A 54,827-nucleotide genomic window follows, 5' to 3' on the forward strand; every position below is an offset into this window, starting at 1 on the left:
CGCCGAGTTGGCGTACCCAGGCCTGGGTTTCAGGGCGCGAGGCGGTGCCGATCACGGTGAGGTTGGTGAGTTGGCGCGCCAGCTGGGTGAGGATCGAACCCACGCCACCGCTGGCGCCGACGATCAGCAGGCTTTGCCCTTCGCCGCCGCCTTCGCGCACGCCCAGGCGGTCGAACAGCAACTCCCAGGCGGTGATCGAGGTCAGCGGCAGGGCGGCGGCGCTGGCATTGTCCAGGCTGCGCGGCTTGTGGCCGACGATGCGCTCATCGACCAGGTGCAGTTCGCTGTAGCTGCCAGGGCGGTCGATGGCGCCGGCATAGAAGACCTCGTCGCCGGGCTGGAACAGCGTCACCTGTTCACCGATGGCGCGCACCACGCCGACCGCGTCCCAGCCCAGCACCTTGGGTTGATCGGTGCTGCCGCTGCCGGCGCGGACCTTGGTGTCGACCGGGTTGACTGCGATGGCGCGGACTTCCACCAGCAGATCGCGTGGGCCGGGTACAGGCGCGGGCAGGTCGCTGTCGTAGAGCGAGGCCGGATCGGTCAGTGGCAGGCCGTGTTGGGTGAAGACGATGGCTTTCATGGCATCAGGGTCCCTGAGTGGTAGGTAGGGCAACCTTAGCCTGCAGGATTTATCGCAAAAACATCGCAATCACGGGAACAGTTTCAACATTTTCTTGAAAATGTAGCGGCCATGCTGGTCAGAACCAGCGATCGTTGCGTTTGCGCCCACGGGTCAGCGCCGGCAGGATCAGCCCCGCCAGCAGCCCGGCGCCGGCGATGCTGCCGCCATACACCATGTAGCGCATCATCACCTGCTTGTTCTCGTCCCCCAGGCGCGCCTGGGTGTCGCGCAGGCTCGACTGGCTCTGCTCGAGCTGCTCGTTGAGTGCCTTGTTACGGGTTTCCAGCTCGTCGATCAGCGCCTTGCGCGAATCGAGGGTCTCCTGCATGCCCTGCACGCGGTTTTTCCAGCTGTCGTCGATGGTCTTGAGCTGGCCGGACAGTTCGGCCACCTGGGCGTCGAGCTGCGGCAGGCGCTCGCTCTGGCCGGGCACCGCCTGCAGGTCGCTGGTGAGGATCCATACCAGGTCGCCGCTCTGCCCGCGTACCTGGCTGTAGTTGCCCTGGCTTGTGACCAAAGTGACCTTCTGCCCGGACTTGAGCGTGCCGACGATGCGATGGCCATCGGTAGGGCCGCTGCGTACGTAAGTGTTCAGGCTGTCACTGACCCAACGCGCATCAGTGGCCGGCTCTTCGGCGTGGGCCGGGGCGGCGAGGGCGATCAGGGCGGCGATCAGGCCACCGCGCAGGGCGGTGAGGGCAGGGGAAGCGGGCTGGATGTCTGGCATGCTGGTCTTCGCTGAAACAGGACGAATGAAGGCCCGATGACTGGGCCGGCGATCCGGTCGGGTGGATTGACCGTCAGCGAAAGACCGTTTTTTTGTGGGCAGGTTCACCACCTGGCGCAGGAAATATCTGCAAAATATTGCGAAAAATCAGGAGTTATTGGCTGCCATGGGCGCCAATTCCCCGGCGAAAGGGCCGCAAAGCGGCCCCCAGTGCCCTCAGGCCACTACTTCATAGCACGGCACATACGCCGCCCCGCCGGGCAACTTCATGCGGTGCTGGTCGACGAACGCCTGCAGCAGGCGCCCGAGCGGGTCGAGGATCGCTGCATCGCCGCGGATCTGGTAAGGCCCGTGCTCCTCGATCAGGCGGATGCCCTTGTCCTTGACGTTGCCGGCAACCACGCCCGAGAACGCCCGGCGCAGGTTGGCCGCCAGCTCGTGTGGCGGCAGGTCGCGGCGCAGGGCCAGGTTGGCCATGTTCTCGTGGGTCGGGTCGAACGGGCGCTGGAAGCCTTCGTCGATCTTCAGCAGCCAGTTGAAGTGGAAGGCGTCGTTGCGCTCGCGGCGGAACTGCTTGACTGCCTTGAGCCCCTCGACCATCTGCCGCGCCACTTCGGCCGGGTCGTCGATGATGATCTGGTAGTGGCGCTGCGCCGCCTCGCCAAGGGTGGCGCCGACGAAGGCATGCAACTGCAGCAGGAACGGCTCGGCGCTGCGCGGCCCGGTGAGCACCACCGGGAACGGCAGGCCCTGGTTGTCCGGGTGCATGAGGATGCCGAGCAGGTAGAGGAACTCCTCGGCGGTACCGGCGCCGCCGGGGAAGATGATGATGCCGTGGCCGACACGCACGAAGGCTTCCAGACGCTTCTCGATGTCCGGCAGGATCACCAGCTCGTTGACGATCGGGTTGGGCGCCTCGGCGGCGATGATGCCCGGCTCGGTCAGGCCCAGGTAGCGGCTGCCGTGCATGCGCTGCTTGGCATGGGCGATGGTGGCGCCCTTCATCGGCCCTTTCATCACGCCCGGGCCGCAGCCGGTGCAGACATCCAGCTTGCGCAGGCCCAGCTCGTGGCCGACCTTCTTGGTGTACTGGTATTCCTCGGTGCTGATCGAGTGGCCGCCCCAGCACACCACCATCTTCGGCTCGACACCGGGGCGCAGGGTGCGGGCGTTGCGCAGCAGGTGGAAGACGTAGTCGGTGATGCCTTGCGAGCTTTCCAGGTCGATGCGCTGGCTGGCCAGTTCGCTCTCGGTGTAGACGATGTCGCGCAGGGCGCTGAACAACATCTCGCGGGTACTGGCGATCATCTCGCCATCGACGAAGGCGTCGGCCGGGGCGTTGAGCAGTTCCAGGCGCACGCCGCGGTCCTGCTGGTGGATACGTACCTCGAAGTCCTTGTAGGCCTCGAGGATGGTCTTGGCATTATCGACATGGGCGCCGGTGTTGAGGATGGCCAGGGCGCACTGGCGGAACAGGGTGTAGAGGCTGCCGGTACCGACTTCGCTCAGTTGCTGGACTTCACGTTGCGACAGCGTCTCCAGGCTGCCCTTGGGGCTGACGGAGGCGTTGATGACATTGCGTTGGGGCATCTGGTCTTTCCTGTGCGGGTAAAACATCCTTCTTTGACAACACCATACAAGCAAATGTGCGTGGCAACGAGGGCCTTGGTGAAAAACCTTGGACTGCAGTGCCTAGCCTGTGGGAGCCGGCTTGACGGCGAAAGGGCTGCATGGCAGCCCCGGGGTTATTGGACGTTGAACACATGCCGCAGGTACGCCACGAAGTTCTCGTCCCGGCACTGGGTCTTGCCTGGGCTGTCGGAAATCTTCGCCACTGGCGCGCCGTTGCAGGCGGTCATCTTGATCACCATGTTCATCGGCGTGACGCCGGGGATGTCGCAGGTCAGGTTGGTGCCGATACCGAAGCTGACGTTGATTCGCCCGTGCAGGGCGCGGTAGAGCGTCAGCATCTTCTCGAAGTCCAGCCCGTCGGAGAAAATCAGGGTCTTGCCCTTCGGGTCCATACCCAGCCGTTCATAGTGGGCGATGGCTTTCTCAGCCCAGGCCAGCGGCTCGCCCGAGTCATGGCGCAGGCCATCGAAGAGCTTGGCGAAGTACAGGTCGAAGTCCTTCATGAACGCGTCCATGCCGATGCAATCGGTCAGGGCGATGCCAAGCTGGCCACGGTACTCGCGCACCCAGCACTCGAGGGCGGCGGCCTGGCTGTCGACCAGGCGCGGGCCGAGCTGCTGGTGGGCCATGAACCATTCGTGGGCCATGGTGCCGATGGGTTTGACCTGGTACTCGCGGGCCAGGTGCACGTTGCTGGTGCCGACGAAGCGCCCGGGGAAGTCACGTTTGAGGATGTGCACCACCTCTTCCTGCACCCGGTAGGAGAAACGTCGGCGGGTGCCGAAGTCGGCCAACTGCAGGCCGGCCAGCTCGTCACCGCTGGCTTCGGCCTTGAGCCAGTCGAGCTTCTGGTAGAGGCGCTCGCCGACCTGTTCGATCACCACCTCGCGGTAGCGATAGCGGTTGCGTACTTCACTGATGATCGCCAGCAGCGGGATCTCGAACAGGATCACGTGCAACCAGGGGCCGCGCAGGCGGATCGCCAGCTGCCCGGTGTCGTCCAGGCCCACCTGCACATAACGCAGGTTGAAGCGGAACAGGCTGAGGAAGCGGATGAAGTCCGGCTTGATGAACGGAATCTTTTCCAGGTAGGCCAACTGGTCGTGGGTGATCGACACATCGGCCAACTGCTCGACCTGGTAGCGGATCTCGGCGAGGTAGGGCGCAAGGTCCTCGTTGTTGCGGCAGCGGAATTCCCATTCCACCTCGGCGTTGGGGTAGTTGTGCAGCACCGCCTGCATCATGGTGATCTTGTAGAAGTCGGTGTCCAGCAGGTTCTGGATGATCCGTGGGCCGAAAACGCTGTCGCTCATGGGCGAGCCTCCTTGAGGGCGGTGAGCTGGTCGTCGAGGGCCTGTTCGTCGCCGCACAAGTAGATGCCGGCATTGGCCATGGCAGTGCAGGCAGCCTGTGCGTCCTCAGCGCTCAGTGCGCGGCAGGCCGGCAGGTACAACAACACCTCGAAACCGGCGCGGCGCAGTTGCAGGGCGGTGGTGCGCACGCAGTAGTCCAGCGCCAGGCCGCCAACGATGATCGCCTGTACCTGTTGCACCTTGAGGAACTCGATGACACCGGTGGAGCGGCGTTCGGCTAGGTCGTGGTAGCAGGCGCCGTAGGGATGCAGGTCGGGTTCGACGCCTTTCCAGACGAAGTAGTCGTAGTCGATGGGGGCGGGCAGGCCGGGGAGCAGTTCGAAGCCGGACGTGCCGGGGACGCAGTGGCTGACCCAGGTCAGGTCGGCGTTGGCCAGGGCCAGGGGTTGCAGCATCTGGGCGGCTTCGGCGACTACCCAGGCGGCGTTTGCCGGGTGGGCGTCCTTGCTGCCCAGGCGCAGCATGGCGCGCTGGGCCATGGTGTTGAGCGCAGGCGCGATCAGGTGGCCGCCGGGCACCGGCAACTCCTGGGGAGCGTTGGCGGTAAAGCCGATTTGCGCGTCGACGTCGAAGCTGGCGATGATCATGGGCAGAGGTCCTCGGCTTGGATGGTCATATAATTCATCTGGTGCATTAAGTATGTCAAGGCTATTCCCGCATTAAAATTAGCCCTTGATAGATTTAATTGCCCTGGTGGAATATAGGCAGGTTGCCAGAAGGAATCGTATCGTGAGCACAGCAAAAGTCCTGGCCAGCGTGGATATCATCGCCCTGCGCCTGTCGCCGCACAGCCTTCGCCTGGAGGTGTTGTTGCACCGGCGTGGGCGCGAGCCCTACGACGGCCAGTGGGCCCTGCCAGGTGTGATCGTCAATGGCAGCACCTCGGACAACAGTCTGGATGCCGCCGCCGCCCGTGTCCTGGCGGAAAAGTCCAAGGTGGTCCCCCGCCATCTGGAACAGGTAGGCACCGAAGGCAATGGCGTTCGCGACCCACGGGGCTGGACCTTGAGCACCTACTACCTGGCGCTGCTCGATCCGGCGGTGGTGGTAGAGAACGCGCAGGTTGCCTTCTTTGACCTTCAAAGCGTTCTGTCGCGTGAGCTGTCGCTGCCGTTCGACCATGGCCTGCTGGTCGAGCGCGCCTGTGAGCGGCTGGCGGCCAAGGCCGTATACACCAACCTGCCGTTGTACCTGGCGCCCGAGCGTTTCACTGTGCTGGACGCCCTGGCAGCGGTGCAGGCGTGCCTGGGGCAGGTGGTCAACAACACCTCGCTGCGCAAACGCCTTGAACGCATGAAGAGCGAAGGCTGGGTGCAGGACACCGGCGAGAAGGTCCAGCCCAGGCTCGGGCGGCCGCAGCAGCTGTACCGGCATACCCCGCAGGGGGCGGGGACGTTCATGTTCGACCGCAGTCTGCTGGCGGGAGGCTGAGCTTGCGCAACAGCAACGATCGGCCGCTTGCCGGCGATGAAGCCGGACCAGGCGGCACAAGGAAAATGCAGCGGCTATCCTTGCAGCCATGACCAACCCGCTCCCCCAACGTCACCCATGCCCGCCAGGCGCCTGCGACTGCGGCCGCGAACGTCTGGCCGACGGCCCCGAGCGGCGCATCCTGCTGCTCACCCGCGAGGAGGAAAAGCGCCTGGTCGAGCGCCTGGAGAACCTCAGGGATCTTGAAGACCTACAGCGCCTGCAATCACGCCTTTACGAGCAGCTCGGCATCCGCGTGCACATCGCCCCAGGCTTCAACGAAGTGCGCACCATGCGCGGTATCGTCATCGAACTGGAGGCGCAGTTGGGCCTGTGCCGCAAGACGCGCCAAGCCATCCCCGCGGCGATCCGCCGGGGGCTCGAGCGCAACCCGCAAGTGGCCTTCCGCCTGCTCGACGCCCACGACCTGCTGCGCGACGCCTGAGCCTCAGCGCATCGCCGCCAGCTTGATGCCGAAGCCGACCAGGCAGGCGCCGGCCAGGCGTTCGAGGAGGTTGGCGATGCGCGGGCTGGCGCGCATGCGCTCGGCCAGTCGGTGGGTAAGGAACACTGCGATCAGGCCGTAGAGCAAGGTAAGCCCGGCCACGGTCAGCGCCATGAAGGCGAAGGTGACCACGCCCTGGTGGCGCACCGGGTCGATGAACAACGGGAAGAACGCCATGTAGAACATGATCGCCTTGGGGTTGAGCAGGGTGATCATCATGGTCTGGCGCAGGTAGCGGCCGCTGGCCATGCGGCTCTCGCGCGGGGCGCCGCCGGGCTTGCTCAGCACCATGCGCAGGCCGAGCCAGGCCAGGTAGGCGGCGCCGGCCCACTGCACCACGTGGAAGGCGGTGGGGTAGGTGGCCAGCAAGGTGGCCACGCCGGCCACCGCCAGCCACATCAGCACCTGGTCGCCGAGGATCACCCCGAAGGTGGCGGCCAGCCCGCCCTTGATGCCGCCCTTGCCGGTGGCGGTGATCAGGGCGAAGTTGCCGGGCCCGGGGATCGCCAGGAGGATGAGGAACGCGATCACGAAAGCGCCGTAGTCGGTCACGCCGAGCATGGGGTTCTCCTGGTGGGGGTGGGCAGGCAGACATCGATATATGCCATCATTCGCCGCGTTTGCAAAGCCACGACGTTACAGGGAGGTGAAGATGGCGTTCAGTGCGGATGAGCGGGCGGTGCTGCTGGCGGTCAAGGGCGTGGGCCCGACCGTGGTGCAGCGCCTTGAGCAACTGGGGTATGGCTCGTTGGCACGTCTGGCCGAAGCCGATGCCTTGCAGATCGTCAGCGAGGCCGCCGGGCTGCTGGGCAGCAGTTGTTGGAAGAACAGCCCCCAGGCGCGAGGGGCGATACAGGCGGCGATTGCCCGGGCCAGGGAGCATGTCTCGCAGGGCGCGTGCCCCGCCAGCGGCGGATAAAAAAAGCCCCGAAGACCAAGGTCTTCGGGGCAAACGGTTGGGGGAGGAACCAACCAAAGGAGTCTTCACATCAGGGGACGGTCAGCGCGAGCTGGCCACCACATCGGGTTGCCAGCCGCCGCCAAGCGCCTTGTAGATCGCGACGATGCCGCTGTACAGCTCGACCTCGCCCTGGGCCTGGGCGTCTTCGGCGCTCAGGCGCTCGCGCTCGGCGTCGAGCAGCACCAGGTAGTCCACCGTGCCTTCGCGGTAGCGCACCGAGGCCAGGTCCGCCGCCTTGCGGCTGGCGTCGCTCTGGCGCATCAGCGCCAGCAGGCGCTGCTGGCGCTTGCCGTAGTCGCTGAAGGCGTTGGAGGACTCCTCCAGGGCCAGCAGCACTTGCTGTTCGTAATTGGCCAGCGCCCCTTCGGCATCGGCCTTGGCGCCGCGCAGGCGGGCGCGCACGCTGCCCAGGTCGAACGCCGCCCAGGTGATGCTCGGGCCCAGCGCCCAGGCATTGGCCGCCGAGGAGCCGATCTGCGAACCGCGGGCGGCGGTGAAGCCGAGGAAACCACTGAGGCTGACCCTCGGGAACAGGTCGGCGGTGGCCACGCCGACGTTGGCCGTGGCCGCAGCCAGCTGGCGCTCGGCGCTGCGGATGTCCGGGCGGCGGCGCAGCAGCTCGCCGGGGTCGCCCACCGGCAAGGCCTTGGCGATGGCCGGCAGGGCCTTGGGCGACAGGTCCACGGCCATCGCGTCCGGGCGCTGGCCGAGCAGGGTGGCGATGCGGTTCTTCGCCCGCACCTGTTCGGCCTGCAATTGCGGCACGGTGGCTTCGACACCCGCCAGGCGGGCGTCAGCGCGCACCACGTCGAGCTCGTTGCCGACCCCGGTGTCGCGCAGGGTCACGGTGATGTCCCGCGACTGCTGCTGGGTCTTCAGGTTGGCCACGGCGATCTGCTCGCGCAGTTGCGCGCCGCGCAATTGACCGTAGGCGTCGACCAGCTCGGCGATCAGGCTGACCTGCAGTTGCTGCAGGTCGGCCTCGGCCGCCGCTTCCTGGGCTTCGCTGGCCTCGATCTGGCGCTGGATGCGGCCGAACAGGTCAAGCTCCCAGGCCATGTCCAGGCCCAGGTCATAGCGTTCGCTGTTGACCCGGCGCTCGGTCTGGCCAGGGACCTGGCCCTTGCCCAGGTCGCTGCTGGCGCGGCTGGTGACCACGGGGATCTGGTCGTTGGACACGTCCTCGCGAATCGACCGCGCCGCTTTCAGGCGGGCGAAGGCCACGCGCAGGTCGCGGTTGCCGTCCAGCGATGCCTGCACCAGCTGGTTCAGCACCGGGTCGTCGAACTGTTTCCACCACACGCTCTCGAAGCGGCTGCGGTCATAGGCTTTGGCTTCAAGGCCGGCGTCCAGCTTGGCCGGTTCGGTCAGCGGGGCCTGGTAGTCCGGGCCCACCGCGCAGGCCGCCAGGGCCAGTGCCAGCAGGCTCGGGGTCAGGGGTTTGAGCAACTTCATGCATGGTTCTCCAGTGCCACGGCGTGCTCGGCCTTGCGGGCCTGGCGACGCTCGACGAAACGGCGGATCAGGAAGAAGAACACCGGGGTCAGGAACAGGCCGAATACGGTCACCCCGATCATCCCCGAGAACACCGCCACACCCATGGCGTGACGCATCTCGGCACCGGCGCCGGAGGAGAACACCAGCGGCACCACACCCATGATGAAGGCGATCGAGGTCATCAGGATCGGCCGCAGACGCAGGCGGCAGGCTTCCAGTACCGCAGCCAGCGGATCGAGGCCCTTGGCCTGTTCATCCTTGGCGAACTCGACGATCAGGATCGCGTTCTTGCACGCCAGGCCCACCAGTACGATCAGGCCGATCTGGGTGAAGATGTTGTTGTCGCCACCGGAGATGATCACCCCGGTGATGGCCGACAGCAGGGTCATCGGCACGATCAGGATCACCGCCAGCGGCAGGCTCCAGCTTTCGTACTGGGCGGCCAGCACCAGGAAGGCCAGCAGCACGCACAGTGGGAACACGAACAGTGCGGTGTTGCCCGAGAGGATCTGCTGGTAGGTCAGGTCGGTCCACTCGAAGGTCATGCCGTTGGGCAGTTCCTCCTTGAGCAGCTTCTCGATCGCAGCCTCGGCCTGACCGGAGCTGTAGCCGGGGGCTGCGGCACCGTTGATCTCGGCGGTGATGAAGCCGTTGTAGTGCATCACGCGGTCAGGCCCCGAGGTGTCGCTGACCTTGAGGAAGGTCGCCAGCGGGATCATCTCGCCCAGGTTGTTGCGCACCTTCAACTGGCCGATCTGTTCGGCGTCGAGGCGGAACTGCTGCTCGGCCTGGACGTTGACCTGGTAGGTACGGCCAAAGCGGTTGAAGTCGTTGGTGTACAGCGAGCCCAGGTAGACCTGCAGGGTGTCGAAGATGTCGTTGATCGCCACGCCATGGGTCTTGGCCTTTTCCCGGTCGATGGCGGCATCGACCTGCGGCACGTTGACCTGGTAGCTGGTGAACAGGCCCGCCAGTTCCGGCACGTTGTGGCTCTTGGCGATGATGTTCTGGGTTTCCTTGTACAGCGCTTCGTAGCCCAGGTTGCCGCGGTCCTCGATCTGCAGGCGGAAGCCGCCGATGGTGCCCAGGCCTTGTACCGGCGGAGGCGGGAAGATCGCGATGTAGGCGTCCTGGATATCGGCGAACTGGGCGTTCAGGGCTGCGGCGATGGCTGCCGCCGACTGGCTCGGGTCCTTGCGCTCGTCGAACGGCTTGAGCGGTGTGAACACGATGCCGCTGTTCGGGCTGTTGGTGAAACCGTTGATCGACAGGCCCGGGAAGGCCACCGAGTCGGCCACGCCTGGCTGCTTGAGGGCGATCTCGCTCATCTTCTTGATCACCGCCTCGGTGCGGTCGAGGCTGGCGGCGTCAGGCAATTGGGCGAAGGCCACCAGGTACTGCTTGTCCTGGGACGGCACGAAGCCGGTCGGGGTGGACGAGAAGCCCAGGTAGGTCAGGCCCATCAGGCCGGCATACACGAACAGTGCAATTCCGCTGGAACGGATGACCCGGCGCACGCCGCCGACGTAGCCATGGCTGGCGCGGTCGAAGAAGCGGTTGAACGGGGCGAACAGCCAGCTGCCCAGCAGTTTTTCCAGGAACCGCGAGAAACGGTCCTTCGGCGCGTGGTGGTCCTTGAGCAGCACGGCGGCCAGGGCCGGCGACAGGGTCAGCGAGTTGAACGCCGAGATCACGGTGGAGATGGCGATGGTCAGGGCGAACTGTTTGTAGAACTGACCGGTAAGGCCCGAGATGAACGCCGCCGGCACGAACACGGCGCACAGCACCAGTGCCGTGGCGATGATCGGCCCGGTCACTTCGCTCATGGCCTTCTGCGTGGCCTCGAGCGGTTTCAGGCCCAGTCCGATGTTGCGTTCGACGTTCTCCACCACGACGATGGCGTCGTCCACCACGATACCGATGGCCAGCACCAGGCCGAACAGCGATAGCGCGTTGAGCGAGAAACCGAACAGGTGCATCACCGCAAAGGTACCGATCAGCGACACCGGCACGGCCAGCAGCGGGATGATCGAGGCGCGCCAGGTCTGCAGGAACAGGATGACGACCAGCACCACCAGGACCAGCGCTTCGAACAGGGTGTGCACCACCGCCTCGATGGAACCACGGACGAACACGGTCGGGTCATAGACGATGCTGTAGTCCATGCCTTCGGGGAAGTCCTTCTTCAGCTCGGCCATCTTCGCCCGCACTTCGTCGGAGATCTCGATGGCGTTGGAGCCCGGGCGCTGGAAGATCGGGATGGCCACCGCCGGCTGGTTGTTCAGCAGCGAGCGCAGGGCGTACTGGCTGGAGCCGAGTTCGACCCGGGCGATGTCCTTCAGGCGGGTGATCTCGCCGTTGGCGCCAGCACGGATGATGATGTTCTCGAACTCTTCCTCGTTGACCAGGCGGCCCTGGGTGTTGATCGACAGCTGGAAGCTGGTCGAACCGGGGGCGGGCGGGGCGCCGAGCTGGCCGGCGGCGACCTGGCGGTTCTGCTCGCGAATGGCGGCCACCACGTCGCTGGCAGTCAGGTTGCGCGAGGCGGTCTTGTTCGGGTCGAGCCACACGCGCAGCGAGTAGTCGCCCATGCCGAACAGCTGCACGTCGCCCACGCCGCCCAGGCGCGCCAGCTCATCCTTGATGTTGAGGATGGCGTAGTTGGACAGGTAGAGCATGTCGTAGCGGTTGTCCGGCGAGGTCAGGTGCACGACCATGGTCAGGTCGGGCGAGGCCTTGTCGACGGTGATGCCGATACGGGTCACTTCCTCCGGCAGCTTGGGCTGGGTGCGGGTGACGCGGTTCTGCACCTGCACCTGGGCGTTGTCCAGGTCGGTGCCCAGGGCGAAGGTGATGGTCAGGGTCAGCTTGCCGTCGGCGGTGGATTGCGAGGACATGTACAGCATGTTCTCGACACCGGTGATGGCTTGCTCAAGCGGCGCGGCGACGGTCTCGCCGATCACCTTGGGGTTGGCGCCGGGGAAGTTGGCGCGCACCACCACGGTGGGCGGTACCACTTCGGGGTATTCGCTGATCGGCAGCTGGAACAGCGAGATCGAACCCGCGATCAGCAGCACCAGCGACAGTACCGCGGCGAAGATCGGCCGGGTAATGAAGAATTTCGAAAAGTTCATCGGTGTTGTCCCTTAACCGCGCGGCGCTTGGGCGCTGGCGACTTTGACATTGGCGCCGGCAACCTTCGGTGCCGGGTTGCTGGCTTCCAGGGCCTGACGGTGCTGGGCGAGGGCGGCGAGGGTCTGCTCACTGGCCATCGGCGTTTCCTCCGGGGTGACCGGCGAGCCAGGGCGCACGCGCTGCAGGCCCTTGACCACGATGCGGTCGTCCTTGCCCAGGCCGCTGCGCACAATACGCAGGCCTTCGAGCTTGGGCCCCAGTTCCACGGCGCGGTAGGCGGCCTTGTTGTCCTTGTCCATAACCAGCACGAACTTCTTGCCCAGGTCGGTGCCGACCGCTTCGTCGTTGATCAGCACGGCGTCGTACTGGGCGCTGCCGACCAGCTTCAGGCGCGCGTACAGGCCGGGGGTGAACTGGCCGTCACGGTTGTCGAACACGGCGCGGCCACGGATGGTGCCGGTGCGCGGGTTGACCTGGTTGTCGACGAAGTTCATCTGGCCCAGGTGTGGGTTGCCGGTCTCGTTGGTCAGGCCCAGGTACACCGGGGTGCTCTGGCCGCGCTGGCCGTCGCGGGCCAGCTGGCTGTACTTGAGGTACACGCGCTCGTCGGCGTCGAAGTAGGCGTAGACCTTGTCGGTGGAGACCACGCTGGTCAGCGGGGTGACGTCGGCCGTGACGATGTTGCCGGCGGTGAACTGGGCGCGGCTGACCCGGCCGCTGATCGGCGCCGTGACGCGGGTGAAACTCAGGTTCAGGCGGGCCAGGTCGAGCTGGGCCTGGATTGCGTCGACCCCGGCGCGGGCTTCGGCGGCGGCGCTGGTGCGCGACTCGGCCAGTTCCGCGGAGATCGCGTTGCTGTCACGCAGGCGCTCGCCACGGCGGGCTTCGTTGGCGCTGCGGATGGCGGTGGCCTTGGCTTGTTGCAGCTGGGCTTCGAGACGGCGGACTTCAGCCTGGAACGGGCGTGGGTCGATCTGGAACAGCAGGTCGCCTTTCTTCACCTGGGCGCCTTCGGTGAAGGCCACCAGGTCGACCTGGCCGGACACCCGTGGGCGTACCTCGACGGTTTCCGGTGCTTCGAGGCGGCCGGTGAACTCGTCCCATTCGTTGATCGGCTGTTCGATCACCTTGGCTACGCTGACTTTGGGCGCGGCGGGAGCCTGCACGGCGTCGGGGGTGCGACCGCAAGCGCTGAGCACCACCACTGCCAGGGCAGCGAGGGGGAAGCGCAGGGGTTTGAGTGAGTGATCCATGGAGAACTCCGCCGAGATATTAGTAGTGGGCGGAGTTTGAGTGTCTTGCGCGTGACGCACGAATCAAATGGAGCGAAGGTTATTATCACGGGCAATGATATGTCGGGTGCCATCATCAATCATGACGCATGGGCACCCATCAGGATTGCGCAGTCAGCGCGGCCCGCCAGCGGCTTTTTCACGCAATGCCTTGGCCACCTTGGCCTCGATCTCGTAGGCGGGGCCCTCCAGCGCCTGGTAGTCACGGGTGTATTGCTGGGCGAAGCCCTCGACGCCCAGCTCCTGATACTGCTGCACGTGCTTGAGCTCATGGGCCCACAACGCCACGTTGTCCTCGGCATCGGCGGGGCGGCGGAAGATGACCGTGTCGATCAGGGTCACGGCGTTGACGTCCGGGTTCTGCAGCAGTGCGTTGGCGGCGCTGATCTGCTGTTCGTTGCCGACCCGGTAACGTGCCGCGTCGAGCACGGCGAAGTCGTACCAGGGTTCGAGCTGTGCGCGGATATGCAGGGGAATCGGCTGCGTGCCATTGGCGGTGGCTTCCTCGCGGGCCTGGCGCAGGGCGAACACCAGGCTGCCGGTGGCCATGCGCTCGACATCCTGCAGCACCTGGCCGCCTTGGTTGGGGTCGATGGGCGCGCAGAAGCACACCACAAGGCAGACCTGGTACTGCCCGGTCGGGCAGCTGTCCTGGGCGAAGGTGGGCAGGGTCATCAGCAACCCCAGCAGCGTGCTAGCGAACCTCATCGAAGACCTGCTCGACCAGCTTGCGGCTGGCGTCCAGCACCTGTGCCTGCACCGGTTCGCTGGCCAGCATGCGCCCCACCACCAGCGCGCCGACACACTGGCTGAGCAAGGCCCAGGCCAGGTCGGGGTCATCCAGGGTTTCGCTCCAGGCCTGGTGCAACTCCAGCAGCCAGTGTTCGGCCTGTTCGCGCACCGGCCGTTCGGCGCGGGCGATCTCCACCCCCAGTGGCGGCAACGGGCAGCCGCCTTCGGCATTGTGCAGGTGCGCCAGGCTCAGGTACTGGTCGAGCAGGCGCTTGAGCCGCGCACGGTCGGTGCCACGTTCGACCAGGCGCGCCAGCGGGCTGTTGGCCAGTTCACGGCGGACGATCTCGCTGAACAGGTCATCCTTGGACGGGAAGTGGTTGTAGAAGGCGCCGCCGGTCAGGCCGATGGCCTTCATCAGCCCGGCCACGCCAGTGGCGGCGAAACCGCCGCGCTTGGCCAGGGCGCCGCTGCTGGAGAGCAGTTTTTCACGGGTCTGTTGCTTGTGGTCGGTGGCATAGCGCATGCGCGCAACCTCGTGGTGTGGGCTTGACGATGAGCTGATCGTAGCATAGCGTTCGTTTACTAAACGATCATTCATCAATGGAGCGGTCCATGGCAGAACAACAAAAAGTCGTGCTGGTGATCGGGGCGGGTGATGCCACCGGCGGCGAGATTGCCAAGCGTTTCGCCCGCGAGGGCTACATAGCCTGCGTGACCCGGCGCGAGGCACAGAAGCTGCAGCCGCTGCTCGCCGAAATTCGCGCCGAGGGCGGCCAGGCCCATGGCTTTGGCTCGGATGCGCGCAAGGAAGAGGAAGTCGCCGAGCTGGTGGAGACCATCGAGCGCGATATCGGCCCGATCGAGGCGTTCGTCTTCAACATCGGTGCCAATGTGCCGTGCAGCATCCTCGAGGAAACCCCGCGCAAGTACTTCAAGATCTGGGAAATGGCCTGCTTCGCCGGCTTTCTCACTGCCCAGGCGGTCGCCCGGCGCATGGTGACCCGAGAGCGCGGCACCATCCTCTTCACCGGTGCCACCGCTGGCACCCGTGGCGCGGCCGGTTTCGCCGCCTTCGCCGGCGCCAAGCATGGCCTGCGCGCCTTGGCCCAGAGCATGGCGCGGGAACTGGGTCCACGGAACATCCATGTCGGCCACGTGGTGGTCGATGGTGCCATCGACACCGCCTTCATCCGCGACAGCTTCCCTGAACGCTACGCGCTCAAGGACCAGGACGGCATCCTCGATCCTGCGCACATCGCCGACAGTTACTGGTTCCTGCATGCGCAACCGCGTGATGCCTGGACCTTTGAGCTGGACCTGCGCCCGTGGATGGAGCGCTGGTAAATCCCACCCTCATACAAGGATTGAATCATGAGCAAGACCGTCGAGTTCTTCCTGGACCTGGGCAGCCCGGCCACCTACCTGGCTTTCACCCAGCTACCCGCGCTGTGCGCGCGCCATGGGGCGCGGTTGGTGTACAAGCCGATTCTATTGGGTGGGGTGTTCCAGGCCACCGGCAATGCCTCGCCGGTAATGGTGCCGGCCAAGGGGCGCTATATGCGCATCGACCTCAAGCGCTATGCCGATCGCTATGGCGTGCCGCTGACCCTGCCGCCGGGGTTCCCGGTCAACACCCTGAGCCTGATGCGCGGGCTGATCGGTGTCCAGTTGTTTGCCGAAGAGCGTTTCGAGGCGCTGTTGAAGGTGTTGTTCGAAGGGCTGTTCGTGCACGGGCGCAATCTGGCAGATCCCGCGGTACTGGATGAAACCCTGACCGCCGGCGGCTTCGAGGCCGAGATGTTCCATGAACTGGCCGCCCGGCCCGAGGTCAAGGACGCCTTGCGCAAAGCCACCGAGGAGGCGGTCGAGCGCGGCTTGTTCGGGGCGCCGACGTGCTTTGTCGACGGGCAGATGTTCTTCGGCCAGGACCGCCTGGATTTCGTCGAGCAGGCCTTGGTCAGGCAGGCATGACTGAAAGCAGTCGCTCTATCTGCGTGCGTTCCCAAAGGCTCAGGTGATCGACCGGATTGGTGCCGTAGCGGTGCCAGTCGTCCAGCGAGCCCAGCCGCCCATCCGGGCACTGGCAGTGGCTGCAGTGGGTCAGCCCCTCGCTATCCAGTACCAGGGTCAGGCGCCATCCTTCGACCAGCACCTCAACTTGGTCACCGGCCAGGCGGGCGACCGTCACCAGCGGGCGGACGCCAAGGGCGGCATCACGCAGGCACTGGTACGCCTCGCGGCTGGCGACGGTGGTCATGCTCGGGTCAGAAGTTCGCCGGGGTGTTGGCGCTGATGATCTCGGCCTCGTCGGGGCCGATGTTCTTGAAGCTGTGGGGCAGGGTGGTGGGGATGTAGTAGCCGTCGCCGGCATTGAGAATGCTCACCTGGCCATCGACCCACAGTTCCAGGGTGCCACGGGTGACCAGGCCGCATTCCTCGCCTTCGGCATGCACGATCGGTTCGCCGGAGTCGGCGCCCGGTGCGTACAGCTCACGCAGCATGCGCATCTGCCGACCTTCGACGCTGGCGCCGACCAGCAGCATGCGCAGGCCGTTGCGGCCCAGGTCGGGCTGTTCGCTGCCACGGAACACATAGCGTTCCTCGCGCACCGGCTCGTCGAAACTGAAGAACTCGGCCAGGGACATGGGGATCCCTTCGAGCAGTTTCTTCAGGGAGCTGACCGAAGGGCTGACCCGGTTCTGCTCGATCTGCGAGATGGTCGAGTTGGTCAGGCCGCTGCGGCGGGCCAGCTCCCGTTGGGAGAGGTTGTTGCGTTCACGCACCAGTTTGAGTCGTGTCCCCGTGTCCATAGCCGCCTTGTTTGCAGAGGTGTCAAAAATAATGGGCGAGGCATTAAAACACACTCTGCACGCTTGCGCGCTGTGCGCATCAGTGGCGCTGGTCAGACGCTGCCGGCCACAGCCCGACCAGCAGCAGCAGGGCGCCCACGGCCAGGAACGGCAGGCGCGGATCGAGGGCATAGACCAGGGCACCGGCCAGCGGTCCGATTACCGCACCCATGCCTTGGGCGGCGCCGATCGAGCCGGCCGTCGCACCCTGTTCGCTGGCGTGCATGGCATTGGCCGCCAGGGCCGAGAAGGCCGGGAACACGAAGCCCATGCCGAACGCGGCGACGAAGAACGCACCCCACAGCCACGGCGCGCTGGTGGCCAGGGCCGCGGCGGCGAAACCAAGCCCGGATACGCATGCGCCGACCTTGATCATCTTCAGAGGTGGCCATTCCAACTGGCGCAGGAACACCTGGGCCAGCATCAGCGCCACGCCCACGCTGGTCAGGGCGATGCCCGCGGCCTGGGCGGCAGCGCCGGCCTCGAGCTGCAGGCGGTCGAGGGCGAAGAAACCGACGGCGATCTGCGACACGGTGATGCTCAGCATGGCGCTGAAGGCCACCAGCAAAGGCCTGCGCAGGCGCGGGTCGGACAGTCGCACCGGGTTGGGCGCATGGGGCTGGGCCAACGGCTGTGGCTTGAGCTTGAACAGCAGCACGACGAACGCCGTGGCCGGCAGCAGCGACAGCACATAGAACGGCATGCTCAGGCTGTAGCGCGACAGCAGCGCGGCCAGGGCCGGGCCCAGCACCAGGCCGACCGCGTTGGCCGCACCCAGCGAGACCATGGCCCGCGCCCTGCGCTGCGGCTCGACGTGATCGGCGATCAGCGCGTTGCCGCCCACCGGCAGCGCGGCATAGAAGGCGCCGATCATGCCCCGCGCCAGCATCAGGCCGAAGAAGGCCAGGGTCGCGCCCGGCAGCCAGCGCAACGCGCCGTCGATGAACAGGCACAGCACCCAATAGGCCAGGGTGAAGCCGCCGCTGCCCAGCAGCAGTACCTGGCGCCGGCCAAGCCGATCGGCCAGGCGCCCCCAGGGCCGGGCCAGCAGCACCCAGACCACGCCGGCCACGGTCACCGCCGCGCCGGCCTGCCAGGTGGCCATGCCCAGCAAGCGGGCGATCGGGCCGATCAGGGCGACGAAAGCCATCATCGACATGGTGCAGGCCATGTTGGCCAGCATCAGCGGGCGCAGGTCCAGGGTGCTGGGCGGGCTGCTCACCGGGGCAAGCGTGGCAGGGTCCTTTGCAACGTTCATAAGGCAGTCCAGGGCAGTTCGACGAAATGAGCGCCGATGTTAGTAATTATTATTTACATTTGTCGAGCCCTGGCGGAGCTCACTCACCGCGACGCAACGGGCCTGGCCACATGCTACGCAAGACGCCGTCGCGACGCACCAGCCCATGCACCAAGGCTGCGCCCAAATGCACCAGCACCGTGGCGAACAGCAGGTAGCCGGCCCAGCCGTGGGCCTGGCGCAGCACCGCGTAGAGCTGCAGGTCGTGGGGGGCGATGGCGGGCAGTTGCAGCGGGCGGGGGTAACCGCCTGCCGAGAGCATCGCCCAGCCGAGCAGCGGCATGGCCAGCATCAGCCCATACAGCAGCAGGTGCGAGGCGCCGGCGGCCAGGCGCTGCAGGGGAGGCAGGTCACGAGGCAGCGGCGGGTGCGCCAGGCTCAGGCGCAGGACAATGCGCAGGATCACCAGCACCAGCAGGGCCAGGCCGGTGGCCTTGTGCAGCTCGACCAGCCAGGGGTGGCGTGGCGACAGGTCGGCGACCATGCTCACGCCGATGAACAGCATGGCCAGGATCAGCACGGCCATCAGCCAGTGCAGCAGCCGGGCCAGGGGGTGAAAGACAGTGGCGCTCATGGGCGGGCTCCTTCGGTCAGCGACTCGTGGCTGCGGCGGTTGAACGACACCGAATAGGCGGCCGAGCGAGCGGCGAGGATCGGGTCGGCGGAGGGTTCGATGCCGTGGGGCAGGATCAGCGGGTCGAAGTTCAGGTCGCGGCAGGCGCCTTGCTCGGGGCCGTCGACCTGCTCCACGACCAGGGTGCCGGCATCGAGGCTGCGGCGTTCGGCGGGCCAGGGCCGGGCCGGGTCGTCCACCGGATCGCCGGGGTCGGCCAGGGTCAGGCGCAGGGTCCAGCGCAGCGGGCCCTGGGCCAGGCGTTGCTGCAGGTCGTGCTGCAGGAACTGCTTGTCGTCGACCTGGGCGGGCAAAGCGGCGTATGCGGCCTGCGGCTCCAGTGCCCAGCGCACCGGGTGCGCCTGGCCGTTGGCATCGATCAGGCGGAAGGCGTTGATGCTGTTGTAGGCGGTGCTGGCGAAGCTGTCGCTGGGCTTGTAGCTGGCCGCCCACTGGCGAAACGCCGCACTCTCCGGGTGGGCGGCGAAGAAGGCTTGCAGCCTGGCCGGGTCGGGTTTGCCGGTGGCCGGGTCCGGGGCGCCGGCCAGGACCTGTTCATAGAAGCCTTCGACCGTGCTTACGGCCAGCACCGGCGGGTTGTTCATGCCGGTGCGCCAGACCTGGCCGTCGTCGCTGGTCAACTGCAGCGCCAGGCTGCGCACTGGTATGGCGGTGTCCGGCGCGAACGGATTGGCGCCGCCGATGGCGAAGCGGCCGATCACCGGCACCTTCTGCTGGCTGAACACCCGGGCGCTGGACAGCGAGGTGGCCTGGCCGCTGGCCTGGAAGTAACCGCTGACACACAGGCCCTTGGCATGGTTCTTCCGGTAGCCGGGGTGGTGGCCGGCCTGGGCTTCGAAGGTGTCGATGATGCGCTGTGGGGTCAGCCTTGGCGCGCCGATCCAGCCGGCGGCGTAGGCGAAGCCTGCGCCCAGGGCGGCCAGCGTGGCTGCGATGGCGGCCAGGCGCAGGGCCTTGGCGGGGCCGTGCAAGGGAGTAGTCATGGGAACGGTCCGGTCAGGTGGAATGAACCGGTACGACGCAGGGGCAAACGATTTATTCCCGGCGGGGGAATAGATTCCGTGCCCGCGCGTCTGCCTTGTACACTGACAGCCCGCAGGGCCCCGGAACCCGACCATGCATGACCTGGACGACCAACAATGGCGTGAGCTGCTGCAGCGCCTGCGCCGCTTCGCCCTGTGGCTGACCCGCGAGCCCGGTACCGCCGACGACCTGGTCCAGGCCACGGTCGAGCGCGCCTTGAGCCGTCGCGGCCAGCAGCGTGATGCCGACAGCCTGCGGCCTTGGCTGTTCACCATCCTTTACCGGCTGTTCCTCGACGGCAAGCGCCGCGAGCGCTTGCACGCGCGCTGGCTGGCCTGGTTCGGCCGGGGCCAGGCCGAGGAACCGGCGGGCGGCGAGATCGAGAGCATCGTGCTGGCCCAGGCCGACCTGCAGGCCTTCGCCCGCTTGTCGCCCGAGCAGCGGGCATTGCTGTTGCTGGTCAGTGTCGAGGGCTTGAGCTACAAGGAGGCGGCCGAGACGCTTGGCATCCCCATCGGCACCGTGATGTCGCGCCTGTCGCGTGCCCGTGCCGCCCTGCGTGAACTGACCGAGGGCAACCCTGCGCCCCCGGCCCTGCGGAGACTCAAATGACACGCCTGATCCCCACCGAGCACGAGTTGCACGCCTATGTCGACGAGCGCCTGGAGCCGGCGCGCCGGGCCGAGGTGCAGGCCTGGCTGGCCGCCAATCCGCAGGAGGCCGTGCGCATCGAGGCCTGGCGTGCCGATGCCCGGCGCCTGCGGGCGGCCCTGGCCGGCTTTGGCGAGCGGCCGAGCGATCCGCACCTTGACCTGGCGCCGCTGCGTCGCCGCCTGCGCCAGCGCCGGCAGCGTCGCCTGGCAGCAGCGGCGGTGCTGATGCTGGCGCTAGGCCTGGGCGGGATTGGCGGCTGGCAGGCGCGCCAGGTAACGCTGTTCGCCGGCATGCTGCCCATGGCCGACGCGGTGCAGGCCCACAGGCTGTTCGCCGAGGCCAGCACGCTGGACATCGAGGCTCGCGACCCGGCACGCCTGCAGGCCTGGCTGGGCACTCACTTCAACCGCGTCGGCCGCCTGCCGGACCTGGCGGGCTATGGCTTCCAGCCAGTGGGGGCGCGACTGTTGAGCAACGAGGCGGGGCCAGCGGCGTTGCTGGTGTTCGAGGATCGCCAGGGACAGCGCATCAGCCTGTTCCTGCGTTCTCCCGGCGAGCATTTCGAGCGTATGCCTACCGGCCAGCGCACCGATGGCCAGCTGGAGGCTCGCTACTGGTCCCATGGCGATTACAACTTTGCCCTGGTCAGCGCGGTGGACGATACCCGTGGCGAGCAGCTACGCCAGGCGCTGGGGGTCAGTCTGTAGACGGCTTGACGGCGGTCGACCGGGTGATCACAACACTACCCAAGCGTCCTTTCCATGGCGCCCACCACCAGACCCTCCATCAACCCAACTCCCTCGGCTTCACCCAAGCCCTTGCCGCGTAACATTCCGGGCAACTGGTTAAGCAGCGTCGCCAGCACATGCCCGGTGGCCGCCAGGGTTTCCCCGGCCAGCCGCGCCTGCGGCGCAATCAGGCGCAGCAGCCCGGTTTCGTAGCGTTCGCGCAAACCCGCAAGGCGTGCCTGCTGGTCCTCGCTCAGGCAGCAGAAATCCCGCTCTGCCAGGCGAAACTGCAACGGCCGCTCGCCATGCAACTGCCAATGCGCGGCGATCAGGCAGGCCAGCACCGGCTTGCCCTGGGTCCGCGCCCGGCGGCCTTGGTCGAGGGTCGCCTGCAGCTCCTCGTACAACTCCTCGATAAGGTCGTACAAAAGGTCCTGCTTGCTGGGGAAGTGGTGGTACAGCGAACCTGCGGTCAAGCCCACGTGCGCCGCCAGCTCACGCATGCTGACCTGGCCGAAGCCTTTTTCGGCGAACAGGGCCATGGCCCGGTCGCGCCGCTCCTCGAAATTGGCGCAGCGCAGCGCCGCAGTGACCGGGGCCATGGCGCGGTTCCTCTAGTAGGTGAAGAAGCCGCGGCCGCTCTTGCGCCCCAGGTAGCCGGCGGCAACCATTTCCTTGAGCAGCGGCGCGGGGCGGTACTTGCTGTCGTTGAAGCCTTCGTGGAAGGCCTCCATGATCGCCAGCAGCGTGTCCAGGCCCACCAGATCGGCCAGGGCCAGCGGGCCGATCGGCTGGTTGCAGCCCAGGCGCATGCCGGTGTCGATGTCCTCGGCGCTGGCCAGGCCTTCCTGGAACACGAAGATCGCTTCGTTGATCATCGGCACCAGGATGCGGTTGACCACGAAGCCCGGGCGGTTGCCGGCGGTGATCGGGGTCTTGCCGAGTCGCTCTGTCACCAGCAATGCCTGGGCATAGGTCGCGTCGCTGGTCTGCAGGCCACGGATGATCTCGACCAGCGCCATCATCGGCACCGGGTTGAAGAAGTGCACGCCGATGAAGCGCTGCGGCTGCTCGATGCTCGCGGCCAGCTGGGTCACCGACAGCGACGAGGTGTTGGTGGCGATCAGGCACTCGGCGCTGACGTTGGCCGCCACCTGCTGCAGGATGCGCTGCTTGAGGGCGAGGTTCTCGGTGGCAGCCTCGATCACCAGTTGCGCGCTGGCCAGCTGGGCGTAGTCGGTGCTGGTGCGGATGCGCGCCTTGGCCGCGGCGGCCTTGTCAGCGTCGATGGTGCCCTTGCCGACCTGGCGCTCGAGGTTCTTGCCCAGGGTCGCCACGCCACGCTCCAGCGCGGCGTCGGAAACGTCCACCAGCAGGACCTGGTAGCCAGCCAGCGCGCACACTTGGGCGATGCCGTTGCCCATGGTGCCGGCGCCGATCACGGCGATCTGTTCGATGTTCATGCTGCTGACTCCTGTCAAACGCGTTCGAAGACGATGGCGATGCCTTGACCGCCACCAATGCACATGGTGGCCAGGGCGTAGCGGCCCTGGACGCGGTGCAGTTCATGGATGGCCTTGGTGGCGATGATCGCGCCGGTGGCACCGACCGGGTGGCCGAGGGAAATGCCCGAGCCGTTGGGGTTGACCTTTTCCGGGTCGAAGCCCAGGGCGCGGGCCACGGCGCATGCCTGCGAGGCGAAGGCTTCGTTGGACTCGATCACGTCCAGGTCGCTGACCTTCAGGCCGGCTTTCTCCAGCACTTTCTGCGTCGCCGGGATCGGGCCCAGGCCCATCAGCGCCGGCTCCACGCCGGCGTGGGCGTAGGCGACGATCCGCGCCAGCGGCTTGAGGCCCTGGCGGCGCACGGCGTCGCCGGTGGCCAGGACCAGGCCGGCGGCGCCGTCGTTGATGCTGCTGGCGTTGCCGGCGGTGACCGTGCCGTCCTTCTTGAACACCGGCTTCATGCCCGCCAGTTGTTCGGCGCTGGCATCGGCGCGCACGTTCTCGTCCACGGCGAATTGCACGTTGCCTTTGCGGGTCTTGATCTCGATCGGCACGATCTGGCCGTTGAAGCGGCCTTCGGCGATGGCGCGGGCAGCGCGATGCTGGCTGGTCAGGGCCACTTCATCCTGCATCTCGCGGCTGATGCCATGGGCCGCCGCGACATTCTCGGCGGTGATGCCCATGTGGAAGTGCTCGAACGGGTCCTGGAGGATGCCGACCATGTAGTCGATGCCTTGCAGGTCGCCCATGCGTGCGCCCCAGCGCGCTTGCGGCAGCAGGTAGGGACCGCGGCTCATGGCTTCGGCGCCGGCGGCCAGGGCGATGTCGCTGTCACCCAGCAGCAGGCCCTGGGCAGCCGAGACGATGGCCTGCAGGCCCGAGCCACACAGGCGGTTGACGCTGAACGCCGGGGTTTCCTTGGGGATGCCGGCGTTCATCGCCGCGACCCGGCCCAGGTAGGCATCGCGTGGTTCGGTGGGGATCACGTTGCCCATCACCACATGGCCGATCTGCTCGGCGGCGACGCCCGAGCGCTCGATGGCGGCGCGGGTGACCTGAGTGGCGAGGTCGGCCAGCGGCAGGTCCTTGAGCGAACCGCCGAAGCTGCCGATGGCCGAACGTACCGCACTGACGACGAAGATTTCTGTGCTGCTCATGGGGGCTCCGTTTGCGAAGGCGTGGCGGGGCGCGGGAGGCTCTGCGAGAATGGCGCCCACACCCTGCGGGGGTGGATCGAGTCTAGGCAAAGGCCTGCGGGCGGCCTATGCCGGATCTGTTCAGACAACTTGGCATTTTTTGCCACTCAGCATAGACAGCGGACTTCTGCCATGCGCGATAGCGACACGGTCGCGGTGTACTTCCTCAATGCCATGGTCCACGCTCTGCGCGACCGGCCCCAGGCGCGCGACGCCCATCTGCGGGCGGTGGGCATCGACCCGCAGGTGCTGGCCGAGCCATTGGCGCGGGTGCCGGCCAAGGCCTTCGCCCAGCTGTGGCTGGCGCTGATCGATGAGCTGCACGATGAGTTCTTCCAGCTCGACAGCCACGGCATGCCCCTGGGCAGCTTCGCCCTGATCTGCCGCGGGTTGATCCAGGAGCCGACCCTGGGCAAGGCGCTGCGCCAGTGCCTGGGCAGTTTTGCCCTGTTCCTGCGCGATTTGAACGGCCATGTCACGGTGCGTGGCGCGCGCACCGTGATCAGCGTGCAATCGACCATCGCCGATCCGCTGACCCGGGTCTACGCCGAGGAAACCTACCTGGTGCTGGTGATCGGCCTGCTGTGCTGGCTGGCCGGCCGGCGCATCGCCATCGACCGCACCGAGCTGGCCCTGGCGCGCCCGGCGCAGGAGGATGACGCGCTGCTCTGGGGACCGGACCTGCGCCTGGGCAGCGGGCGCACCGAGGTGGAGTTCGACAGCGCCTGGCTGCGCCTGCCGGTGGTGCAGGACCTGGCGGCGCTGAAGGGCTTCCTGCGCAGCGCGCCGCAGGGGCTGGTGATCCGCTTTCGTAACCAGAATGGCCGGGTGGCGGAGGTCTATCGACATTTGCGCGCCCTGCATTACGGGCAGTGGCCCACGCTCGACGCCATGGCCGCACGGCAGAAGCTCAGCGCCAGCAGCTTTCGCCGCCAGCTGGAGCGCGAAGGGCGTTCCTATCAGCAGATCAAGGACGAGGTGCGCCGGGCAATGGCCTTCGAGCTGCTGCGCGAAGGCCACCTGAGCATCGCCGAGGTCGCCGAGCACACCGGCTTCCAGGAACCCAGCGCGTTTCACCGGGCATTCAAGAAGTGGACTGGACAGAGCCCGGGCAGTTACCGGGCCAAGCGCGGCGCATCGGCTTGATGGTCGGTCAGTGCCGCAAGGGCTCGGGCCTGAATAATGGCTTCTTCATCACCGCTTTGATCCACACGATTGCGATCAGTGAAACCACCGCCAGCACCAGCCCGGCGGTGCCGTAGATCTTCAGGCTCATCTCGGGACTGGGCGATGCGTTCCAGATCGCGTACAGCATGCCGCCGATGCCGAACAGCTGCGGCAACGGATAGAACGGTGTGCGGAACGGTCGCGCCAGGTGCGGGTAGCGACGGCGCAGGGCGATCACGTCCAGGTGCACGATGATGTAGGCCAGCAGCCAGGCCAGCGCGGCGGCCAGCAGCAACAGGTTGATCGCCGCCGCGTCCTGGCCCATCAGCAGGATCGGCAGGCCGGTGATAGCCGCCACGAACAGCACCGCGACCCACGGTGTGCGGGCGCGCGGGCTGAGCTGCTTGAACTGGGGGAACGCCTGGCCATTGCAGGCCATGCCGTAGAGCATGCGCGGGATGGCCGCCAGCGAGGTGTTGAGGGTGCTGCAGGTGGCGGTGACCGCGGCGATCACCAGGAACACTTCGCCGGTCTTGCCGAACACCGTGGTGGCGAACAGGTAATGGGGCAGGGCATCGCTGCCCAGCGCCTCGCGCGGTACCAGGAACAGCGCGCCCAGACCGTACAGGCCGATGGTGGCGAAGATAACGGTCAGGCCGATGATCATCGAACGCGGGATGTTGCGCTCGGGCTTGCGGGTTTCTTCCACCAGCGAGCAGACGAACTCGGCGCCGACGAAACCCCACACGGCCATTGCGGTCAGGGCCAGCACCCCGGCGCCCATGGGGTTCCAGTCGCCCTGCAGCAGGGTGGCGGTGACACCCTCGGCATGCCCTTCGCTGATCGCGGCAACGCCGAGGATCAGCAGCACGATGACCATGACCACGGCCATGGCGCTCTGCAGCTTGGCGAAGATGTCGATGCCCATGAGGTTGAGGCCGGTAAACAGGGCAAGTACGCCGAAGGCCACCGAATACTGCGGGAACACCCCGGGGTAGACCTTGCCGACGATCAGGTCGAGCAGCAGCAACTCGGCCGACAGCGCGAACATGGCCACCACCACGTAGCCGGAGAAGGTCGCGAGGATGGCCGGGAAGTGCCCCAGCGCCACCTCGGTGTAGCTCGACAGGCTGCCGGCGCGCGGCACCAGCAGGGCCAGCTCCGAGAACGAGAACGCATAGCTCAGGGCCAGCAGGTAGGCCAGCCCCAGGGGCACGATGAAGCCGAGGCCGGCGGCACCGACCCCCTGCAGCATCATCACCATCACCCCTTGCGACACCACCAGGCCGACCGCCACCGCCAGCAGCGATCCCAGCCCCAGGACCCGGCGAAAGCCGGCTTGATCGTGCTGCACGCTGGCAGGCACGGACGCACTTGCACTCATGACAGTTCCCCGCTCTTTGTTGTTGTAGTTGCGCCAGATACTGGGACAGGGTACGCAGCGGGGAAATTAGTAAATATGTGGTTGGTGCAGAGGAAAAAGCTGGGCTTGCCGGCGAAAGGGCCGCAGGGCGGCCCCGGTGCTCAGAACGTCGCCTTGACCTGCAAGCCGACTACCAGGGCGTTGTCGATGTCCTTCCCGGAAAACGCCCCCGGCTCGACGATGTACTGCACGTCCGGGCGCAGGTTCAGCCACGGCGTGGCCTGGTAGCCGTAGCTCAGCTCGATCAGTTGTTCGGCGCTGTCGATGTCGGGGAATGGCTGGCCGGCGTTGAATGCGGCAGCCTCGAGCACGTCGCGGCTGCGCGGGTTCGGCACTGCGCGCCCGTAACCCAGCGCCACGGTATCCCGAGGCCGGCCCGCGAACGGCTGGTACAGCACCACGCCGGCACCGTACCACTTGGTGAATGGCGAGGCGGCCTTGCTCGAGGCCGAGTACTGGCCGAAGGCGTGCAGGCTGCGCCCCGGCAATGCCGGGTCGTTCCACACGGCCTGGTCGACCAGCAGGTAATGACCACCGCGACCGGCGACTTCCTCGCTGCTGCCGATGCGTTGCACGTTCGAGCTGTCGTAGTAGTAACCGACCTTGTACTCGCCCGGCAGCTGGCCACGCAGCTTGTACACCAGTTCCAGCGGGAGCACGGTGCCGGTGCTGTGCTTGGGCCCCAGGTGCCAGGCACGGCTGGAATTGCCGTTGCTCTCGGGGTCGACGTTGAACGCCGCCACGCGCAGTTGCCAGTCTGGCGCCAGGTCGTACTTGAGCCGCGCACCCAGGTGTGCGTTGGGATAGTTGGTCCAGCCGCTGCCGCCGGACATGTTCAGCGGGTGGCCGCAGAAGCCGGCGTTCATGAAGTTGCACAGGATGCCGCTGTCCAGCCCGCCGAGGTCGTTGCCCATGGCCATGTAGCCGAGCTTGAGGTTCAGCGCAGGCGACAGGTTACGCTCATAGCTCAGTTCGGTGAGGCGGGTGTAGAGGCCGCCGTAGTTTTCCTGGATCGGCAGGCGGTTGCCCACCAGGTCCTCCGAGGCGCTGTTGCCGCGGCGGTCGTTGATGGTCAGCTGGACCTTGCCACCGTTGTCCAGGCCATACAGTTTCGACAGGTCGAACTGCGCGCCCAGTTTGAGATTCTGCGAGTAGCGGGCCGAACGGTGCAGGCCGCCGTGGGCGTTGTAGGCGGTCTCGCCGCTGTAGTCGCCGGTGAAGGTGATGCCGTCTGCCGCGAGTTGCTGGCGCAGGCCGCCCCAGTCACCGGTCAGGGTGTTGTCGGCGGCGAATGCAGGGGTGCTGGCAAGGGCCAGAAGCAGGGTGGGGGTGAGGCGTGAAACGGATGACATTGCAAGGTCTCGGGTGGTCTGAAAGGGCCTCATCGCCGGCAAGCCGGCTCCCACAGTGAGTGCGCGGACCCTGTGGGAGCCGGCTTGCCGGCGATACAGGCGACGCGATTTATGGCAGTGCGTACGCCATCACATAGTCACCGCGGTCGGTCGACTGGCGCGCACCGCCGGCGGTGATCACCACGTACTGCTTGCCGGTCCTGGGCGACACATAGGTCATCGGGCCGCCCTGGCTGCCGACCGGCAAACGGGCTTTCCAGATCTCGCTGCCGTTGCTGCTGTCGTAGGCGCGCAGGTAGAAGTCCTGGGTGCCGGCGATGAACACCAGGCCGCCCTGGGTGGACAGGGTGCCGCCGAGGGTTGGCAGGCCGATCTTGATCGGCAGGTGCATGCGGATGCCCAGGGGGCCGGTGTCCTCGACGGTGCCGACCGGCACCTGCCAGGCCACCTGGCGGGTCTTCATGTCGATGGCGGTCAGGGTGCCGAACGGCGGCGCCTGGCACGGGATTCCGGCCACCGACAGGAAGCGGTTCTTGTTCACCGCATACGGGGTGCCCTTGAGCGGCACCGCGCCCATGCCGGTGTTCAGCGCTTCGCCACCGGCGGCGGCATCACCCTTGTTCTGCGACGGGATCATCTGGATCCACAGGCCCAGGCGCATGTCGTTGACGAAGATGAAACCATGTACCGGGTCTGTGGAAATGCTGCCCCAGTTCATCCCGCCCAGCGAGCCCGGGAAGCTCAGCGACAGGTCGGTGCCGGGCGCGGTGTAGAGGCCGTCGTAGCGCATCTTCTTGAAGTCGATGCGGCACAGCAACTGGTCATAGGGCGTGGCGCCCCACATGTCCGACTCGGTCAGGGTCTGCGCGCCGATCTGTGGCATGCCCACCGACTTCGGCTGGGTTGGCGAGTACGGCTCATTGGGGATGTTGCTTGGCTTGACCGGCACTTCATCGACTTGTGTGAGTGGCTTGCCGGTGGCGCGGTCGAGCACGTAGATCTGCCCGGCCTTGGTACCGATCACCACGGCCGGCACGCTGCTGCCGTCATCCTTGGTGAAGTCGATCAGGCTCGGCTGCATCGGCAGGTCGAAGTCCCAGAGGTCGTTGTGCACGGTCTGGTAGACCCACTTCTGGTTGCCGGTGGTGGCGTCCAGGGCCAGCACCGAGGCGCCGTAGGTGTGGTCGAGCTTGTTGCGCTCCACGCCGTAGATATCGGTGGACGAGGAGCCCATCGGCAGGAACACGGTGTTCATCGCCGGATCGTACGACATCGGCGCCCAGCTGTTGGGAGTGCTGCGCACGTAGGTGCCATCGCCCTGGGGGGCGGCGCGATCTTCCGGGTTACCAGGGTCGAAGGCCCAGCGCTGGGCCCCGCTGATCACGTCGAAGCCACGGATGACGCCGCCGGGCATGTCGGTTTGCACGTTGTCGGCCACGCGCCCGCCGACCACCACGGTGGTACCGGCCATCAGCGGTGCCGAGGACAGCTGGTAGTAGGAATCCGGCACATCGCCCAGGCCGGCCTTGAGGTCGACCTGGCCGTTGTCGCCGAAGCCCTGGCAGAACGCGCCGGTGTCGGCGTCGACGGCGATCAGGCGGCCATCGATGGTGTTGGTCAGCAGGCGGCGCTGGCAGTTGGCGCCGGCCGGCACGCTGGCCAGGGTGATCGGTGAACTGTTCGGCTGGCTCGGTTGGGCGATCGGCGCGGTGGCGTCGAAGTAAGCCATGCCACGGCAGCGCTGCCAGACCTTGGACTGGGCGTTGATGGCGTTCTTCCACAGCTGCTTGCCGGTGTCGGCGTCCAGCGCGATCAGGTTGTTGTGCGGGGTGCAGATGAACACCTTGTCGCCGACCTGCAGCGGGGTGAGCTGGTCTTCGGCGCCATTGCCGTCGCTCTGGGCGACATCGCCGGTGTGGTAGGTCCAGGCGACCTTGAGCTTGTCGACGTTGCCACGGTTGATCTGGTCCAGGGCAGCGAAACGGCTGCCGCCTTCGGTGTTGCCGTAGTGGGCCCAGTCCTTCTGCTGCTGGCCAGGCTCGACCGGGGTCAGGCCCGGGCCGTTGCCGGTGGGGGCGACACTGGGGTGGGCAACGAACATGTTGCCGGCGGCGATGGCCAGGGCCACGGCCAGCACGCCGGCGATGCCATAGGCGCCACGCGCCTGGCGGCGCACCAGTTGCGGGTAAACCAGCGCGACCACCAGGCCGATGGCGGCGAACATGAACAGGCGCGAGAACAGCGGCCAGAACACCAGGCCGCTGTCGGCCACGGCCCAGATCGCGGTGCCGGCGAGGAACAGGGCGTACAGCCAGGCGCCGGCGGGCTTGCCTCGGGCGATGAGCAGGCCGGCGAGGGCCATGGCCAGGCCGCCGGTCAGGAAGTACCAGGAACCGCCCAGGCCGGCCAGCTTGACGCCGCCGGCGGCCAGGAGCAGGCCGAGCAGGGCGATGACAACGCCCAGGCCGACCAGGATGAAGGTTGAGGCGCCAGTGGCGCGGGGTGAGTCTTTCATGCCAGGGATCTCGCAGGTGGAATACCGGCAGTTTAATCCCTTAGCAAGCTAATTAACAAGTTAGTACATTTTAAATCGGGACCGATTGTCGCAGGTCGAGCAGCCGATTCATCAGCCGCTCCCTCGCAGCCACGCGCCAAAATGAACTCAGGCCTGCAACCCTTCCATCAGGCAGCGCAACGCCCCTTTCACGCGCTCGGCGGCCGCCTGCGGATCGTCCTGGGCGATCACCCAGATACCGCTGTCGCCCATGGCGCCGTTGAGCAGGTGGGCCATGGCCACGGCATCGAAGGCGCGCAACCTGCCGGCCTGCTGCAGCTCGACCAGGCCCTGGGCCATGGGGCCGATGTAGCTGGCCTCTTCCATCTCGCGCAGGCGCGGGCCGAGCACGCCGGGCGCATCCTGCAACAGGATGCGCCGCAGCGCTGGTTCATGCAGCAGGTCGTAGTAGTACAGGCAGGTGTCGATATAGCCCTCCCACGGATCGGCGTGGGTGGCGTAGCGGGCATCGATGGCCTGGTTGATCTCGTCGAGCAGGTGCTGCACCACCGCGGTGAACAGCCCGGCCTTGCCGCCGAAGTGGTGGTGCAGGGCGCCTCGGGTGAGGTCGGCTTCAGCGCACAGTTCGTCCATCACCACGGCGGCAAAGCCTTTTTCGGCGAACTGGCGGCGGGCAACGGCGATCAGCCGTTCGGTGGTGTCCGCGCTCATGGCGGCGCGGCTGCGGCGAGGGGTGGGCATTGAGGCTCCGATGACAAGAGGCGATGCGCGCAAATTAGCATACGTTGCGTATGTCAATAAATGGCATTAGCATACGCGGCGTATGTCAATTGGAGATTGTCACCGTGTCTGCCCTCGTTTCGCGTAAACCCACTGCCTGGCTGGGCGAGCTGCCAGGCCTGCTGCGCCTGGCGCTGCCGCTGGTGCTGGGCCTGTCGGCGGCCGAGCTGATCAGCCTGACCGACACCGTGCTGCTGGCTTCGCTGGGCACGCTGGTGCTGGCCTGTGTCGCGCTGACCAGCAGTGCCGGGCTGATTTTCCATGCCGGGCTGTACGGCATGCTCGCCACCCTCAGCGTGCGCGTCGGCCACGCCTTCGGCGCCGATGATCCGGGCGAAGTGGCGCGCACGCTGCGTGGCGGCCTCGGCTATGGGTTGCTGGTCGGCATCCTCGGTTGCCTGGCCATGCTGGTCACGTTGCCGCTGGTGCAATGGCTGGGCGTGCCACTGCCGGACGTGGCCCTGCTGACGCCGTACTGGCAGGCCATGGCGGTGTTCCTGATTCCGTACTGCCTGGCGGTGGTGTTCAAGGACGTGCTGGAGGCCATCGGCCGGCCGTGGGTGGCCGTACTGCTGGTGATGAGCGCGGTGCTGTTCAACCTGCCGCTGAGCTATGGCCTGATCCACGGGCATTTCGGCTTGCCGGCGCTGGGGTTGCTGGGTGCGGGCATCGCCGGGGTGATCGCCGAGTCGCTGGCGGTGCTGCTGGCCTTTGCCTATTGGCACCTGGCGCCGTCATTGGCACGTTACCGCCAGGCGCCGCACGGGCCGCACTTGTCCTGGCGCACGCTGCTTGGCGAGGGCTGGCCACTGGGGCTGGGCTATCTGGCCGAGGCCGGCGCGGTGGTGATCGCGGCGTGGATGCTCGGCTGGCTGGGCAATGCCGCACTGGCCGCCAACCAGGTGGTGCAGTCGATCGGGGCGCTGCTGTACATGCTGCCGCTAGGCATGGCCGCGGCGGTGAGCATTCGCATCAGCCAGGCCCAGGGCCGCGGCGAGACAGCGCGCATCCGCGCCATCGGCAGCGCCACCTTCGCCAGCGTCACCGCCTGGATGCTGGTGGCCACCGTGCTGCTGGCGCTGTTCGGGCGGCGCATCGCCGAAGCCATGAGCGACGACCCGCAGGTAATCGCCATCGCCGTGCCGATGTTCGTGGTGGTGGCGGCGATGCAGGTGGCCGACGGCCTGCAATCCACCGCGCTGGGCGCCTTGCGTGGCCTGCAGGACTACCGCTGGCCGGTGGGGGTGACCTTGGTCAGCTACTGGTTGCTGGCGCTGCCGATGAGCTACTGGCTGGCCTTCCATTCCGCGCTGGGGGCGGTGGGTGTGTGGGTGGGCTTCGCCTGTGGCCTGGCCGTGTCGGCGGTGCTGCTGCCGTGGCGTTTCTATCGCCTGCAGGCCAGGCCGCTCACCGCGGCGCTGGTTCAGCCCTGATAGAACACCGCCAGCCACACCGTGGCCACGCCGGGCTCGGTCCACTCCACGCGGTGGCGGCAGCGGGGCGGGATGTCCAGGTGGTCGCCTGCGCGCAGCACGCGGGTGTGCGCCTCGTGCTCCAGGCGCAGCCCGGCGCTGCCGCTGAGCACCAGCACCCATTCGCCTTCGGCCTGGTCGTACCAGAACCCCTCAGGGCTGGCCTGGCCGCTGGAGACGATGCGTTCGATGCGCAGGCCCGGGCGGCGCAGCAGCTCGGTGAACTGCTCATCGGCCTCGGGGGCCAGCGGCGGCAGGGCGGTAAACAGGTTGTCTGGCATGGGACGGCTCGCGAGAGGTTGATTGCAGAGGGGCAATTGTAGGAAGGTTTCGGCTTTTGCCCCACGGAAAACCACGATGGACAAGCTGCTGGCGATCAAGGTGTTCATGGCCACCGCCGAGACCGGGGGCTTTTCCGCCGCCGCGCGCCGACTGGGGGTGGCGACGTCTTCGGTGACCCGCCAGGTCGATGCCCTCGAACAGGCGCTCGGGGCCAGCCTGCTCAACCGCTCCACCCGTCAGGTCAGCCTGACCGAGGCCGGCGCCAGCTACTACCAGCGCGCCCGCGAGATCCTCGAGGCGTTGGCCGAAGCCGACGCCAGCGTCGCCGACCGTGGCGAGGAGCCGGTGGGGGTGCTGCGCCTGTGTCTGCCGGTGGAGTTCGGCCGGCGGGTGATTGCTCCGCACCTGGGCACGTTTCTCGCCCGTCACCCGGCCCTGGAGCTGGACATCGACCTCAGCGACCGCTTCGACGACCTGCTCGACGGGCGCTACGACCTGACCATTCGCCTGGGCGAACCGGCGCCCGGCGATGAACTGGTGTGCCGGCCGCTGGGCCGCTTCGAGCGTTGGCTGGTGGCAAGCCCCGCGTACCTGCGCCAGCACCCGTCGCTCGGTGAACCGCGACAACTGGCCGATCACGCCTGCCTGCGTTTTCGTTACGGCCAGTCGGCGCGGCCCTGGCGCCTGACCCAGGGCGAGCAATGCCTGGAACTGGACACCAGCGGCCCGCTGCGCAGCGCCAATGCCGACCTGCTGCGCGAGGCCGCGATCGCTGGCAGCGGGGTGGCGCTGCTGGCCGACTGGCTGGTGCGTGAGGATGTCGAGGCCGGACGCCTGCAACGGCTGTTCGCCGACTGGACGGTGAGTCCGGGCAATGCCAGCGCCAGCATCAACGCCTTGTACTTGCCCAATCACCGTGGTTCGCGACGGGTGATGGCGTTCGTTGCCTTCTGTGAGGGGCTGCTGGCGGACTGAGGCGTTGCGTGCCGCGCAAAGGCCTGTTGCGCGGGCGATGGATTCTCGCCGGGGCGAATGTCCGTCACCCTTCGCGCACATCCTTTCGCAAGCCGAGGTACCCTCGAATGAATCCCTCCCTCGCCGTTGCCCAGCCTGCGGTCCCAGGCCTGAGCCGGGCGCTGGTGACGTTGCTGGCCTTCTGCTGCGGCGCCATCGTCGCCAACATCTACTACGCCCAACCCATCGTCGGCCTGATCGCCCCGGACGTTGGCCTGTCCACCGAGCGGGCCGGCCTGATCGTGTCCCTGACCCAGATCGGCTACGCCCTGGGCCTGTTGTTCCTGGTGCCGCTGGCCGACCTGCTGGAGAACCGCCGGCTGATGGTCGCCACGGCGGTGCTGGCCGCCGGTAGCCTGTTGCTGGCCGGCACCAGCGGCCATGGGCAGGGCGAGGTGTTCCTGCTGTACGCACTGCTGATCGGCTTCAGTTCGGTGGCGGTGCAGATGCTGATACCGCTGGCGGCGCACCTGGCGCCGGAGCGCGAGCGTGGCAGGGTGGTCGGCAACATCATGGGTGGGTTGCTGCTGGGGATCCTCCTGGCGCGTCCACTGGCAAGCCTGGTGGCGGATCATTTCGGCTGGCGTGCTGTGTTCGTCGGTGCCGCCGGGTTGATGCTGGCGATCATCCTGCTGCTGGCGTCGACCCTGCCGCGCCGAGTCCCCGAGCACAAGGCCAGCTATGCCGGGTTGATGGCCTCATTGCTGGTGCTGTTGCGCCGTTATCCGGTGTTGCGCCAGCGGGCGTTGTACCAGGCGCTGATGTTCGCGGCGTTCAGCCTGTACTGGACGGCGGTGCCGCTGGCGCTGGCCGCTGAACATGACCTGTCGCAGAGCCAGATCGCGCTGTTCGCCCTGGTCGGGGCGGTGGGCGCGGTGGCGGCGCCGTTGGCCGGGCGGCTGGCCGATGCCGGACATGGACGGCGCGCTTCGTTGCTGGCGATGAGCCTGGCGCCGCTGGCAATGCTCGGCGGCCTGAGTAGCGCGGGCATGAGCGTGATCGGCCTGGGGCTGACCGGGGTGCTGCTGGATTTTGCCGTGCAGATGAACCTGGTCATCGGCCAGCGCGAGGTGTACGCGCTGGATCCGGCCAGCCGTGGCCGCTTGAATGCCCTGTACATGACCAGCATCTTCCTCGGCGGCGCCGTGGGCTCGGCGCTGGCCAGCGGGGTGTATGCGCAGTTCGGCTGGCAGGGGGTGGCGCTGTTGGGGGCGGGATTGCCGGCGGTGGCGCTGGTGGTGTTCCTGATCGTTTCCCGGCGCTGATCCGGGGTGTTTATCGTCCCAGCGGCAGGGCCACGCCGATCAGCGCAAACAGGCCGCCACAAGCGCGGTTGAACCCCCGGCCACCCTTGGCAAGCCATGGCCGGATGCGAAATGCCAGGCGCGCCAGCAGGTACTCCACCAGGCACTCGACACTGGCGAAGGTCGCCGCCATCACTACGAACTGCAGCAGCAGGCCGTGCTGCGGGTCGATGAATTGCGGCAGGAACGCGCCATAGAACAACAGCACCTTGGGGTTGGCCAGCGCCGACAGGCAGCCCTGGCGGAACAGCCCGGCATTGCCCAGCGCGGTACTGCCGCGGGGCAACTCGAGGTGCAGCGCCGGGGTGCGCCACAGCTGGATCCCCAGCCAGACCAGATAGGCCCCGCCCACCCACTTGAGCACCGTCAGCACCGAGGCCGAGGCCTGCAGCAGGGCGCTCAGGCCGAACATGGTCAGGGCGATCAGGGCGCTGAAACCGAACACCCCGCCGCAGATGGTGAACAGCGTGCGCCGGGCGCCGTACAGCGCGCCATGGGTCAGGGCCAACAGGCTGTTGGGGCCTGGGGTCAGTGACAGGCCGATGCTGGCGAGCAGGTAGATGAGCCAGGTGTCGAGTGCCATGGGTGTGCCTTGTCGGTAGTTAGGGCGCCAGTGTAGGACAGGGTTGCGCGAATCCAGGGTAGTATTCGGACAACTGATGGTCACATTCGGACATTGCCATGGCACCCGACCTGCGCCTGCTCATCCTGCCGCTGCCGGAATTCGCCTTGCTGCCCTTCGGCGCCTTCCTCGACAAGCTGCGCTTTTCCGCCGACGACGAGGACTACAGCCGCCAGCGCTACTGCCGCTGGACCGTGATCGGCCTCGACCTGGCGCCTGTGCCTTGCAGTAGCGGGGCCATGGTGCAGGTGGAGGCGACGCCTGCGCAGGTCGATTGGAGCGCCTACGACCATCTGGTGCTGTTCGGCGGGCGCAATGCCAGCGCCACGGCAGCCTTGGCGCCGCGCTACCGGGCCTTGCTGAAACAGGCGGCCAAGGCGGGGGTGAAGCTGGTCTGCGTCGACAACGCGGCCTTCCTGCTGGCGGCCTGTGGCCTGTTGGACGGTCATCAGGTGGTGGTGCACTGGCGTCATGAGGCGGAGTTTCGCGTGGCGTTTCCCCGTGTGCGACTGCTGACCGGGCAGTTGTATTGCTTCGACGGCAGCCGTATCACCTGCGCTGGCGGCACGGCGGCCATCGACCTGGCGGTGGAGCTGATCGCCCGCGCCAGCGGCCGTGCCCGGGCGCTCAAGGGCCTGGCCGACATGCTGGTGGATGAAAGCCGCGACAGTCGCCATGCCTTGCGCTCGCTGGAGGCCGGCGCCGGGGAGCGGCGCCAGGTGCAACGGGCCACGGCGCTGATGCGCCATCACCTGGCGGCGCGGCTGCCGGTGGAGGCGCTGGCGGCGGAGCTGGGGATCAGCCGGCGCCAGCTCGACCGCCAGTTCCAGGCCTGCCATGGCATGAGCGCCAAGGCCTGGTGGCAGGAGCTGCGCCTGCAGCAGGCGCGCTGGCGGTTGCTCAACTCCAGCCACAGCCTGGCGCAGATCGCCGATGAAGTGGGCATGGGCGATGCCAGTTACCTGGGCAAGTGGGTGCGGCGGCGCTTCGGTTGTACGGCACTGGTGTTGCGCAAGTCCGAACTGGACTCATCGCGGGGCAAGCCCGCTCCCACGGTCTGACCCGCAGATCACAGTGGTGTGGGAGTGGGCTTCGGGATGTGGGTTTACTGTGGCGTACCGAACAATCCCGTCCAGTAGATCCCAGCGTCGCTCTTCGGGTCCACCGCATATGCCGCCCCCAGTTCGCTGAAGTCCGCGTTCATCAGCGTGGCGCAGTGCCCGGGGCTGGCCAGCCAGCCGTCGACCACCTTGCGCGCGGTATCGCGCCCAGCAGCGATGTTCTCGCCGATCTGCCGGTACAGGTAGCCGGCCAGTTCCGCGCGGTCGCCCGGGGTGCGGCCGTCGCGGTCGATATGGTCGAAGAAGTTCTGGTTGGCCATGGCCCGGGTGTGGTTGGCGGCCACGCCGGCCAGGGTTGCGTTCCAGGCAAGCGCGGGGGCGGCGGGGTAGGGCTGGCCGCCGCACTGGCGCGGCAGGTTGCGTGCGGCGTTGATCTCCTGCAACAGCTTCTGCCCTTCGGCCTGCCAGTCGCCCAGGCGCCCGCTGAGCAGCGGGCGGGCCAGGACGATGCGCCAGTCGCGGCCCTCCTGGCTGACCCCGATATCGACGAACTGCGGGTCGAGTACCACCTGGCAGAAGCTCTCCTCGATGGCTTTCATCGCCGCCTTGGCATCCCGTGGGCCGGATAGACTGATGGCTTGCACGTTGACCATCGGGTATGCCGCGCGGGTCATGGCTTGCTGCAGGTCGCGGGTGCCCTCCGGCGAAAGGGCCAGGCGCGTGTCGCTGTTGAGCGGCGGCAGCTCCAGCGAGGCCTCGCCGCCACAGCGCTGGGCCTGGCTGCGGTAGACGTTGATCGTATCGATCAGTTGCGCCTCTTCGCCGGCATACGCCGGTGTGCCGGTCGCGGCAAGCAGGCCCAGCGTCAGGCCGAGGCAGGCAACGGATGGGACGCGCATGTGGATCTCCCTGTAACTGGCAGCGTCTGGATCTGCGCTGCCCATCCTACACAAGCGCAAGGCATTTGGCCCGGCCCTGTGCGGTGTGAAAAACCAAGCCTGGGTAAACCATTGCAGGCGGCAAAAGAGGGGATAGACCGCTGGTTGGCAAGAAAGTGCGGTTCATTGGTAATAATTCGCACTATCGGCTAGAAACACTATTCAGTCACCTCGGGCGTTCCAGGCGGGCCTTGGCCATCGCCCGGGAGCGGTCCGTGGCACGTGCCTGTCCGTATCAGTCGACCCTCCTTGCACTGTGCTGTTCCGTTGTCGTCAAGGCGTATGGTACAGACGGCGCCATCACGCTGGATGCCACCGCCTCAACGGGCCAACGTGGAGAACCTGAGGGACAAGAACGAATGTGCGTCCGCCAGGGGCGGGTGCCTGATCCGCAATTGGTCAGAGGGATGCCTGTGGATTATTGCGGAGCAAGCGGCAGCGGCGCGCTAGCGGCGCCAATCCGGCCTGCGGCGCGCCCTACCAGAGGGCCACTGCCGCCGCGCCAATCACCCGGCCAAACACCGCCAGCGCCGTGTCCACGTCCTCTTCGCGGGTGTAGCGCCCGACGCTCAGGCGCACGCTGTTGCGCGCCTGGCGCTCGTCGAGGCCGAGGGCCAGCAGCACGTGGGACGCCGCATTGCTCGCCGAGTTGCACGCCGAAGTGCTCGACAGCGCCAGCTCGCCCGCCAGGGCCAGGCTGTTGAAACCCTTGGCATCGATGCACAGGTTGAGGGTATGGGGAATGCGATGCTCCGCGCAGCCGTTGAGCGTGACCCCGGGCATTGCCAGCAGGCCGTCGCGCAAGCGCCGGGCGAGTTGCTCCAGGCGCTGGTACTCCGCCGCGCCGGGCTGGCCGGCCAGGGCGAAGGCACTGCCCATGCCGACGATCTGGTGGGTGGCCAAAGTGCCAGAGCGCAAGCCGCGCTCATGGCCGCCGCCGTGCATCTGCGCACGCATCGCCGGGCGGGCGCGAGGGCCGACGTAGAGGGCACCGATGCCCTTGGGGCCGTAGACCTTGTGCGCCGAGAACGACATCAGGTCGACCGCGTGCTGCGCCAGGTCGATCCGAACCTTGCCCACTGCCTGCGCCGCGTCCACGTGCAGAAGCGCACCGTGCTCGCGGACGGTTGCACCGATGGCGGCAAAGTCGGTCACCGTGCCCAGTTCGTTGTTCACCGCCATCAGCGACACCAGGCGTGTGTCCGGACGCAGCGCGGCCTGGACCGCTTCGGGCTGGATCAACCCTCGAGCATCCGGGGCCAGGCGGGTCACTGCCCAGCCCAGGCGCTCCAGCTCGGCGGCGGTGTCGAGGATGGCCTTGTGCTCGATCTGGCTGGTGATCACATGCCCCGGCTGCGCGCAGCCCTGGGCGATGCCCTTGAGCGCGAGGTTGTTGGATTCGGTTGCGCCGGAGGTCCAGACCAGCTCGTCGGGCTGCGCGCCAACCTGCTCGGCCACCTGCTGGCGGGCATGCTCGACGGCTTCGCGGGCCGCCTGGCCGTGGAAATGGCCGCTTGAGGCGGGGTTGCCGAAGTTCGCCTCACGGCCCAGGCAGGTGAGCATGGCGGCGATGACCTGGTCATCGACCGGTGTGGTGGCGGCGTAATCGAAGTAGAGCGGGGTGCGGGGCATGATCCTGGGCGGGTCCGTGGGTGGACGCCGCCTGTCGGCATCCATGGACTCATGCTAGGGAAATGGTGATATGAATGTTTTCCAATTTTGCCAACTTGCGGGGATTTCGGGAAAAACTTCTACTAGATTTTTGCTTGGAGGTAGAAAATTTTTTTGTGTATCAAAGCCACTGCCATGGCGCCTGCTTGGTGACCATCACCAGCACGATCAGGAACATCCCGGTGAACCCCGCCACCCCCATCCACAGCCACGGACGGTACATCTGCTGGTAGTCCTCGCCCAGCGCCGTGCCGTTGCCGGCTGCCTGGGCGGCGAGGCGCTGCATGCGCGCCTGCAACAGCAGCACTGGCAGCCACAAGGCGCCGACCGCAAAGAAGATCAGCAGCGCGGCGCGCAGCCAGTCGGCGGACCAGGGCATGCCGGTCATGCTGACCATGGCGTAGCCGGTCAGCAGCTGCAGCACGCCCGCCGGGGTGGTAATCCAGGCGTCGAAGCGCACCACCATCCGCGCCACCGCGGCGATCACCCGCGGGTCGCCGCTGCGGTTGGCGGCGATCAGGTACAGGTACGAGCCCATGCCGAAGCCGAAGAGAAACACTGCGGCGATGATGTGCAGGTACTTGAGCAGCAGGTAGCTCATCTCAGCCTCGTCCGTGCTGGAAACTGACGCTGTAGCGCACCTTGTCCGGCTCACCGATGGCCGCCAGGTACCGTTCGACGCTGATCTCGCCGACGCAGGGGCGGGCGCCCGGTTCAGGCTGGTAGCCTTCGACGACCCTGGCCATCAGCGCCACTGCCGCGCAGCTGGGGATCTCCGGGCCCTTGTCGTCGCTGGCGCTGACCTGGGCCTGCAGGCGCAGTGGCTGGCCTTGCAGGTCCAGGCCGCGAACGTCGAGGTACATCGCGCTCCTGCCATCGCCCCAGCGTTCGAAACGGCTGCCCAGCCGATGCAGGCGCCGCGCCCAGGGCAGCGGGTCGCGCACCAGGCCGTACTTGACCAGCAACGCCAGCGCGGCATTGGCCAGGCCGCCGAGCATCAGCCCGGAGCCGGCCTTGAACGCCAGGTCACGGGCGCCGTAGCGTGTGGCGAAGATGTCCATGTCCGGCACGTCGACGTCGTTCAGCAGGCGCCAGCCGAGCCCGGGCAGATGGCGCAGCTGCAGGCCGAGCCAGCCGTCCACGTTGCACGGGCGGCCGTCGCGCCACTGGCGGATCGGCCTGCCGGCATAGGCCAGCACGCCTTCGATGGTAGACAGGCCGGGCATCTTCGCCGAGGAAGAAATGCCGTGCTCGATGCGGTCGATACGGCTGAAGTGATGGCGCTGCTCGTCGAGAATCGCGGACGACAGGCTCGGCACCGAACTGCAGCCACTGAGCAGGGTGACCTGGGCTTGGCGGGCACGATCGTTCAGTTGGGCGATGCCATTGACGAACAGCCGGCAGTCGGACAGGTCGCAGTAGTGCGCGCCGGCTTCGATGCAGGCCTCGGCCACGCGGTAGGGCTGGCCCTGGAACGGGCCGCCGGTGTGGATCACCCAGTCGATGCGCAGCGCGCGCAGGGCATCGGCAAAGCCGGGGGCCATCGCATCGCCGCACCAGCTTTCGCTGCCGTTCAACTGTGCAGCCAGTTGCGAGAGGCTGTCGGCATTGCGGCCGGCGATCACCAGTTGCACGGCGGGCATCTGGTTCAGGTGGCGGCAGATGATACGGCCGAAGTTGCCGTAGGCGCCGATCACCAGGATTCGGGGAGACATGCTGGGGTCCTTGTGCATGTGTCGGGGGAACTCGGGGCCGCCCTGCGGCCCATCGCCGGCAAGGCAGCCCCGGAGGGGTCAGGCGTCGTAGCCGAGGTTCGGCGCCAGCCAGCGCTCGCTCACGGCAATGTCCTGGCCCTTGCGCGCGCTGTACTGTTCGATCTGGTCCTTGTCGACCTTGCCCACGGCGAAGTACTGCGCCTGCGGGTGGGCGAAGTACCAGCCGCTGACTGCCGCCGCCGGGAACATGGCGAAGTGCTCGGTGAGGAACACGCCGCTGGGGCCGGTCTCGCCAATCGCGCTGCCGTCGAGCAGGCGGAACAGGGTTTCCTTCTCGGTGTGGTCCGGGCACGCCGGGTAGCCAGGCGCCGGGCGGATACCACTGTACTGCTCCTTGATCAGCGCCTCGTTGTCCAGGTGTTCGTCCTTGGCATAGCCCCAGTGCTCCTTGCGCACCTGCTCGTGCAGCCACTCGGCGCAGGCCTCGGCCAGGCGGTCGGCCAGGGCCTTGACCATGATCGAGCTGTAGTCGTCGCCCTTGTCCTGGTAGGCCTTGGCCACTTCCTCGGCGCCGATGCCGGCGGTGGTGATGAAGCCGCCGACATAGTCGGTCACGCCGCTGGCCTTGGGCGCGACGAAGTCGGCCAGCGACCAGTTCGGCTTGCCGTCGGGCTTGATGGTCTGCTGGCGCAGGTGGTGCAGGGTGGCCAGGGTCTCGCCGGCGTCGCCGTACACCTCGATATCGTCATCGGCCACCTGATTGGCCGGCCAGAAGCCGAACACCGCGCGGGCGCTGATCAGTTGCTCGTCGATCAGCTTGTCGAGCATCTCGCGGGCGTCCTTGTACAGCGCCGTGGCGGCCTCGCCGACCACTTCGTCGGTGAGGATGCGCGGGAACTTGCCGGCCAGGTCCCAGGAGATGAAGAACGGCGTCCAGTCGATGTACTCGGCCAGGGTGCGCAGGTCGATGTTCTCCAGCACCTTGACGCCTGTGAAGCTGGGCACCGCGGCCCGGTAGGTGGCCCAATCGTACTGCGGCTTGGCGGCGATGGCCTGGGCGTAGCTCAGGCGCTCGGTGCGGGCGCTGCGGTTGGCGGTGCGCTCGCGCACCTCGACGTATTCCTGGCGGGTCTTCTCGACGAAACCGCTCTTGAGTTCCTTGGACAGCAGTTGCGTGGCCACGCCCACGGCCCGCGAGGCGTCGGTGACGTAGATCACCGCATCGTTGGAGTACTTGGGTTCGATCTTCACCGCCGTGTGCGCCTTGGAGGTGGTCGCGCCGCCGATCATCAGCGGCAGGTGGAAGTCCTGGCGCTGCATCTCGCGGGCGACATGGACCATCTCGTCCAGCGACGGGGTGATCAGACCGGACAGGCCGATGATGTCGCACTTCTGCTCGCGGGCGGTCTGCAGGATCTTCTCGGCCGGGACCATCACGCCCATGTCGACGATGTCATAGCCGTTGCAACCGAGCACCACGCCGACGATGTTCTTGCCGATGTCGTGCACGTCGCCTTTGACCGTGGCCATGAGGATCTTGCCCTTGGCTTCGGGTTTGTCGCCTTTCTCGGCTTCGATGAACGGGATCAGGTGGGCCACGGCCTGTTTCATCACGCGGGCGGACTTCACCACCTGGGGCAGGAACATCTTGCCGGCGCCGAACAGGTCGCCGACCACGTTCATGCCGCTCATCAGCGGGCCTTCGATGACCTCGATGGGGCGCGCCGATTGCTGGCGGCACTCTTCGGTATCTTCGACGATATAGGCGGTGATGCCCTTGACCAGCGCATGCTCCAGGCGCTTGTCGACCGGCATAGAGCGCCATTCTTCGTTCTCGACTTCCTTGGTGGCGCCGCCGCCCTTGTAGTCATCGGCGATGGCCAGCAGGGCGTCGGTGCCATGCGCGGTGCGGTTGAGCACCACGTCCTCGACCTTTTCGCGCAGGGCGGCGGGGATCTCGTCGTAGATCTCCAGCTGGCCGGCGTTGACGATACCCATGGTCAGGCCGTTCTTGATCGCGTGGTAGAGGAACACCGAGTGGATGGCCTCGCGCACCGGGTTGTTGCCGCGGAACGAGAACGACACGTTGGACACGCCGCCCGAAGTCAGGGCATAGGGCAGGTGGTCGCGGATGTAGGCGCAGGCCTCGATGAAGTCGACGGCGTAGTTGTTGTGCTCCTCGATGCCGGTGGCGACGGCGAAGATGTTCGGGTCGAAGATGATGTCTTCCGGCGGGAAGCCGACTTCGTTGACCAGGATGTCGTAGCTGCGCTGGCAGATCTCGCGCTTGCGCGCGGCGGTGTCGGCCTGGCCGACCTCGTCGAAGGCCATCACCACCACGGCGGCGCCGTAGCGCTTGCACAGGCGGGCGTGGTGCTTGAACTGCTCGACGCCTTCCTTCATCGAAATCGAGTTGACGATGCCCTTGCCCTGGATGCACTTCAGGCCCGCCTCGATCACCTCCCACTTGGAGGAGTCGATCATGATCGGCACCCGGGAGATATCCGGCTCGCCGGCGATCAGGTTGAGGAAGCGGACCATGGCGGCCTGGGAGTCGAGCATCCCTTCGTCCATGTTGATGTCGATCACCTGGGCGCCGGCCTCGACCTGCTGCAGGGCGACTTCCAGCGCCTCGGTGTAGTTTTCCTCGCGGATCAGCCGGGCGAACTTGGCGGAGCCGGTGATGTTGGTGCGCTCGCCGACGTTGACGAACAGCGACTGGCGATCGATGGTGAACGGCTCAAGGCCCGACAGGCGGCAGGCCTTGGGGATGTCCGGGATCGTCCGTGGCTTGTACTTGGCTACGGCCTCGGCGATGGCCTGGATGTGCGGCGGGGTGGTGCCGCAGCAGCCGCCGATAATGTTGAGGAAACCGCTGGCGGCAAACTCCTCGACAACCGCAGCCATCTCGGCCGGGGTCTCGTCGTATTCGCCGAAGGCGTTGGGCAGGCCGGCGTTGGGGTGGGCGGACACGTGGGTGTCGGCCTTGGTCGAGAGTTCTTCCAGGTACGGACGCAGGTCCTTGGCACCGAGGGCGCAGTTCAGGCCCACGGAAATCGGGTTGGCGTGGCGAACCGAGTTCCAGAACGCTTCGGTGGTCTGGCCCGACAGGGTGCGCCCGGAGGCGTCGGTGATGGTGCCGGAGATCATGATCGGCAGTTCCACCTGGTCTTCCTCGAACACTTGCTGCACGGCGAAGATCGCCGCCTTGGCGTTGAGGGTGTCGAAGATGGTCTCGATCAGGATCAGGTCGGCGCCGCCCTCGATCAGGCCGCGGGTGGCCTCGGTGTAGTTCTCCACCAACTCGTCGAAGGTGACGTTGCGGTAGCCGGGGTCGTTGACGTCCGGGGAGATCGAACAGGTGCGGCTGGTAGGGCCGAGCACGCCGGCGACGAAGCGTGGCTTGTCCGGGGTTTCCAGGGTCTTGGCGTCGGCCACCTGGCGGGCGATACGCGCGCCCTCGACGTTGAGCTCGTAAACCAGCGCTTCCATGCCGTAGTCGGCCTGGGATATCTGCGTGGCGTTGAACGTGTTGGTCTCGAGGATATCGGCGCCGGCGTCCAGGTAGGCTTTCTCGATCGCGGCGATCACGTCGGGGCGGCTGAGCAGCAAAAGATCGTTGTTGCCTTTGACATCGCTTGGCCAATCGGCAAAGCGCGTGCCACGATAGTCGTGTTCCTCGAGGCGGTAACTCTGGATCATAGTACCCATGCCGCCGTCGAGGATCAGGATGCGCTCTTTGAGTGCGTTCTGGAGTGCTTGTAAACGAGCGCTGCGGTCGGACATAGGACTACCTGGTCGGGCAAATAACAGAAGGTACCGAATAATAACAAAGCTGCACGGATTTTAGGCGCATCGCCCATTCGCATGAATTTCCCTCATGTTAGTGCGACCCTCCAACACCTCAGGACCCGCCAGGCACATCGTGATGGCTTTCAAGAACCAGGACATTCGGCACATGCTGCATCGCATACTTGCCAGCGCCTTCGCCTTGCTCATCAGTGGCGCGGCGTTCGGGCAGGCCCCCCAATCGAGCCCGACGATCTCATACACCCGGGATATCCAACCGATCTTCACCGAGAAGTGCGTGGCCTGCCACGCCTGTAACGACGCTGCCTGCCAGCTCAACCTGGGCAGCGCCGAGGGCGCCGAGCGCGGAGCCTCGAAGGTGCCGGTCTACCAGGGCGAGCGCAGCCAGGCGGTGCCCACCACGCGGCTGTTCTACGACGCCCGCGACGAAGCGGGCTGGCGCAAGCAGGGCTTCTATTCGGTGCTGGACAAGCAGGGCAGCCAGGCGGCGCTGATGGCGCGCATGCTCGAACTGGGTCACAAGACCCCGCTCACGCCCAACGCCAAACTGCCCGAAGAGATCGTGCTGGGGCTCAACCGCAACAACATGTGCCCGTTGCCCCACGAATTCGACGCCTATGCCGGCGCCCATCCCAAGGAGGGCATGCCGCTGGCGGTCACCGGGCTGACCGACCAGCAGTACCAGACCCTGCAGCGCTGGCTGGCTGCTGGCGCACCGGTGGAAAAGACCCCGATCCAGCCCAGCGCGGCAGAGGCGAAGCAGATCGCCGACTGGGAAGAACTGCTCAATCGCCCCGGCTCCACCGAGGCGCTGGTCGGCCGTTGGCTGTACGAGCACCTGTTCCTGGCGCACATCTATTTCGTCGGTGGCGAGCAGGGTCACTTCTTCCAGTGGGTGCGCTCGCGCACCCCGAGCGGCCAGCCGGTGGACCTGATCGCCACCCGCCGCCCCAACGACCCGCCGGGCACCGACTTCTACTATCGGTTGATCCCGGTGCAGGGCGTGATCGTGCACAAGACCCACATCACCTACCCGATGGGGCCGCAGAAGCTCAAGCGGGTCAAGCAGCTGTTCTACAGCGGCGACTGGCACGCCAGCGCACTGCCGGGCTATGGGCCGCGGCACCGGTCCAACCCGTTCGAGACCTTCGAGGCGATCCCGGCGGTGGCCCGCTACCAGTTCATGCTGGACAACGCCGAGTACTTCGTCCGTACCTTCATCCGTGGCCCGGTGTGCCGCGGGCAGATCGCCACCGACGTGATCCGCGACAACTTCTGGGCGCTGTTCCAGGAGCCGGCCCACGACCTGTACATCACCGACGCCCAGTACCGGGGCGAGGCCACGCCGCTGCTGGCCATGCCGGGGCAGATCGACGACGTGGGCAGCGTGCTGAGCCTGTGGCACGCCTACCGTGACAAGCGCAACGAGTACGAAGCCCTGCGCCGTGAGGCCTATGCCGAACAGCCGGCGCCCAGCTGGTCGACGCTGTGGGCGGGCAACGACAACGCACTTTTGAGCATCTTCCGCCACTTCGACAGCGCCTCGGTGACCAAGGGCCTGATCGGTGACGTGCCGCTGACCATGTGGCTGTTCGATTATCCGCTGTTCGAGCGCACCTACTACCAGCTGGCGGTGAACTTCGACGTGTTTGGCAATGTTTCGCACCAGTTGCAGACGCGGCTGTACTTCGACCTGATCCGCAACGGCGCCGAGATCAACTTCCTGCGCCTGATGCCGGCCGGCAAGCGCGGCGAGATCCTCGGCGACTGGTACCAGAACAGCGGCAAGGTGAAGATGTGGATGGACTACGAGGACATCGACACCAGCACTCCGAGCGCGCTGAAACTGGACAAGCACGACCCCAAGCGCGACTTCGGCCTCAAGCTGCTGCAACGCACCGGCAGCCTGAACGCCGCGCCGGACCCGATCAACCGCTGCCAGGGCGCCTATTGCTCGCGGCCCGGGCTGTCCGCGGAGTTCCGTGACGCCGAGCAATCGCTGAGCCGCCTGGTGTCGCGCCCGGCGGCGGGGCTCAAGGTGATCGGCCAACTGCCCGAGGCGAGCATGCTGCGCATCGAAGGGCAGGGCGGCCAGCGCCAGGTCTACAGCCTGCTGCGCAACCGCGCGCACAGCAACGTGGCGTTCCTGCTTGGCGAGGCCTATCGCTACCAGCCGGGGCTCGACACCCTGACCTTGTATCCGGGCGTGCTCAGCAGCTACCCCAACTTCATCTTCAACATCCCGACGGCCGATGTGCCGGAGTTCGTCGAGGACATGGAGGCGGCGCGTGACGACACCGACAAGTTCGAGCGCATCGTCATGCGCTGGGGTGTGCGCCGCAGCCATCCTGAGTTCTGGCGCTACTTCCATGACCTGAACAGCTACATCAAGGAGACCCAGCCGGTGGAGGCCGGGGTGCTGGACATGAACCGCTACGAGAACCTCTGATCGGTTGGCCGGGACTTTCCCGGCATCCTGCGGTCGGAATCGGTAGGTAGGCCCTGGGCTGCGCTGCAGCCCATCGCCGGCAAGCCGGCTCCCACAGAAGTGCGCGAACCCTGTGGGAGCCGGCTCGCCGGGCCTCAATGCACCGCCGATCACAGGGTATTTCATGCTGTATTCGCTTCAGGCTCTACGGGCATTCGCCGCCTGGCTGGTGGTCTGCCACCACTTCCGGCAGATCTTCTTCGACTTCCACGCCACCGGCCCCATCGGCCAACTGCTCGCTGATCGCGGCGCGGTGGGGGTGGACATCTTCTTTGTCATCAGTGGCCTGGTGATCTACCTGTCGACCCGCGACAAGGCCATCGCCCCAGGACAGTTCCTGCTCAACCGTGCCTTGCGCATCGTGCCCGCGTATTGGTTCTACACCCTGCTGATGGCCGTGCTGATGCTGGCGGCCAGCCGCTGGATGCCGCACCAGGTGTTCGAATGGCAGCACCTGCTGCTGTCGCTGTTGTTCATCCCGGCGGAAAACCCCGGTGGCTATGGGCTGTATCCAACGCTCAACGTCGGCTGGACGCTGAACTTCGAGATGTTCTTCTACCTGCTGTTCGGCCTGGCCTTCCTGGTGCGCCAGCGTCATCACCTGTGGCTGGTGACGGCAGCATTGCTGCTGGCGAGCGAAGTGCTGGGGCGCCTGGGTGTGCTGAGCCGCTTCTACAACAACGATATCGTCTACGAGTTCCTGTTGGGCATCGGCCTGGGTGTGCTGTATCGACGCGGGTTGATCCGCGAAGGGCTGTGGTTGCCGTTGGGATTGCTCGGTCTGGCGGGGTTGGCGCTCTATCACCTCGACGCTTCGCAGCGCCTGCTGCACTGGGGCCTGCCGAGCGCCCTGGTGGTGCTGGCGTTCATCGCCCTGGAGCGCTACTTCAAGGGCAATCAGGTTCTCAAGGCCCTGGGGGACTGTTCCTACTCGGTGTATCTGGTGCATGTGCTGGTGCTGTACGCCGGTCTATTCATCAGCGAGGGGCTGCGCCTGAACCCTTACCTGGTGTTTGCCCTGTGCGTGCCGTCAATCGGACTAATGTCGTGGCTCAGCTACCAATGGCTGGAGCGCGGCCTGTACTGGCGGCTCAAGGCCGTGTTCACGGCGCGAACGGCGCAGGAACCGGCGCTGGCGCTTTCCCGAGTCAAATACTAGGACTTTGTTCGCACGCCGGGTTGGCGTACACTGCCGGCAAGTCTGTGAGGAACTTCCATGAGCGCTATAACCATTACCGACGCCGCCCATGATTACCTGGCCGATCTGCTCTCCAAGCAGAACACGCCTGGCATCGGCATCCGTATTTTCATTACCCAGCCGGGCACAACCTACGCCGAGACCTGCATTGCGTACTGCAAGCCGGGCGAAGAGAAGCCCGACGACCAGCCGGTGGGCCTGAAGAGCTTCACTGCCTACCTCGATGCGGTCAGCGTGCCGTTCCTGGAGGACGCGCTGGTCGACTACGCCACCGACCGCATGGGTGGCCAGCTGACCATCAAGGCGCCGAACGCCAAGGTGCCGATGGTCAACGAAGACAGCCCGATCAACGAGCGGATCAACTATTACCTGCAGACCGAGATCAACCCGGGCCTGGCCAGCCACGGCGGCGCCGTGAGCCTGGTGGACGTGGTCGACGACGGCATCGCCGTGCTGCAGTTCGGCGGTGGTTGCCAGGGCTGCGGCCAGGCCGACGTGACCCTCAAGGAAGGCATCGAGCGCACCTTGCTCGAGCGTATTCCCGAGCTCAAGGGCGTGCGTGACGTGACCGACCACAGCCAGAAGGAAAACGCGTACTACTGATCGCCAGTGGTGACGCCATCGCGGGGCAAGCCCGCTTCCGCAGGTTGTGGGAGCGGGCTTGCCCCGCGATGCTTTTCAGGCTTTGTGCATTGATCCCTAGCAACAAAGTGTTACGGATTCAACCCCTGCGACAACCGGTCGCGCCCCGTAAACAAAGGGCTGCAGCCCGATCAGCCGGATGTCGGGTGGATGGTACGGGGGGGGCGTGACAGAATGCCCCGGTTTTCTGGCCGGCCCATCCCAGGGGTCGGCACCTTCCCTGTAAAGGATGGTTCCATGAATGATCTGTTGACCCGGCGCGCGGTTGTCGCCGGGATGGGCGTACTGGGGCTTGGCCTGCTGGCGGGCTGCAGCCCGGCCCGTGGCCTGGACTTCAAGTACGGCAAGAACATGAGCAACGAGATCCTCGGTCGCAAGTTCAAGCTCAAGGACCCGCAAGGCAACGAGCGTACCTTGTCGAGCTTCTACGGCTCGATGCCGATGATCTTCTTCGGGTTCACTCAGTGCCCGGCCGTCTGCCCGACCGCCATGGCGCGGGTGGCGCAGATCCGCAAGATCCTGCGTGGCCGCGACCGCGACCTGTTCCAGCCGGTGTTCATCACCCTGGACCCGGAACGCGATACCCCCGAGGTGCTCGATGCCTACGTCAAGGCCTTCGACCCGTCGATCGTCGCCCTGACCGGCACCCCCGAGGAAATCGACGCGGTGGCCCGTGAGTTCAAGGTGTTCTACGAGAAGGTCCCGGCCGGCGATACCTACACCATCTCTCACTCGTCCACCAGCTACGTCTACGATACCCGTGGCACCCTGCGCCTGAGCCTGGGCCATTCCCTGAACGCCCAGGAATGCGCCGAAGACCTGGTCACTCTGATGGAGATCTGCTGAATGTCGATGCAACCGATCAAGCGCGGCCTGGCCGCCCTGGCACTGATGAGCCTGGCCCTGCCGGCCCTGGCCCAGACCACCGTGAGCGACGCCTGGGTACGCGCCAGCGTGCCGCACCAGCACGCCACCGGGGCCTTCATGACCCTGACCGCGAGCAGCGACAGCAAGCTGGTCAGCGTCGCCTCGCCCGTGGCCAAGACCGTGCAGGTGCACGAGATGACCATGAACGGCGACGTGATGGGCATGCGTGAAGTGAAGGCGGTCGAGTTGCCGGCTGGCAAGGCGGTGAAGCTGGACCCGAACGGCTTCCACGTGATGCTGATGGGCCTGAACCAGCAGGTGAAGGAGGGTGAGCAGGTACCGCTGACCCTGACCATCGAGGATGCCAAGGGCGCGAAGGAAACCCTGCAGGTGCAGGCTCCGGTGCGTGCGCTCAACGCCGAGGCCGGCGCTGGCCACGACCATATGCACATGAACCACTGATGCAGCACCCATCGCGGGCGATGCGGCGCTCCGACGAGCCTGCTCCCCCGCGATGGTTTTCAGCGGTCAGCTGCGAAAACGTGGCAGCGGCCGTTCGATGTTCAGCGAGGTCAGCGTCTTGCGCACCTGGGCGTCTTCGGCCTCGAGTGCCTTGAGGCTGGCGCGGATCTTGCCGGCGGCGGGCACGTCGCCCTGGCGGTCGATCCAGTCGGCGATCTCCTTGCAGGCGCTGCTCAGGCAGGCCTGACGCTGGCTCATCAGCGACAGGAGCGTGGTGATTTCTCGTTCGGACATGGCGGGTTCCTCCGTTCAGCCTTGTGAGTGTAGCAGCGGCTGCAGCCGACGGTGTCAGCCGCGCAGATAGCGCAAATAGCCCAGGCTCAGCGCGCAGATGGCGAGCGCGATCAGCAGCAACCCAGGCGCCAGCATCTGCAGCATGCCGACCAGCAGCAGCCCCGCGCCGATCTGCAGGTAATACAGCAGGCCGAACAAGGCTGCCGCCGTACCCCGGCAATCGGCGTAGGCCACCAGTGCCGAGCCGAGCAGCAAGGGGATGGCCATGGCGAACGCGATCATCACCAAGGCCATTGGCGCGACGATCCACGGTGATTCACCGATTGCCGTCATGCCCAGGGCGCCGACCACGAGCAGCAGCGCAGCACCCTTCATCAGGGTGGCGGCCGCGACTGCGCGCCCCAGCAGCAGGGCATTGAGCCTGGCGCCAGCCAGCGAGCCGAGGGCCAGGCCCACGCCCGAATAGCCCATCCACTGTGCCTGTCCCAGGCGTTCGAAGACGAACGGCGCCAGGCCGTACCAGGCGAACACGGCAATGTTGAACAAAGCCACCAGCGCGCTGGCCAGCAGCACCCGGCGGTCCGCCAGCAGGCGCATCAGCACCTGGCGCAACGGTGTCAGCGCGGGCGCGGCGGCCTGGGTCTCGGGCATCGCCTGCCAGCCCCAGGCCAGCAGTGCCGATGCCAGGATCAATTGCGCGGCCAGCACGCCGCGATAGCCGAACGCCTGGTCCAGCCAGCCGCCACCGAGCATGCCCAGTGCGGGGCTGATGGCCAAGCATGCGCCGATCAGCGAGAACACCCGGGCCAGTTCCGCGCCGTTGTAGCGGTCGCGCAGTGCAGTCTGGGTGACCACCGAACCGACTGCGGCGGCGAAGGCGGCGACCATCCGCGCCGCCAGCAACTGGCTGAAATCGCTGGCCAGCAGTGCCGCCAGTGCTGCCAGGGTATACAGCGCAAGGCCCGCGAGCATGGTCGGCCGCCGGCCCTTGATATCGCACAACCGCCCCCAGAACAGCACGCCGACCGCGAAGGCGACGAAGTACAACGACAGGGTCAACGAGGCGTGCGCAGCGGAAACCGCGAAGCCTTCGGCCAGCGACACCAGAGCAGGGCTGTACAGGGTTTCGGCTATTTGCGGGAACATGAGCATGGCAGTGGCGAAAGCCAGCCAATAACGATTTTGCATGGGCTTGTCCTCTGCAGTTGATCGGAGGCCCATGGTAGGGTTGGCAAGCTATGATCCATTATCGTGATCAAGCCAGGAAATCAATGAAACAGGACAAGCTGCAATGGCATGGCTCGCACCCGATAGCGCCTTTGACCCGGACACCCACCCAGCACCGGTGATCGGCATCTGCTCGGCCTTGGGCGACCATGATTCCGGCAACCACTGGCATGTCCGAGGCCAGGTGCTGTTCACCCGCCAGGGCTGCGTGCGTATCGACTCGCCGGGGCTGCTGTGCCTGTTGCCGCCGAGCCGCGCGGCGTGGATACCGGGCGGCCTGGCGCATCGTGCGCGGATGCGCGAGACGGTGGATTACCGCTCGGTGTACCTGGATGCGACGGCGGCGCAGGGGCTACCGGAGCAGGTGACCATCCTCGACGTCAATCCATTGCTGCGCGAGCTGCTCGAGCGGATTGCCCAGGCACCCTTCGACAGCGATTGGCGGCATGGGGCCAATCATCATCTGCTGGGCTTGTGTCGTGCCGAACTGCAGAGCGCGCAGCGCCAGCCAATGCTGCTGCCGCTGCCGCGCGACCGACGCCTGGCGCGCCTGGTGGACGGCCTCGATCGCTTGCCGCCAGCACTGGGCGAGTTGGCGCGGCAAGCCGGGGCCAGTGAAAAGACCATTGGCCGCCTGATGCGTCGCGACACCGGGATGAGTTACCAGCAATGGCGCCAGCAGTGGCGATTGCTGAGGGCGGTCGAGCGCCTGGCGCTGAACGTGCCGCTGGGAGAGATCGCCGATGAGCTGGGCTTCGCCAGCGACAGCGCCTTCATCGCGTTTTTCCGCGGCATGACCGGGCTGACGCCGGGCGTCTGGAGTCGTGCCGCTACGCCAGGTTGAGACAGGCCTGGCGATAGGCGCCCGGCGGCACGCCATAGGCCTGCTTGAACTGCCGGCTCAGGTGGCTCTGGTCGGCAAAACCCAGGGTAAAGGCGACTTCGAGGACTGATTGACCGCATTTGAGCAGTTCCCGGGCGCGGGCCAGGCGGCGCTGCTTGAGCCAGGCATGGGGCGGCAGGCCGGTGGCCTGGCGGAATACCCGGGCGAAGTGGAATGGCGAAAGGTTCACCGCGGCCGCCAAGGCTTCCAGCGACGGCGGATCGGCCAGCTGGCTCTCCAGCAGCTCGCGGGCGCGGGCCACGGCCAGCGGTTCGTTGCCGGGGGCGACGGGTTCGGCGCAATGGCCATGGCGCTGTACCAGGGCCAGCACCGCCTGGCGCCAGGCGGTCTGTTGCTCCAGGGCGCTGGCGCAGGACTCCGAAAGCCGGTGCAGGTGGCTGAACGTGGCGGCCAGGGCCGGGTCCTGGATCACGCTGTCCTTGAACCGGGGCAGGCCATGGCGGCCCAGCTCCAGTTCGTCGAGCACGCCGGTGACCCGTTCATGCTCGGGGTAGAAACCACGGTAGCGCCAGCCGGCCTCGTGGGCGGTGGCGCCGGTGTGCAGCTCGTCGGGGTTGATCAGCACCATGCTGCCCACCGGAGCCAGGTGCTCGCTGCCTCGGTGCCAGAAGCGCTGGGCGCCAGACTCGATCACGGTGAACACATAGCCTTCGTGCACGTGCGGGGCGAAGCGCTGCTGGATATAGCGGGCGTGCAGCATCTCGACATCGCCCAGGGCGGGCGCCTGCCACAGGTGGGCCTGTTCGCGCAGTGGCGTGCTCATGCCAGCCAGCTGCGCAGGAGGAAGAAGATCAGCATGCTCGCCAGCATGCTCAGCAATACGCTGCGGGTCAACAGCACCAGGGCGATGGCCACCAGCGAACCGAGCAGGTAGGGGTTCAGCGGGCTCAGGTCGAGCTGGTGCTCGGGCAGGAAGATGATCGGCCCGCAGATCGCGGTGAGCATGCCGGGCACGGCAAAGCCGAGGAACTGCCGCGCATTGGAGCTCAGGCGCAGGGGCAGGCGCGGTTCGAGGAAGGCGTAGCGGTTGAGGAACACCACCGCGCCCATGGCGAAGATCAGCAGCCAGATCATAAGCGGCCTCCGGAAAACTTCTGGCAGACGAACCCGGCGGCCATGCCCAGCAGACCGGCGGCGACCAGGGCGGTCTCCCAGTGCCAGTAACTGAACAGCACCGAGCAGAACAGCGACACCGCCACGCACACCACGGTCGGCAGGTTGCGCACCAGCGGCGCGATCAGTGCGACGAAGGTGGCGACGATGGAGAAGTCCAGGCCCAGCTGGTCCAGGTGCGGAATGTTCTGGCCGAGGACGATGCCGGCCAGGGTGAACAGGTTCCACGCCACGTAGAAGGTCAGGCCCACGCCCAAGGCGTACCAGCGGTTGAACTGCTGCTGGTCGTGGTGGCTGGTGAGGGCGAAGAACTCATCGGTGAGCAGGAAGCCCAGGCCCAACCGCCAGCGGGTCGGCAGCCCCGACAGCACCGGGCGCATCGACAGCCCGTAGAGCAGGTGCTGGGAGGTCAGCAGCAGAGTGGTGAGCAGGATCGAGAACAGGTTGGCGCCACCCTTGAGCATGCCGATGGCCACCAGTTGCGCGGCGCCGGCGAATACGATGGCCGACAGGCCCTGGCCTTGCCAGGCGCTGAGGTTGGCTTCGATGGCCATGCTGCCGGCGAGCAGGCCCCAGGGGGCAACGGCCACGGACAGCGGCAGGATGGCGATGGCGCCGTGGAGGAACGCTTGGCGGGCGAGGGGTGGGCTGGGCATGGAAGCGGCAAC

General features: G+C 66.7%; 53 protein-coding genes (1 of these 53 only partly in view). 18 read left to right on the forward strand and 35 right to left on the reverse strand.

Features of this window, described 5'->3' with window-relative positions:
• The 5 genes from BMY03_RS11810 to BMY03_RS11830 form a co-directional block, all read right to left on the reverse strand.
• Nucleotides 1-583, reverse strand: the 5' portion of a protein-coding gene (locus BMY03_RS11810; protein ID WP_038705944.1) for a zinc-binding alcohol dehydrogenase family protein. 428 nt of this gene lie to the left of the window's left edge; only the first 583 of its 1,011 coding nucleotides appear in the window; it begins with the start codon at nt 581-583; its stop codon lies beyond the left edge, outside the window.
• A gap of 118 nt (nt 584-701) precedes the next feature.
• On the reverse strand, nt 702-1,352 hold the full coding sequence (locus BMY03_RS11815) for a TIGR04211 family SH3 domain-containing protein (RefSeq protein WP_094011156.1): 651 nt from the start codon (nt 1,350-1,352) through the stop codon (nt 702-704).
• Nucleotides 1,353-1,568: 216 nt separating this feature from the next.
• Nucleotides 1,569-2,942: a nucleotide 5'-monophosphate nucleosidase PpnN gene (ppnN, locus tag BMY03_RS11820; RefSeq protein ID WP_046855903.1), complete on the reverse strand. Its 1,374-nt coding sequence runs from the start codon at nt 2,940-2,942 to the stop codon at nt 1,569-1,571.
• A 155-nt stretch (nt 2,943-3,097) separates the two neighbouring features.
• Nucleotides 3,098-4,297, reverse strand: a complete 1,200-nt coding sequence (gene pncB, locus BMY03_RS11825) for a nicotinate phosphoribosyltransferase (RefSeq protein WP_094011157.1) — start codon at nt 4,295-4,297, stop codon at nt 3,098-3,100.
• On the reverse strand, nt 4,294-4,944 hold the full coding sequence (locus BMY03_RS11830; RefSeq protein WP_094011158.1) for a nicotinamidase: 651 nt from the start codon (nt 4,942-4,944) through the stop codon (nt 4,294-4,296). The genes pncB and BMY03_RS11830 overlap by 4 nt, the downstream gene beginning before the upstream one ends.
• A gap of 142 nt (nt 4,945-5,086) precedes the next feature.
• On the opposite strand from BMY03_RS11830, the gene BMY03_RS11835 reads away from it, so the two are divergent.
• Together BMY03_RS11835 and BMY03_RS11840 are read left to right on the forward strand one after the other, a co-directional pair.
• Nucleotides 5,087-5,788: an NUDIX hydrolase gene (locus BMY03_RS11835; RefSeq protein WP_094011159.1), complete on the forward strand. Its 702-nt coding sequence runs from the start codon at nt 5,087-5,089 to the stop codon at nt 5,786-5,788.
• Nucleotides 5,789-5,876: 88 nt separating this feature from the next.
• Nucleotides 5,877-6,272 carry a hypothetical protein gene (locus BMY03_RS11840; RefSeq protein WP_094011160.1) on the forward strand — a complete coding sequence of 132 codons (396 nt, stop codon included), beginning with the start codon at nt 5,877-5,879 and terminating at the stop codon, nt 6,270-6,272.
• Between the two features lie 3 nt (nt 6,273-6,275).
• On the opposite strand, the gene BMY03_RS11845 is transcribed toward BMY03_RS11840, so the two are convergent.
• Nucleotides 6,276-6,893, reverse strand: a complete 618-nt coding sequence (locus BMY03_RS11845; RefSeq protein ID WP_038705946.1) for a LysE family transporter — start codon at nt 6,891-6,893, stop codon at nt 6,276-6,278.
• A 91-nt stretch (nt 6,894-6,984) separates the two neighbouring features.
• Here BMY03_RS11845 and BMY03_RS11850 point away from each other — a divergent pair, with 91 nt between their 5' ends.
• Nucleotides 6,985-7,251 (forward strand): Pathogenicity locus, encoded by a 267-nt coding sequence (locus BMY03_RS11850; protein ID WP_094011161.1) that lies wholly within the window; start codon nt 6,985-6,987, stop codon nt 7,249-7,251.
• A gap of 81 nt (nt 7,252-7,332) precedes the next feature.
• Here the strand turns inward: BMY03_RS11850 and BMY03_RS11855 are convergent, their stop codons facing one another.
• The 5 genes from BMY03_RS11855 to BMY03_RS11875 all read right to left on the reverse strand — a co-directional run bounded on the left by BMY03_RS11855 (nt 7,333) and on the right by BMY03_RS11875 (nt 14,475).
• Nucleotides 7,333-8,748, reverse strand: a complete 1,416-nt coding sequence (locus BMY03_RS11855) for an efflux transporter outer membrane subunit (protein WP_094011162.1) — start codon at nt 8,746-8,748, stop codon at nt 7,333-7,335.
• Entirely contained in the window at nt 8,745-11,924 is a 3,180-nt protein-coding gene (locus tag BMY03_RS11860) for an efflux RND transporter permease subunit (RefSeq protein ID WP_038705948.1), read from the reverse strand. Before BMY03_RS11860 ends, BMY03_RS11855 begins: the two co-directional genes overlap by 4 nt.
• A gap of 12 nt (nt 11,925-11,936) precedes the next feature.
• On the reverse strand, nt 11,937-13,178 hold the full coding sequence (mexE, locus tag BMY03_RS11865; protein ID WP_094011163.1) for a multidrug efflux RND transporter periplasmic adaptor subunit MexE: 1,242 nt from the start codon (nt 13,176-13,178) through the stop codon (nt 11,937-11,939).
• 153 nt (nt 13,179-13,331) lie between these two features.
• Nucleotides 13,332-13,925, reverse strand: a complete 594-nt coding sequence (locus tag BMY03_RS11870) for an eCIS core domain-containing protein (RefSeq protein WP_094011164.1) — start codon at nt 13,923-13,925, stop codon at nt 13,332-13,334.
• Complete coding sequence (locus BMY03_RS11875) at nt 13,912-14,475, reverse strand: TetR/AcrR family transcriptional regulator (protein WP_038705950.1); 564 nt, start codon at nt 14,473-14,475, stop codon at nt 13,912-13,914. The genes BMY03_RS11870 and BMY03_RS11875 overlap by 14 nt, the downstream gene beginning before the upstream one ends.
• An 89-nt stretch (nt 14,476-14,564) precedes the next feature.
• Here BMY03_RS11875 and BMY03_RS11880 point away from each other — a divergent pair, with 89 nt between their 5' ends.
• Together BMY03_RS11880 and BMY03_RS11885 are read left to right on the forward strand one after the other, a co-directional pair.
• Nucleotides 14,565-15,296 (forward strand): SDR family oxidoreductase, encoded by a 732-nt coding sequence (locus BMY03_RS11880; protein ID WP_046855892.1) that lies wholly within the window; start codon nt 14,565-14,567, stop codon nt 15,294-15,296.
• A gap of 27 nt (nt 15,297-15,323) precedes the next feature.
• The gene (locus BMY03_RS11885; protein WP_023631325.1) at nt 15,324-15,923 is read left to right on the forward strand and encodes a 2-hydroxychromene-2-carboxylate isomerase; all 600 of its coding nucleotides are present in this window, start codon (nt 15,324-15,326) and stop codon (nt 15,921-15,923) included.
• On the opposite strand, the gene BMY03_RS11890 is transcribed toward BMY03_RS11885, so the two are convergent.
• From BMY03_RS11890 to BMY03_RS11910, 5 genes are all read right to left on the reverse strand, one after another.
• Nucleotides 15,910-16,209 (reverse strand): DUF7693 family protein, encoded by a 300-nt coding sequence (locus BMY03_RS11890; RefSeq protein ID WP_094011165.1) that lies wholly within the window; start codon nt 16,207-16,209, stop codon nt 15,910-15,912. The two genes, BMY03_RS11885 and BMY03_RS11890, sit on opposite strands and share 14 nt — an antisense overlap.
• 7 nt (nt 16,210-16,216) lie before the next feature.
• A complete protein-coding gene (locus tag BMY03_RS11895) occupies nt 16,217-16,762 on the reverse strand; it encodes a cupin domain-containing protein (RefSeq protein WP_094011166.1) in 546 nt (181 codons plus the stop codon).
• Between the two features lie 79 nt (nt 16,763-16,841).
• A complete protein-coding gene (locus BMY03_RS11900) occupies nt 16,842-18,059 on the reverse strand; it encodes an MFS transporter (protein ID WP_094011167.1) in 1,218 nt (405 codons plus the stop codon).
• A gap of 79 nt (nt 18,060-18,138) precedes the next feature.
• Nucleotides 18,139-18,672, reverse strand: a complete 534-nt coding sequence (locus tag BMY03_RS11905) for a cytochrome b (protein WP_094011168.1) — start codon at nt 18,670-18,672, stop codon at nt 18,139-18,141.
• Complete coding sequence (locus BMY03_RS11910) at nt 18,669-19,715, reverse strand: catalase family peroxidase (protein WP_094011169.1); 1,047 nt, start codon at nt 19,713-19,715, stop codon at nt 18,669-18,671. Before BMY03_RS11910 ends, BMY03_RS11905 begins: the two co-directional genes overlap by 4 nt.
• Before the next feature lie 133 nt (nt 19,716-19,848).
• Between BMY03_RS11910 and BMY03_RS11915 the strand changes: the two genes are divergently transcribed.
• Nucleotides 19,849-20,367 (forward strand): sigma-70 family RNA polymerase sigma factor, encoded by a 519-nt coding sequence (locus tag BMY03_RS11915; protein WP_038705954.1) that lies wholly within the window; start codon nt 19,849-19,851, stop codon nt 20,365-20,367.
• Nucleotides 20,364-21,116, forward strand: coding sequence for an anti-sigma factor family protein (locus BMY03_RS11920; protein WP_094011170.1), 753 nt, complete (start codon nt 20,364-20,366; stop codon nt 21,114-21,116). Before BMY03_RS11915 ends, BMY03_RS11920 begins: the two co-directional genes overlap by 4 nt.
• A 35-nt stretch (nt 21,117-21,151) precedes the next feature.
• Here the strand turns inward: BMY03_RS11920 and BMY03_RS11925 are convergent, their stop codons facing one another.
• The 3 genes from BMY03_RS11925 to BMY03_RS11935 are packed head-to-tail and all read right to left on the reverse strand — an operon-like array spanning nt 21,152 to nt 23,799.
• Nucleotides 21,152-21,739 carry a TetR/AcrR family transcriptional regulator gene (locus BMY03_RS11925; protein ID WP_094011171.1) on the reverse strand — a complete coding sequence of 196 codons (588 nt, stop codon included), beginning with the start codon at nt 21,737-21,739 and terminating at the stop codon, nt 21,152-21,154.
• A 12-nt stretch (nt 21,740-21,751) separates the two neighbouring features.
• Nucleotides 21,752-22,600, reverse strand: a complete 849-nt coding sequence (locus BMY03_RS11930; protein ID WP_038705956.1) for a 3-hydroxybutyryl-CoA dehydrogenase — start codon at nt 22,598-22,600, stop codon at nt 21,752-21,754.
• 14 nt (nt 22,601-22,614) lie between these two features.
• Nucleotides 22,615-23,799: an acetyl-CoA C-acyltransferase family protein gene (locus BMY03_RS11935; RefSeq protein WP_094011172.1), complete on the reverse strand. Its 1,185-nt coding sequence runs from the start codon at nt 23,797-23,799 to the stop codon at nt 22,615-22,617.
• Between the two features lie 171 nt (nt 23,800-23,970).
• Here BMY03_RS11935 and BMY03_RS11940 point away from each other — a divergent pair, with 171 nt between their 5' ends.
• Entirely contained in the window at nt 23,971-24,984 is a 1,014-nt protein-coding gene (locus BMY03_RS11940; RefSeq protein WP_094011173.1) for an AraC family transcriptional regulator, read from the forward strand.
• Between the two features lie 7 nt (nt 24,985-24,991).
• On the opposite strand, the gene BMY03_RS11945 is transcribed toward BMY03_RS11940, so the two are convergent.
• The 4 genes from BMY03_RS11945 to BMY03_RS11960 all read right to left on the reverse strand — a co-directional run bounded on the left by BMY03_RS11945 (nt 24,992) and on the right by BMY03_RS11960 (nt 31,036).
• Nucleotides 24,992-26,389 carry an APC family permease gene (locus BMY03_RS11945; RefSeq protein ID WP_094011174.1) on the reverse strand — a complete coding sequence of 466 codons (1,398 nt, stop codon included), beginning with the start codon at nt 26,387-26,389 and terminating at the stop codon, nt 24,992-24,994.
• Nucleotides 26,390-26,529: 140 nt separating this feature from the next.
• Nucleotides 26,530-27,780: a carbohydrate porin gene (locus BMY03_RS11950; protein WP_038705959.1), complete on the reverse strand. Its 1,251-nt coding sequence runs from the start codon at nt 27,778-27,780 to the stop codon at nt 26,530-26,532.
• A gap of 109 nt (nt 27,781-27,889) precedes the next feature.
• Nucleotides 27,890-30,295 carry a glucose/quinate/shikimate family membrane-bound PQQ-dependent dehydrogenase gene (locus BMY03_RS11955; protein ID WP_094011175.1) on the reverse strand — a complete coding sequence of 802 codons (2,406 nt, stop codon included), beginning with the start codon at nt 30,293-30,295 and terminating at the stop codon, nt 27,890-27,892.
• A 147-nt stretch (nt 30,296-30,442) separates the two neighbouring features.
• The gene (locus BMY03_RS11960) at nt 30,443-31,036 is read right to left on the reverse strand and encodes a TetR/AcrR family transcriptional regulator (RefSeq protein WP_046855878.1); all 594 of its coding nucleotides are present in this window, start codon (nt 31,034-31,036) and stop codon (nt 30,443-30,445) included.
• Nucleotides 31,037-31,140: 104 nt separating this feature from the next.
• On the opposite strand from BMY03_RS11960, the gene BMY03_RS11965 reads away from it, so the two are divergent.
• Nucleotides 31,141-32,508, forward strand: a complete 1,368-nt coding sequence (locus BMY03_RS11965) for an MATE family efflux transporter (RefSeq protein WP_160291339.1) — start codon at nt 31,141-31,143, stop codon at nt 32,506-32,508.
• On the opposite strand, the gene BMY03_RS11970 is transcribed toward BMY03_RS11965, so the two are convergent.
• Complete coding sequence (locus BMY03_RS11970) at nt 32,499-32,828, reverse strand: cupin domain-containing protein (RefSeq protein ID WP_038705962.1); 330 nt, start codon at nt 32,826-32,828, stop codon at nt 32,499-32,501. The two genes, BMY03_RS11965 and BMY03_RS11970, sit on opposite strands and share 10 nt — an antisense overlap.
• 76 nt (nt 32,829-32,904) lie before the next feature.
• Between BMY03_RS11970 and BMY03_RS11975 the strand changes: the two genes are divergently transcribed.
• The gene (locus tag BMY03_RS11975) at nt 32,905-33,804 is read left to right on the forward strand and encodes a LysR family transcriptional regulator (RefSeq protein WP_094011176.1); all 900 of its coding nucleotides are present in this window, start codon (nt 32,905-32,907) and stop codon (nt 33,802-33,804) included.
• Between the two features lie 107 nt (nt 33,805-33,911).
• Entirely contained in the window at nt 33,912-35,108 is a 1,197-nt protein-coding gene (locus BMY03_RS11980; protein WP_094011177.1) for an MFS transporter, read from the forward strand.
• Nucleotides 35,109-35,118: 10 nt separating this feature from the next.
• Here the strand turns inward: BMY03_RS11980 and BMY03_RS11985 are convergent, their stop codons facing one another.
• Complete coding sequence (locus BMY03_RS11985; RefSeq protein ID WP_094011178.1) at nt 35,119-35,730, reverse strand: LysE family translocator; 612 nt, start codon at nt 35,728-35,730, stop codon at nt 35,119-35,121.
• Between the two features lie 98 nt (nt 35,731-35,828).
• Between BMY03_RS11985 and BMY03_RS11990 the strand changes: the two genes are divergently transcribed.
• Nucleotides 35,829-36,830, forward strand: a complete 1,002-nt coding sequence (locus BMY03_RS11990) for a GlxA family transcriptional regulator (RefSeq protein WP_094011179.1) — start codon at nt 35,829-35,831, stop codon at nt 36,828-36,830.
• A 44-nt stretch (nt 36,831-36,874) separates the two neighbouring features.
• Here the strand turns inward: BMY03_RS11990 and BMY03_RS11995 are convergent, their stop codons facing one another.
• The 5 genes from BMY03_RS11995 to metH all read right to left on the reverse strand — a co-directional run bounded on the left by BMY03_RS11995 (nt 36,875) and on the right by metH (nt 44,940).
• The gene (locus BMY03_RS11995; RefSeq protein ID WP_038705966.1) at nt 36,875-37,729 is read right to left on the reverse strand and encodes a CAP domain-containing protein; all 855 of its coding nucleotides are present in this window, start codon (nt 37,727-37,729) and stop codon (nt 36,875-36,877) included.
• A gap of 516 nt (nt 37,730-38,245) precedes the next feature.
• Nucleotides 38,246-39,400 carry a cysteine desulfurase family protein gene (locus BMY03_RS12000; RefSeq protein ID WP_038705967.1) on the reverse strand — a complete coding sequence of 385 codons (1,155 nt, stop codon included), beginning with the start codon at nt 39,398-39,400 and terminating at the stop codon, nt 38,246-38,248.
• 160 nt (nt 39,401-39,560) lie between these two features.
• On the reverse strand, nt 39,561-40,040 hold the full coding sequence (locus BMY03_RS12005) for a DUF2269 family protein (protein ID WP_038705968.1): 480 nt from the start codon (nt 40,038-40,040) through the stop codon (nt 39,561-39,563).
• Nucleotide 40,041: 1 nt separating this feature from the next.
• Nucleotides 40,042-41,154 carry a saccharopine dehydrogenase family protein gene (locus tag BMY03_RS12010; RefSeq protein WP_094011180.1) on the reverse strand — a complete coding sequence of 371 codons (1,113 nt, stop codon included), beginning with the start codon at nt 41,152-41,154 and terminating at the stop codon, nt 40,042-40,044.
• Nucleotides 41,155-41,232: 78 nt separating this feature from the next.
• Nucleotides 41,233-44,940, reverse strand: a complete 3,708-nt coding sequence (gene metH / locus BMY03_RS12015; RefSeq protein WP_094011181.1) for a methionine synthase — start codon at nt 44,938-44,940, stop codon at nt 41,233-41,235.
• Between the two features lie 172 nt (nt 44,941-45,112).
• On the opposite strand from metH, the gene BMY03_RS12020 reads away from it, so the two are divergent.
• The 5 genes from BMY03_RS12020 to BMY03_RS12040 all read left to right on the forward strand — a co-directional run bounded on the left by BMY03_RS12020 (nt 45,113) and on the right by BMY03_RS12040 (nt 50,621).
• Nucleotides 45,113-47,413: a fatty acid cis/trans isomerase gene (locus BMY03_RS12020; protein WP_094011252.1), complete on the forward strand. Its 2,301-nt coding sequence runs from the start codon at nt 45,113-45,115 to the stop codon at nt 47,411-47,413.
• Nucleotides 47,414-47,576: 163 nt separating this feature from the next.
• Entirely contained in the window at nt 47,577-48,611 is a 1,035-nt protein-coding gene (locus BMY03_RS12025) for an acyltransferase family protein (RefSeq protein WP_094011182.1), read from the forward strand.
• Nucleotides 48,612-48,668: 57 nt separating this feature from the next.
• Nucleotides 48,669-49,253 carry a Fe-S biogenesis protein NfuA gene (gene nfuA, locus BMY03_RS12030; RefSeq protein WP_023630602.1) on the forward strand — a complete coding sequence of 195 codons (585 nt, stop codon included), beginning with the start codon at nt 48,669-48,671 and terminating at the stop codon, nt 49,251-49,253.
• Between the two features lie 276 nt (nt 49,254-49,529).
• Nucleotides 49,530-50,138, forward strand: a complete 609-nt coding sequence (locus BMY03_RS12035; protein ID WP_031315095.1) for an SCO family protein — start codon at nt 49,530-49,532, stop codon at nt 50,136-50,138.
• Nucleotides 50,139-50,621 (forward strand): copper chaperone PCu(A)C, encoded by a 483-nt coding sequence (locus tag BMY03_RS12040; protein WP_038705971.1) that lies wholly within the window; start codon nt 50,139-50,141, stop codon nt 50,619-50,621.
• Nucleotides 50,622-50,687: 66 nt separating this feature from the next.
• Here BMY03_RS12040 and BMY03_RS12045 read toward each other — a convergent pair whose 3' ends face one another.
• On the reverse strand, nt 50,688-50,915 hold the full coding sequence (locus BMY03_RS12045; RefSeq protein WP_023630605.1) for a hypothetical protein: 228 nt from the start codon (nt 50,913-50,915) through the stop codon (nt 50,688-50,690).
• Between the two features lie 54 nt (nt 50,916-50,969).
• Nucleotides 50,970-52,103, reverse strand: a complete 1,134-nt coding sequence (locus BMY03_RS12050) for an MFS transporter (protein WP_094011183.1) — start codon at nt 52,101-52,103, stop codon at nt 50,970-50,972.
• A 103-nt stretch (nt 52,104-52,206) separates the two neighbouring features.
• On the opposite strand from BMY03_RS12050, the gene BMY03_RS12055 reads away from it, so the two are divergent.
• Complete coding sequence (locus tag BMY03_RS12055; protein WP_094011184.1) at nt 52,207-52,986, forward strand: AraC family transcriptional regulator; 780 nt, start codon at nt 52,207-52,209, stop codon at nt 52,984-52,986.
• Here BMY03_RS12055 and BMY03_RS12060 read toward each other — a convergent pair.
• From BMY03_RS12060 to BMY03_RS12070, 3 genes are read right to left on the reverse strand one after another with little or no spacing between them, the layout of a single operon-like run.
• Nucleotides 52,973-53,809, reverse strand: a complete 837-nt coding sequence (locus tag BMY03_RS12060) for an AraC family transcriptional regulator (protein WP_038705974.1) — start codon at nt 53,807-53,809, stop codon at nt 52,973-52,975. The two genes, BMY03_RS12055 and BMY03_RS12060, sit on opposite strands and share 14 nt — an antisense overlap.
• Entirely contained in the window at nt 53,806-54,120 is a 315-nt protein-coding gene (locus tag BMY03_RS12065; RefSeq protein WP_023632701.1) for an AzlD domain-containing protein, read from the reverse strand. Before BMY03_RS12065 ends, BMY03_RS12060 begins: the two co-directional genes overlap by 4 nt.
• Nucleotides 54,117-54,815: an AzlC family ABC transporter permease gene (locus BMY03_RS12070; protein WP_038705975.1), complete on the reverse strand. Its 699-nt coding sequence runs from the start codon at nt 54,813-54,815 to the stop codon at nt 54,117-54,119. The genes BMY03_RS12065 and BMY03_RS12070 overlap by 4 nt, the downstream gene beginning before the upstream one ends.
• Between the last annotated feature and the right edge of the window lie 12 nt (nt 54,816-54,827).

This window comes from Pseudomonas soli (genome assembly GCF_900110655.1).
Lineage (GTDB): Bacteria > Pseudomonadota > Gammaproteobacteria > Pseudomonadales > Pseudomonadaceae > Aquipseudomonas > Aquipseudomonas soli.

Excerpts from the sequence above, each read along its gene's own strand:
- BMY03_RS11815 (WP_094011156.1), bottom strand. The coding sequence starts at position 1,352 with ATGCCAGACATCCAGCCCGCTTCCCCTGCCCTCACCGCCCTGCGCGGT.
- ppnN (WP_046855903.1), bottom strand. The coding sequence starts at position 2,942 with ATGCCCCAACGCAATGTCATCAACGCCTCCGTCAGCCCCAAGGGCAGC.
- pncB (WP_094011157.1), bottom strand. The coding sequence starts at position 4,297 with ATGAGCGACAGCGTTTTCGGCCCACGGATCATCCAGAACCTGCTGGAC.
- BMY03_RS11830 (WP_094011158.1), bottom strand. The coding sequence starts at position 4,944 with ATGATCATCGCCAGCTTCGACGTCGACGCGCAAATCGGCTTTACCGCC.
- BMY03_RS11840 (WP_094011160.1), top strand. The coding sequence starts at position 5,877 with ATGACCAACCCGCTCCCCCAACGTCACCCATGCCCGCCAGGCGCCTGC.
- BMY03_RS11845 (WP_038705946.1), bottom strand. The coding sequence starts at position 6,893 with ATGCTCGGCGTGACCGACTACGGCGCTTTCGTGATCGCGTTCCTCATC.
- BMY03_RS11850 (WP_094011161.1), top strand. The coding sequence starts at position 6,985 with ATGGCGTTCAGTGCGGATGAGCGGGCGGTGCTGCTGGCGGTCAAGGGC.
- BMY03_RS11855 (WP_094011162.1), bottom strand. The coding sequence starts at position 8,748 with ATGAAGTTGCTCAAACCCCTGACCCCGAGCCTGCTGGCACTGGCCCTG.
- BMY03_RS11860 (WP_038705948.1), bottom strand. The coding sequence starts at position 11,924 with ATGAACTTTTCGAAATTCTTCATTACCCGGCCGATCTTCGCCGCGGTA.
- mexE (WP_094011163.1), bottom strand. The coding sequence starts at position 13,178 with ATGGATCACTCACTCAAACCCCTGCGCTTCCCCCTCGCTGCCCTGGCA.
- BMY03_RS11870 (WP_094011164.1), bottom strand. The coding sequence starts at position 13,925 with ATGAGGTTCGCTAGCACGCTGCTGGGGTTGCTGATGACCCTGCCCACC.
- BMY03_RS11875 (WP_038705950.1), bottom strand. The coding sequence starts at position 14,475 with ATGCGCTATGCCACCGACCACAAGCAACAGACCCGTGAAAAACTGCTC.
- BMY03_RS11880 (WP_046855892.1), top strand. The coding sequence starts at position 14,565 with ATGGCAGAACAACAAAAAGTCGTGCTGGTGATCGGGGCGGGTGATGCC.
- BMY03_RS11885 (WP_023631325.1), top strand. The coding sequence starts at position 15,324 with ATGAGCAAGACCGTCGAGTTCTTCCTGGACCTGGGCAGCCCGGCCACC.
- BMY03_RS11890 (WP_094011165.1), bottom strand. The coding sequence starts at position 16,209 with ATGACCACCGTCGCCAGCCGCGAGGCGTACCAGTGCCTGCGTGATGCC.
- BMY03_RS11895 (WP_094011166.1), bottom strand. The coding sequence starts at position 16,762 with ATGGACACGGGGACACGACTCAAACTGGTGCGTGAACGCAACAACCTC.
- BMY03_RS11900 (WP_094011167.1), bottom strand. The coding sequence starts at position 18,059 with ATGAACGTTGCAAAGGACCCTGCCACGCTTGCCCCGGTGAGCAGCCCG.
- BMY03_RS11905 (WP_094011168.1), bottom strand. The coding sequence starts at position 18,672 with ATGAGCGCCACTGTCTTTCACCCCCTGGCCCGGCTGCTGCACTGGCTG.
- BMY03_RS11910 (WP_094011169.1), bottom strand. The coding sequence starts at position 19,715 with ATGACTACTCCCTTGCACGGCCCCGCCAAGGCCCTGCGCCTGGCCGCC.
- BMY03_RS11915 (WP_038705954.1), top strand. The coding sequence starts at position 19,849 with ATGCATGACCTGGACGACCAACAATGGCGTGAGCTGCTGCAGCGCCTG.
- BMY03_RS11920 (WP_094011170.1), top strand. The coding sequence starts at position 20,364 with ATGACACGCCTGATCCCCACCGAGCACGAGTTGCACGCCTATGTCGAC.
- BMY03_RS11925 (WP_094011171.1), bottom strand. The coding sequence starts at position 21,739 with ATGGCCCCGGTCACTGCGGCGCTGCGCTGCGCCAATTTCGAGGAGCGG.
- BMY03_RS11930 (WP_038705956.1), bottom strand. The coding sequence starts at position 22,600 with ATGAACATCGAACAGATCGCCGTGATCGGCGCCGGCACCATGGGCAAC.
- BMY03_RS11935 (WP_094011172.1), bottom strand. The coding sequence starts at position 23,799 with ATGAGCAGCACAGAAATCTTCGTCGTCAGTGCGGTACGTTCGGCCATC.
- BMY03_RS11940 (WP_094011173.1), top strand. The coding sequence starts at position 23,971 with ATGCGCGATAGCGACACGGTCGCGGTGTACTTCCTCAATGCCATGGTC.
- BMY03_RS11945 (WP_094011174.1), bottom strand. The coding sequence starts at position 26,389 with ATGAGTGCAAGTGCGTCCGTGCCTGCCAGCGTGCAGCACGATCAAGCC.
- BMY03_RS11950 (WP_038705959.1), bottom strand. The coding sequence starts at position 27,780 with ATGTCATCCGTTTCACGCCTCACCCCCACCCTGCTTCTGGCCCTTGCC.
- BMY03_RS11955 (WP_094011175.1), bottom strand. The coding sequence starts at position 30,295 with ATGAAAGACTCACCCCGCGCCACTGGCGCCTCAACCTTCATCCTGGTC.
- BMY03_RS11960 (WP_046855878.1), bottom strand. The coding sequence starts at position 31,036 with ATGCCCACCCCTCGCCGCAGCCGCGCCGCCATGAGCGCGGACACCACC.
- BMY03_RS11970 (WP_038705962.1), bottom strand. The coding sequence starts at position 32,828 with ATGCCAGACAACCTGTTTACCGCCCTGCCGCCGCTGGCCCCCGAGGCC.
- BMY03_RS11975 (WP_094011176.1), top strand. The coding sequence starts at position 32,905 with ATGGACAAGCTGCTGGCGATCAAGGTGTTCATGGCCACCGCCGAGACC.
- BMY03_RS11980 (WP_094011177.1), top strand. The coding sequence starts at position 33,912 with ATGAATCCCTCCCTCGCCGTTGCCCAGCCTGCGGTCCCAGGCCTGAGC.
- BMY03_RS11985 (WP_094011178.1), bottom strand. The coding sequence starts at position 35,730 with ATGGCACTCGACACCTGGCTCATCTACCTGCTCGCCAGCATCGGCCTG.
- BMY03_RS11990 (WP_094011179.1), top strand. The coding sequence starts at position 35,829 with ATGGCACCCGACCTGCGCCTGCTCATCCTGCCGCTGCCGGAATTCGCC.
- BMY03_RS11995 (WP_038705966.1), bottom strand. The coding sequence starts at position 37,729 with ATGCGCGTCCCATCCGTTGCCTGCCTCGGCCTGACGCTGGGCCTGCTT.
- BMY03_RS12000 (WP_038705967.1), bottom strand. The coding sequence starts at position 39,400 with ATGCCCCGCACCCCGCTCTACTTCGATTACGCCGCCACCACACCGGTC.
- BMY03_RS12005 (WP_038705968.1), bottom strand. The coding sequence starts at position 40,040 with ATGAGCTACCTGCTGCTCAAGTACCTGCACATCATCGCCGCAGTGTTT.
- BMY03_RS12010 (WP_094011180.1), bottom strand. The coding sequence starts at position 41,154 with ATGTCTCCCCGAATCCTGGTGATCGGCGCCTACGGCAACTTCGGCCGT.
- metH (WP_094011181.1), bottom strand. The coding sequence starts at position 44,940 with ATGTCCGACCGCAGCGCTCGTTTACAAGCACTCCAGAACGCACTCAAA.
- BMY03_RS12020 (WP_094011252.1), top strand. The coding sequence starts at position 45,113 with ATGCTGCATCGCATACTTGCCAGCGCCTTCGCCTTGCTCATCAGTGGC.
- BMY03_RS12025 (WP_094011182.1), top strand. The coding sequence starts at position 47,577 with ATGCTGTATTCGCTTCAGGCTCTACGGGCATTCGCCGCCTGGCTGGTG.
- nfuA (WP_023630602.1), top strand. The coding sequence starts at position 48,669 with ATGAGCGCTATAACCATTACCGACGCCGCCCATGATTACCTGGCCGAT.
- BMY03_RS12035 (WP_031315095.1), top strand. The coding sequence starts at position 49,530 with ATGAATGATCTGTTGACCCGGCGCGCGGTTGTCGCCGGGATGGGCGTA.
- BMY03_RS12040 (WP_038705971.1), top strand. The coding sequence starts at position 50,139 with ATGTCGATGCAACCGATCAAGCGCGGCCTGGCCGCCCTGGCACTGATG.
- BMY03_RS12045 (WP_023630605.1), bottom strand. The coding sequence starts at position 50,915 with ATGTCCGAACGAGAAATCACCACGCTCCTGTCGCTGATGAGCCAGCGT.
- BMY03_RS12050 (WP_094011183.1), bottom strand. The coding sequence starts at position 52,103 with ATGCAAAATCGTTATTGGCTGGCTTTCGCCACTGCCATGCTCATGTTC.
- BMY03_RS12055 (WP_094011184.1), top strand. The coding sequence starts at position 52,207 with ATGGCATGGCTCGCACCCGATAGCGCCTTTGACCCGGACACCCACCCA.
- BMY03_RS12060 (WP_038705974.1), bottom strand. The coding sequence starts at position 53,809 with ATGAGCACGCCACTGCGCGAACAGGCCCACCTGTGGCAGGCGCCCGCC.
- BMY03_RS12065 (WP_023632701.1), bottom strand. The coding sequence starts at position 54,120 with ATGATCTGGCTGCTGATCTTCGCCATGGGCGCGGTGGTGTTCCTCAAC.
- BMY03_RS12070 (WP_038705975.1), bottom strand. The coding sequence starts at position 54,815 with ATGCCCAGCCCACCCCTCGCCCGCCAAGCGTTCCTCCACGGCGCCATC.